We start from the raw sequence: 56,194 nt of genomic DNA on the forward strand, positions 1-56,194 counted from the left end.
GTCGGTCTGGCTCGCGAATCCGAAGCGGTCGATCAACTCGCGCTGTGACGGGAGCTTGTCCCCCGGCTTCATCTTCTTGATGTCCTCGCGAACTCCATCCCGCCCGGCCGGCGCCGGGAAGATGTTGTGCGGGTCGACAGCAGACGGGATGGGAGCTGGGGAGGGTGGTGGGTGAGGAGGATGATGCCGCCATGTCAGATGAATCGAGACGCCCCCTCAGCGAGCTTCGTCAAGGCGACACGGTCCAAGCCACAATCACCAGCCACCAGCCATGGGGGCTCACGGCGAAGCTCAACGGATACGAACCCGTAGGGGCCTCACTGGACGTGATTCGCCGCGGCGGCGAGCCAGGCGTGCAGCGACTCACCCAGGAGCTGCCGCCTGTCGGGGCGACCATCGACCTCGTCATAGGCGAAGTACGTACGCATCACCACAAGCCTTGGATATGGGTGGATCTCACGGCACCTGGCCATGGCGAAGGGTGACCCAGGCCCGGGCGAAGGGTGACTGTGCCCCCCTGCGTTCCCGAACGTGCGGGAAGCCACGAGGGACCACGGTCACGAGCGGGCAGCACACACGAAACGGACCCTGACCGTCTTGCCTGGTCAGGGACGTTCTCACTGCTCATCGCGTGGAGGAGGGATTCGAACCCACTCTTCAGGATCTCCTGGCGAGGGACGCGGCCCGGCGGCGCAACCCCCAAGCCCTGAACCGGCCGCTGCCGAAGATGCCGACACCGACGGAGAGGGCGAGCAGCACGGATGAGGGCCCGACGCCAAGGGAGACCGAGTGGTGCCCGGCTGCCAGCGACAGCAGAAACATGATCAGCATGAGGGTCGCTGCTGCCACGGCGAGAAAGACCGCCAATTCGGCCCACCACATCGCCCGTGTTGGTCGAGTCGTCACGACGTCGTTGTACACCCGTGCCACAGAGCCCACAAGGCAGTGATCACGGCGTCCTTCGATCGCGAACTGGAAAGGCTATGCCCGCACCCGGAGGTCCCACCACCCGACGCTGGCCAGAGGCCACGTAGGAACGTTCCTATGTGGCCTTCGTCCATCTGCGGGGGCAAACAGGGGGCCACGAACTTGATCAGGCCATCGCGTCGTCCTCTGCGTACCCTTCGCCGCGTAGGGACCGACTCCCGCCGAACCCGTGGGGATGGTCCGCGTCCCGGCCGGGCGTGGCAGCCTCGGGCATGCCGCCGTCCGCTGTAGAGAATGGCCATGATTCTCAAGCATCCGTCCGACCGCGGAGGCTCGCGGAGCAAGCCGTTCGAGAGGCTGGCCGAGAATGCCTCACGGTTCACCAGTTCGGCGACGTTCTTCGGGATCTGCCTGATCCTGGTCGCCGTGGCTGTGACGTTGCACGTGATCCGCTTGCCGATCACGTGGCTTCTGTTCGTGGGCGAGGCGATGTCGGCGGTGACCCTGCTCATGGTGGCGCTGCTGAAGAACTCCGAGCTGCGGGCCGAACGCGCCGTCCAGCACAAGCTGGACGCCATCGCGGCGGCGCTGTTGGAAGGGCAGGAGGGCGGCGGCCCCGGAGAAGCGCACCGGAAGCTGCGGTCCGTCCTCGGCGGGGAAGCGAACTCTTGATGCGCCCGGTTCCTCGCACGCTTCCCCCGCTTCGTGACCTTTCCGGGCCGATTTAACGCCACAGGCAGACCTGTCCCTGGCCACCTGAGCTGACAGCGGAGGTAACGCTGCTACCCGGCTCCTCCCTGGGCCGCCCCAACTCGGACGAGGGCAGTAGGGACATCGCCCGCTGCGGCTTCAAGGCCTGTGGGCGGTCGACGCCGGTATTCGGCATCGGTGGTGTCACTCACGGCCCATCGTCCAAAGGAACGGTGGACAGTGCCCGTTCCGCTAGGACAGCAGCCCGGCCAGCGTCCCCGCCAGGGTGAGGGTGAGGAACGCGGCGCCCCAGGCCATCGCCAGGCGTGTGCGGCGGTACTTGGTCCATGCCGTGCGGGTGAGAATCTCCGGGCGGGTCACGTCGGCGGTGTTCGGGCGGGGCCGCCCGGCCAGGCTCAGGAAGACCAGGGACGGGGCGCAGGCCGCGCAGCCGGACCAGAGGAGGAGCTGGGGGAGCACGGCGTACTGGGCGGGTGTGATGACGCCTGCGGTGATCGCGCCGAGGAGGGCGGTCAGGGCCGCGCCGAGCGCCGCCAGGGTCAGTTCGGCTCTGCTGTCGGCCTTCGCCAGTTCCTTGCGGGCCTCGGTCAGGAGCGTCCGGTCGAGTTCCGCCGCGCGCTCGCCCTCGAGTGTGGTCATAAGTCCCCCTCGCTGATCAGCGGCTCATTCGAGTACCCCAAAGGGACTGTTCCACACCGGAGTTCAGCCGTTCAGCGTCTCGTCGTACGGGTCGTGCGGTGTGGGGACCGGGCGTGAGCTGGTGACCTCGACGTACGGGATCGGGCCGTCGTTGACCGGGTCCTTGGTCCGGCGGGGTGTGTAGTGGCCGGTGACCTCCAGCCAGGTGTCCGGGCGCAGGACCGGCGGGATGTCGCCGGTGAGGGCGATCTTGACGGGCTGCGCGTCCGCCGCGCAGCAGTTGAGGCCCATGCGGACCAGGTAGGGGGCACCGGAGCGGTCGAGCGCGACGAAGCCGGTGATCTTCAGTTCGCGGTCACGGAGGGAACGGCCGTTGTCGTAGATCGCGCGGCCCGCGTAGTCGGCAACGGCGAGGTGGAGGGGGTCGCCGGTGGGGAGGGCCGGGAAGCCGAGGGGTTTCGTCAGGGCGGTGCCCGTGTGGGACGCGCTGTAGGAGCCGAGGGCCGGTGGGGAGACCAGGATCAGGGCGAAGACCGGGAGCGTGAGGAGCCATGAGACGCGGGGTTCGTGGTGGTGGGCGTGTGGGTGTGCGCGGCGGCGGTCGTACCAGAGGGTTGCCGCCGCCGTGGTGATCAGGACCGCGCCTGCCAGGAGGACCAGGGGGCGCAGGCCCTCCTTGACGTAGCGCAGGTAGAGGTCGGTCGTGCCGGCGTGCAGGAGTGTCGCGCCGAGCAGGAAGAGGAGGGCCGACTGGGCCAGGCGGTTCACAGCAGGACCGTTCCGGTCAGGGCTGACACGAGCACGGCCAGGGCGAGGGTCGCGGGGGCGAAGCGCAGGGCGAAGGCGCGGCCGAAGGTGCCCGCCTGCATAGCGAAGAGCTTCAGGTCGATCATGGGTCCGACGACCAGGAACGTCAGACGGGCCGTCAGGGAGAACTGGGTGAGGGACGCCGCGACGAACGCGTCCGCCTCCGAGCAGATGGACAGGAGGACGGCCAGAGCCGCGAGGACCAGGACCGACAGCACCGGGTGGCCGGCCGCCAGGCTCAGCCAGTCCGCCGGTACGACCGCCTTCAGTGTCGCCGCGGCCATCGCGCCGATCACCAGGAAACCGCCCGCGTGTGTCACGTCGTGGCGTACCGAGCCCCAGAACGCCGCCCCTCTGCCCTGGTCCTCGTACGACGTCCTGGCCGGGGGACGCAACCAGTCCGTACGGCCGACGCGGTGCCAGAGCCAGCCCATCGCGCAGGCCACCAGCAGGCTCGCGACGAAACGGGCCAGCACCATCTCCGGGTCGCCGGGGAACGCCACGGCCGTCGCCGTCAGCACGATCGGGTTGATGGCGGGCGCCGAGAGGAGGAACGCCAGGGCCGCCGCCGGAGTGACCCCCCTGCGGACCAGGGCCGCGGCCACCGGCACCGACGCGCACTCGCAGCCCGGCAGGACGGCGCCCGCCGCGCCCGCGACCGGTACCGCGAGGACCGGGCGCTTCGGCAGGGCCCGGGCGAAGAACGACGGCGGGACGAACACCGCGATCGCCGCCGAGAGCAGCACGCCCAGCACCAGGAACGGCAGCGCCTGGACCATGACCGCGACGAACACCGTCATCCAGCTCTGCATCACCGGTGCGGCCAGGGCCCCGCGGATCGGGCCCTGGAACATCACCGCCGTGAGCAGCAGGAGCGTCAGCAGGAGCGAGGAGTTGAGGTGCCGGCCCTCTTCCTCCGGGCCCCGGCTCTCGTCCTCCGGCCTCCCGTCCTCTTCCTCCGGACGGCCCGCCGGGTTGTCCCCGTTCTCCCGCGGGGCGGTCTTCGTGGTGGCCACGGGCGCCGTACCTCCGGTGGTGCGCGGGGGCATCCCCCATTCCCTCCCCATGCGTACGGAAGCGGACGGCCGGGCGTTCAGGCGCCACCGTCCCCTTCTGGAACCAGCCGTCCCGGTGAGGCAGTCTTCTCCTCGTGGGGAGTGTTCCGAACCAAGGTCAGCCAGGTCATCCGGCCACGCACATGATCGTGTGCGGAGACGACGGACTCGCGCACCGGCTGGCCGCCGAACTCCGGGGGGTGTACGGCGAACAGGTCACGCTCGTCGTGCCGCCCTCCGGGCGGCGGGTGCGGCAGCCGGTGGTCGGACGGGCCCGGGCCGCATCGGCCGCCCTGCTCGACCGGGTCGTGAACGCGGCCGTCAACCGCGCGGGGGCGGGCGGCGCGGAGCCGGCCTCGAACGAGCAGGTCGTGGAGGCCGCCGAGGTCACCGAGGCCGTGCTCGGCGAGGTGGGTGCCGACCGGGCGGCAGCTCTGGCACTCGTGTACGACGACGACGAGACCAACATCCGCGCCGCGCTCACCGCCCGCCGGCTCAACCCGCGTCTGCGTCTGGTACTGCGGCTGTACAACCGGCGGTTGGGGCAGCACATCGAGGAACTGCTGGACCAGACGGCGGCCGTGGCCTCCGGGACCGGGCCGGGCGGCGGGCCTGGCTTCGACGCGTCGACGACCGTGCTGTCCGACGCCGACACGGCCGCGCCGGCGCTGGCGGCCACGGCTCTCGTCGGCACCAGCAAGGTCGTCCAGACCGAGGGGCTCGTCCTGCGGGCCGTGGAGCGGCAGCCGCCACGGCCGGGCGAGGTGGCCGACCCGGGGTTGTGCACACTGGCGCTGCTGTCCGCGACGAGCAACGACCCGGCCGGGGCGGACGGTTCCGAGGGCAGCGGTGAGAACGGGCCGCAACTGCTGCCGGGCGAGGCGGCGGTGGCGGCGGCGACCGGGCGCGGGACCGTGGTCCTGGAGCAGGTGTCGTACTCCGGGCCGTCCCTGCCCGCCGGGCGGGGTGGCGTGCCGCCGTTCGGCTCGCTGTTCTCGCGGCGGCTGAGGTGGTCACTGGCCGGGCTGGTGGGGTGTGTGCTCGCGCTCGCCGTCGCGTTGATGATCGTGACCGGGGAGCATCCGCTGTACGCCACGTACGTCACGCTGCTCGATCTGTTCGGCATCAACGATCCCGCGTTCCACGAGTCGACCGGGCAGCAGGTGCTGCAACTGCTGTCCGGGCTGGTCGGGTTGCTGCTGCTGCCGGTGCTGCTGGCGGCGGTGCTGGAGGCACTGGGCACGTTCCGCAGCGCGTCCGCGCTGCGCAAGCCCCCGCGGGGGCTCGGTGGGCATGTGGTGCTGCTCGGGCTCGGGAAGATCGGGACGCGGGTGCTGACGCGGCTGCGGGAGCTGCACATTCCCGTGGTGTGCGTGGAGTCCGATCCGGAGGCGCGGGGGATGGCCACCGCGCGGCGGCTGCGGGTGCCGGTGGTGCTCGGGGATGTCACGCAGGAGGGGGTGCTGGAAGCCGCGAAGATCCATCGGGCGCATGCGCTGCTGGCGTTGACCAGCGTGGACACGACGAACCTGGAGGCGTCGCTGTACGCGCGGTCCGTACGGCCCGATCTGCGGGTCGTGCTGCGGCTGTACGACGACGACTTCGCCACCGCCGTGTACCGGACGCTGCGGGCCGCACATCCCTCGGCCCTGACGCGGAGCCGGAGTGTGTCGCATCTGGCCGCGCCCGCGTTCGCCGGGGCGATGATGGGGCGGCAGATCCTCGGGGCGATCCCGGTGGAGCGGCGGGTGCTGCTGTTCGCGGAGGTGGAGGTGGGCGGGCATCCGCAGTTGGAGGGGCGGACGGTCGGCCAGGCGTTCCGGGCCGGGGCCTGGCGGGTGCTGGCGCTCAATACGTCACCTCCTGGCGGGCGGCGGGGAGAGGACGAGCCCTCTGGTGAGGAGCGGGTGCCGGCTTCGGGGCTGGTGTGGGATCTGCCGTCGACGTATGTGCTGGGGGCGGAGGACCGGGTGGTTCTGGCGGCTACGCGCAGGGGTTTGGCGGAGCTGCTGGGGCGCAGGAGGCGGGAGCGGACCGGGGCGTGAACGCCGAGCCGTGGGCAACGTGGCTCGGCGTCACGAGGTGCCCGGTGTGCGGCCGGGGCCGGGTGGACGGGCCACGGGTTGCGGAGCAACCCGTGGGGCGCGGGGAACTGCGCGATCAGTCACCGGGCACCCGCACCGCCCGACCCCACGCACTCCCGAGCTACCGGGCCTTGGGCCTCTCCTTCAAGTGCCTCTCGGCGAACTCCAGTTCCAGCCGCACCTGCTTGATCCGTTCGTCCACCACCAGTGAGCCGTGACCGGCGTCGTAGCGGTACACCTCGTGGACGGCGCCTGCCGCCTCCAGTCGCTTGACGTAGTTCTCGATCTGGCGGATCGGGCAGCGCGGGTCGTTGACGCCGGCCGAGATGTAGACCGGGGCCTTGACCCGGTCGACGTAGGTGAGGGGGGACGAGGCCTCGAAGCGCTCGGGGACCTCTTCGGGGGTGCCGCCGAGGAGCGTGCGGTCCATCGCCTTCAGCGCTTCCATCTCGTCGTGGTACGCCGTGACGTAGTCGGCGACGGGGACCGCCGCGATGCCGAGCGTCCACGCGTCGGGCTGGACGCCGAGGCCGAGGAGGGTGAGGTAACCGCCCCAGGAACCGCCGGTGAGGACGAGGCGGTCGGGGTCGGCGAGGCCGGAGGTGACGGCCCATTCGCGGACCGCGGCGATGTCCTCGAGTTCGATGAGGCCCACGCGGTGCTTCAGGGCGTCGGTCCAGGCACGCCCGTAGCCCGTGGAGCCGCGGTAGTTGACACGGATCACCGCATAGCCGTGATCGACCCAGGCCGCCGGGCCCGCGGCGAAGGAGTCGCTGTCGTGCCAGGTCGGGCCGCCGTGGATGTCGAAGACCGTGGGGAGCGGGCCGGTGGCGCCCCGGGGCTTCTGGACGAGCGCGTGGACGCGGCCTCCGGGGCCCTCCACCCACACGTCCTCCACCGGCACCGAGCCGGGCGACTTCATGCCGGGCGGGTCGAGCACGACACCGCCCGTCGTGGAGCGGACCGCGGACGGCTCGGCCGCCGAGGACCACAGGTACTCGACACTGCCGTCGGGGCGGGCCGTCGCCCCGGAGACCGTGCCGGGCGGCGTCGGGATCTCGGTCAGGGCGCGGCTGGCCAGGTCGTAGCGGAACAGCTCGCTGCGGGCCTCGAAGCTGTGCGCGATGAGCAGGCCGTTGCCGTCCGGGTACCACTCGGCGCTGACGTCGCCCGGCAGTTCCAGCGCCAGGTCCGTCTCCTCGCCGGTGGCCACGTCCCACACCAGGGGCTCCCAGCGACCGCGGCGCTGGTGGCCGATGAGCAGGCGCGTGTCGCCGTCGACGGGCGCGAAGCCGAGGACCTCCAGGCCCAGTTCGCGGGTGCCGCCCTCGGTGTCGTCGAGGTCGGCGACCGCCGTGCCGTCGGGGCGCAGCACGCGCAGCGCCGAGTGCATCGCGTCACCGTGCTCGGTGTGCTCGATGGCGATGAGCGAGCCGTCGTGGGAGAGGTCGCCGACGCCGGCCGACTCGCGGTGGCGGTAGATCTCCACCGGGTCCTCACCGGTGCGGACGAGGTGGATCGTCGTACCGTCCTCGTCCGTCGAGCGGCCCACCACCGCCGTACGGCCGTCGCGACCGAGGGCGAGGCCCGCCGGGTAGGAGGCGTCCAGGCCCTTCGCGGCCGGTTCGTCCTCACCGCCCGTGAAGGGCTGGCGGCGCCAGATGCCGAACTCGTCGCCGTCCTTGTCGTCGAACCACCAGATCCACGCGCCGTCCGGTGACACCACGCCGTCCGTCGTGCCGTTCGGCCGGTCCGTCACCTGGCGCTGCTCGCCCGTCGACCGGTCCCAGGCATACAGCTCGTACGTCCCCGTCGCGTTCGACACGAACAGGGAGCGGTCCGGCGCGTCCTCCGCCCAGTCGGGCAGGGACACGCGGGGCGCCCGGAAGCGCTTCTCCCAGTCCGGCATCCGCTCCCGCTGCCCTGTCCGCACCCCTTGCTGCTGGTCCCGCTGATCCCGCGCGTCGGACCCGTTGCTGTCAGTCATGGCCCCATAGTGCACGCCCTCGCCGACAATTCGCTGGCGAGGTCCCCAGCCTGTGGATAACCTCCACCGGTCCCCCCTCCGAGCAGGTCAGGAATGACACGGATGTACTCCCCCACCCCGGCCGACTGGTACGAGGCCAACCGCGCCCACTGGGACGAGCGCGTGCCGCTCCACGCGGCCGGCGACTTCTACGGCCTCGACTCCTTCCGGGCCGGTCATGACCCCCTGCGCGACTTCGAGGTCGGCGACGTCGCCGGCCGCTCGCTGCTGCACCTGCAGTGCCACATCGGCCTCGACACCCTGTCCTGGGCCCGGCACGGCGCCGTCCGCGTCGTCGGCCTCGACTTCTCCGAACCGGCGATCGACATCGCCCGCGGTCTCGCGCGGGACCTCGGTCTCGGCCAGGACCGGGCGGCGTTCGTCGCGGCGGACGTGTACGACGCGGCGGTCGCGGTTCCGGACGCCTCGTACGACATCGTCTACACCGGCGTCGGCGCGCTGTGCTGGCTGCCCGACATCGGGCGCTGGGCGGAGACGGTCGCCTCGCTGGTGGCGCCCGGCGGGTTCCTGTACCTGTCCGAGTTCCATCCGCTCACCGACGTCCTCGACGACGAGACCGGCTCACGGATCACGCACGACTACTTCGCCCGCGACGCCTGGATCGAGGAGAGCCCGGGATCGTACGCGGCCGAGGACGCCGAGTTCGTCCACAACCGGCGCGTGGAGTGGCAGCACCCCGTCGGCGAGGTCGTCTCGGCGCTCGCGGCGGCCGGGCTGCGCATCGAGTTCCTGCACGAGCACGATGTCTCGCTGTTCCGGCGGTTCGGGTGCCTCGAGCGGCGGGACGGGTACTTCCGCTGTCCGGCGGACCGGCCGCGGATCCCGCTGATGTACTCGGTGCGGGCCCGCAAGGGCTGACGGGCGGGTCATGAGCCGGGGCACACAGGCAAGGTGGGTCCTGAGCCGGAGGCCGGGTAGTGCAGCACCCGAAGACGCGACTGGCCGGGCGTTACCGGGCGGTCCGCCGACCGGACCGGTCCGGCGGCCCCGCCGCGTGGCCGACCCCGCGGGCCGGGGCTGCCCGACAGCCCCGTACCGTGGGGGTGTGTACCGGTTTCTGCTGACGCCCCGATGGTGGGGGATCAACGTCTTCGTGCTGTTGTCCATCCCCTTCTGCATCTTCATGGGGTCCTGGCAGCTGGGCCGGTTCGAGGACCGCGTGCAGGAACAGCGCACCGCGACCCAGCAGGTCTCCGAGGCCAAGCGCGAGGCGCCGCGGCCGCTCGGGGAGATGCTGCCGGTGACCAAGGCGACGTCGGGCAAGCTGGTCACCGCGACCGGACGCTACGGCAAGCAGCTGCTGGTGCCCGGGCGGGAGCTCGACGGCAAGCAGGGCTTCTACGTGCTGGCGTTGCTGCGGACCGACTCGGGTGAGGCGCTGCCGGTGGTCCGGGGGTGGCTGCCCGGTGCCACCGACGCGGCGAAGGCACCTGCGCCTCCCGCTGGTGAGGTCAAGGTGACCGGGGCCCTGCAGGCGTCCGAGACTCCGGGGGACAACGGGGTCAGTGCGCAGGGCGGGCTGCCGGAGGGGCAGACCGCGGCGATCAGTGCGGCGTCGTTGGTGAACCTGGTGCCGTACGACGTCTACGACGCGTGGGTCACGTTGACCAAGGGCGACTCGGGGATGAAGGCGGTGCCGGCTGCCGCGCCGCCGGACACCGGGCTGGACCTGAAGGCGTTCCAGAACCTCGGTTACACCGCCGAGTGGTTCGCCTTCGTGGGGTTCGTGATCTTCATGTGGTTCCGGTTGCTGCGGCGTGAGGTCGAGTTCGCGCGGGACGCGGAGCTGGGACTGGTGCCGGATGAGGAGCCCGTCACCGCGGACGCCGCCGCCAAGTGAGGCGGTGCCGTAGCTGAGCCGGGTGGGCGCAGCGGCACGACTCGACTCAGGAAGGGCGCCCCGCGGCGGATCGAAACGACCTGTGAAGGGCTCCCCCCGGCGGATCGACTGCCCGCGGCCAGGGCGCCTCCGGGGCGGATCGGCTGCCCGCGGCCAGGGCGCCCCCGGGCGGAGCGACTGCCCGCGGCCGGGCAGGCACGGCGGGACCAGCCGGCCGCAGCTGCACCGCTACGAGCCCGCCAGCACGCCCGTCCAGTAGACCGTGCCCGCGCACGCGTTCGGTACCGTCACCGAGCCGGCGCCCGAGCCCGTGCCGGGTGTGTAGGTCACCGCCACGCTGCCGTCGGCGGTGCCGTCCTCCGTGGCGAGCTGCGGGGCCGTGCCCGTGTCGCCGCCGGTGGAGGTGCCGTCCGTGGTGGTCGGCTCCTGAGACGGGGTCGGCTCGGAGCTGGGGTCGGGACCGCCGGTGCTGCCGCCGGGGGCGGTGCAGGTCTCCGACGGGACCCAGGCGAACTTCACCTCGTAACCGAGGCCCGGCTGGAGCACCAGCTCGGCCGCCTCCAGGGACGGGTCGGGCAGCAGACCGGCCGCCGCGTCCCCGGCGGTGTGCCGGGCCGAGCCGACCTTGCTGATGTCGGCCGCGCCCTGCGGCACCGCGCTCACCGAGCCGGGGCCGGTGACCGTACAGGCCGCGCCGGAGACGTTGGTGACGCGGAAGGAGCCGGAGACCGCGCCGGTGGAGTCGGGGGCGTTGCTGCTCGCGGAGGCGGGGCCGAGCTGGGCGGCGGTGCACGTCGGGATGCCGGCGACGGCGCTGGAGGAGGGGTCGGCGCCCCGGGACGCGCCGGTGGAGGCGCCGGAGCCCTTGCCCTCGTCCTTCTCCTTCTTGTCGCTCTTCTCCTTGCCCTCGGCCTTGCCGGAGGAGCCGCCCGCGGTGCTCTCGCCCCCGTCGGGGCCCTTGCCCCCGCCCGAGCCGCCTTGCGTCTCGGAGGCGTGACCGATGGCGGACGGATTGGCGTCGGATCCGGTGGCCTCGGAGACGTGCACCAGGGCGGGGACGGCGGTGCCGATGAAGAGCGCGGCGGCGGCCATGCCGATGACGGCCTGCCGCTTGCGGGTGCGCCGCTGCGGCACCGCCTTCCGCAGATACTCCAGGGTGCCGTCGCGCGGCTCCACCTCCTGCACCACCTGGTGCAGCATCCTGCGCAGGTCCAGCTCGTCAGAGTCGAACCCTTCGGGGCTCTGGTCGTCGGGGCCGTGGTTCACAGTTCCGTTCCCAGCGTGCGATTGCTTCGGATCTTGCCCGTGCAGCCTTGTCGGCTCGTGCCACTCGAACGGCTCGTGCCGGTCGCGCCCGTCGCGAGGCGGGCCGTTGCCGTTGCTCATGCCGGCGCCTCCATGGCCAGCCGGAGCGCGGCGATCCCGCGCGAGCCGTACGCCTTGACCGAGCCGAGGGATATGCCGAGCGTCTCGGCGACCTGCGCCTCGGTCATGTCCGCGAAGTAGCGCAGCACCAGCACCTCGCGCTGGCGGCGCTGCAGGCCCTTCATCGCCTTGATGAGCGAGTCGCGCTCCAGCTGGTCGTAGGCGCCTTCCTCGGCGCTGGCCATGTCGGGCATGGGCTTCGACAGCAGCTTCAGGCCGAGTATGCGGCGACGCAGCGCCGAGCGTGAGAGGTTGACGACCGTCTGGCGCAGGTACGCCAGGGTCTTCTCGGGGTCGCGCACCCGCTTGCGGGCGGAGTGGACACGGATGAAGGCCTCCTGGACGACGTCCTCGCAGGAGGCGGTGTCGTCGAGGAGGAGCGCGGCGAGACCCAGCAGTGAGCGGTAGTGCGCTCGGTAGGTCTCGGTGAGGTGGTCGACGGTCGTACCGGCCGCCACACCCTCTTCGGCGCCGTCGCGCTGGTTCGGTATGCGGGCCGGCCGCGCTGCGGGCACGGGCGCGATCACCGGCATGCCACCGGGCGTACCGGGCATGCGGGGTCGTAGAGCCGCCGGACGGGGCGGTCGAAGGACCGTGCCGCGTGCCGCGCTGAAGTCGAGTACCTCTGCCACGCCTGTTGGACACGCCGACCCCCGTGAGGGTTGTACGCGCCGGGCATCACTTTCACGCCGACCGTCGCCCTCGACGGTCTACCCGCGTCAGGCAGCACAACCGATGGTGCATCAAATGCCCTCATGCGTCCCGCTCTTCCCCTATGTCCAGATGCGAACGGACGTCCCCACGTCCGGTTCCAGGCGTCCCCACGCCTGATGAAGCGCTCCCACGGTCGAAGGGTGACCGCAAAGACGCTCCCCGCCCTCCACGCGGTTGCGGAGGGCGGGGAGATGAATCCTCTGATGCCGAAGCGCCACGCCACAAGTGGTCCGGACCATAGACCGGCTCACATGTCGTGCACAGATCCTACAAACCGCCTATGACATCGGCCGTGGAGTTCGCCGTAGCGAAACTTCACGAAACCCCGGTCGCCCCTCAGGACAGCTCCGACGCCACCAGTTCGGCGATCTGCGCGGTGTTGAGTGCGGAACCCTTGCGCAGGTTGTCCCCGCACACGAAGAGTTCGAGCGCCGTCGGGTCGTCCAGGGCCCGGCGCACCCGCCCGACCCAGGTCGGGTCGGTGCCGACCACGTCGGCGGGGGTCGGGAACTCCCCCGCGGCCGGGTTGTCGAACAGCACGACCCCGGGCGCTGTGGCGAGGATCTCGCGGGCCTTGTCGACGGTGACCTCGCCCTCGAAGCGGGCGTGCACGGTCAGGGAGTGCGTGGTGATCACCGGTACGCGGACGCAGGTGACGGCCACGGGCAGCTCGGGGAGCCCGAGGATCTTGCGGGACTCGTCGCGTACCTTCAGCTCCTGCGAGGACCAGCCGTCCTCGCGCGCCGTGCCGGCCCACGGCACGACGTTCAGCGCGACCGGCTCCGGGAACGGCCCGGTGTGGTCGCCCACGGCCCGCCGTACGTCTCCGGGGGCGGTGCCCAGCTCCGTGCCGGCGACCAGGGACAGCTGACGGCGCAGGGTCGCGACACCCTCGCGCCCGGCGCCGCTGACGGCCTGGTACGAGGAGGCGACCAGCTCGCGCAGCCCGAACTCGGCGTGCAGCGCGCCCAGCGCCACGATCATGGAGAGCGTCGTGCAGCTGGGGTTGGCGATGATCCCGTGCGGGCGCATGCGGACGGCGTGCGGGTTGACCTCGGGCACGACGAGCGGCACGTCCGGGTGCATCCGGAAGGTGCCGGAGTTGTCCACCACCACCGCGCCCTTGGCGGCGGCCAGGGGCGCCCACCGCTCGGCGACCTCGTCGGGGACGTCGAACATGGCGACGTCGACCCCGTCGAAGGCCTCCTCGCCGATCGCCACGACCTCGGTCTCCTCGCCGCGCACGGCCAGCTTGCGGCCGGCCGAGCGCGGGGAGGCGATCAGTCGGATCTCGCCCCAGATGTCCGCCCGCTCGGACAGGATGCGGAGCATGACCGTGCCGACGGCTCCGGTCGCTCCCACCACGGCGAGCGTCGGCCGCCCGGACCGGCCGGTCCGGGCGGCCGGTCGAAGGCCCGCCATCAGCGGCCGGTGCCTCCGTAGACGACGGCCTCGTCGCTGTCGGAGTCGAGCCCGAACGCGGAGTGCACGGCGCGCACGGCCTCGGGCACGTCGTCGGCACGGGTGACGACCGAGATGCGGATCTCGGAGGTCGAGATCAGCTCGATGTTCACGCCCGCGTCGGACAGCGCCGTGAAGAAGTCGGCCGTGACGCCCGGGTTGGTCTTCATGCCGGCGCCGACGAGGGAGATCTTGCCGATCTGGTCGTCGTAGCGCAGCGAGTCGAAGCCGATGTCGGCCTTGTTCTTTTCGAGCGCGTCGATGGCCTTGCGGCCCTCGGTCTTCGGCAGCGTGAAGGAGATGTCCGTCAGGCCCGTGGAGGCGGCGGACACGTTCTGCACGACCATGTCGATGTTGATCTCGGCGTCGGCGATCGTGCGGAAGATCGCGGCCGCCTCGCCCGGCTTGTCCGGCACGCCGACGACCGTGACCTTGGCCTCGGAGGTGTCGTGCGCGACACCGGAGATGAGAGCCTGCTCCACCTGCTTGTCCCCTTGATGCTGTGTCGTCCGAACGGGTGGCTCGCTGCTGACCCACGTGCCCTGCAGCCCGCTGAAGCTGGACCGGACGTGGATCGGGATGTTGTACCGGCGGGCGTACTCCACGCAGCGGTGGAGCAGCACCTTCGACCCGGATGCCGCCAGTTCGAGCATGTCCTCGAAGGAGATCCAGTCGATCTTCTTCGCCTTCTTCACCACGCGCGGGTCCGCGGTGAACACGCCGTCCACGTCGGTGTAGATCTCGCAGACGTCGGCGTCGAGGGCGGCGGCCAGGGCCACCGCCGTGGTGTCGGAGCCGCCGCGGCCGAGCGTGGTGATGTCCTTGGTGTCCTGGCTGACACCCTGGAAACCGGCCACGATCGCGATGTTGCCCTCGTCGACCGAGGTCTTGATCCGGCCCGGCGTGACGTCGATGATCCGGGCCTTGTTGTGGACCGAGTCGGTGATGACACCTGCCTGGCTGCCGGTGAACGACTGGGCCTCGTGGCCCAGCTTTTTGATCGCCATGGCCAGCAGGGCCATGGAGATCCTCTCTCCGGCGGTCAGCAGCATGTCGAGCTCGCGCCCGGCAGGCATCGGGGAAACCTGCTCGGCGAGATCGATCAGCTCGTCCGTCGTGTCGCCCATCGCGGAAACCACGGCGACCACCTGGTTGCCGTTCTGCTTCGCTTCCACGATCCGCTTGGCGACGCGCTTGATGCCCTCGGCATCGGCTACGGAGGAGCCTCCGTACTTCTGCACGACAAGGCCCACGTGCGCTCCTCGCTCAATCCGTCTCTATCCGCTCATACGCATTCGTACCGCGGTCGGCTCAGTCTAACGAGCGTCCGAAAATCCCCTCCGCGATATCGCATGGTGAGATCTCGGCCCGCCCGTCCAGAGTGGCTCATGCCCATCTGGGCACGGGCCACGCGAGAAAGTGCCCGGCGTCACAGTCGACACCCGGACGATCCAGGTCAGTCAAATTTCAAGCACTATGGTTCGGCTGTGCGCGTACTTCTGGTGGAAGACGATGAACCGGTCGCCGAGTCCCTCAGACGAGGTCTGAAGCGCTACGGCTTCGACGTCGAGTGGGTCAGCACGGGCGAGGCGGCCCTCAAGCACGAGGGCCCCTACGAGGTCGTCCTGCTGGATCTCGGCCTGCCCGACACCGACGGCCTGGACGTCTGCAAGGCGCTGCGCGAGCGCGGCGACGTCCCGATCATCGTGATCAGCGCCCGCAGCGACGAGACGGACCGGGTGGTGGGCCTGGAGCTCGGCGCGGACGACTACGTCTCCAAGCCGTTCGGCGTCCGGGAGGTCATCGCCCGGATACGGGCCGTCATGCGCCGGTCGCAGCCCCGTACGCCCTCCGAGACCGGACCGGACCGGTACGGCACGCGCCTGACGATCGACCGAAAGGCCGCCCGGGTGCGGCTCGACGGCGAGGAGGTGGCCCTCGCGCCCAAGGAGTACGACCTGCTGGCCTTCCTCACCGAGGAGCCCGGGGCGCTGATGTCACGCGAACAGATCATGGAAGCGGTCTGGGACGCGAACTGGTTCGGGCCGACGAAGACGCTGGACGTGCACGTGGCGGCGCTGCGGCGGAAGCTGGCCGGGGCGATCACGATCGAGGCGGTGCGCGGGGTCGGCTTCCGGCTGGAGATCGCCGGCGGCGAGGACGACGGCACCTCATGATCCGCCAGCTCGTCCGCAGCTACGTGCTGCTCGTCGCGGTCGCCATCGCGCTGTTCACCGTGCCGGTGGCGTTCACGCTGACGGATCAGCTGCGGAACGACACCAGGTCGGCCGTCCTGCGCGAGGCCGACGCCATGGCCCTCCTGCTCGGCGACGGCCGGGCCGCGTCCTGCCAGGCCCTGGAGGAGATGGCCAAGGCCTACGACGACGAGATCCAGGTGACCCGCACCGCCGGCTGCCCGGCGGACCTGCCGCGGCCGACGGCGGACGCGGCCCTGACCCAGGCCCTTCGGAACGGCAGACCCACCACCGACTGGGGCTCCTCCTTCATCTGGGGTCCCGAGCTGGTGATCACGGTGCCCGCCCGCGCGGCCGGCACGGACCGGGTCGTCGGTGCCGTGCGCATCGTGTACGGCACCGACGAGATGACCAGCCGCCTGTGGCGGATCTGGGGTTTCCGGGCGGTCCTCGCGGTGCTCGTCCTCGGGGTGGCCGCCCTGCTCGGTGTCGTGGCCGCCCGGCGCCTCACCCGGCCGCTGCGCCAGCTCAACGACATGGCGAGCAGGTTCAGCGACGGCGACCTGACCGCCCGCTCCCCCGTGACGGGCCCGCACGAGACCCAGACCCTCGCCCGCACCCTCAACCAGGGCGCCGAACGCCTGGACACGCTGATCGCGGCCCAGCGCATCTTCGTCGCGGACGCCTCCCACCAGCTGCGCACCCCGCTCACGGCGCTGCGGCTGTCCCTGGACAACATCGCGGACGGTGTGGACGACGAGTTCGTACGGGAGGACGTGGAGCAGGCGACGGCGGAGGTCGTCCGGATGAGCAGGCTGGTCAACGGCCTGCTGGTGCTGGCGCGGGCCGAGGCGAAGGTGGCGGCGGCCGAGCCGCTCCCGCTGATGGACATCGTGCGGGAGCGGCTCGCCGTGTGGAGGCCGGCCGCCGACGAGCGCGGAGTCACCATCGCGCTCAGGGGGAGTAGCGACGGCCGGCCGTCTGTGCTGGCCAGCCCCGGTGCTCTGGACCAGGTGCTGGACAACGTGCTCTCCAACGCCCTGGAGGTCTCACCGGACGGCGGGACCATCACCGTGCGGGTGGACCCCCGGGGCGATGTGGTGGGGGTGTCGGTCCTGGACGAGGGACCGGGCATGTCGGACGCCGAGAAGTCCCGCGCCTTCGACCGCTTCTGGCGTGGCCAGGGCCTGACCGGGAAGTCCGGCTCCGGCCTGGGTCTCGCCGTCGTGAAGCAGCTGGCGACGGACGACGGCGGGACCGTGGCGCTGACGGACGCGCCGGGTGGCGGCCTGTGTGTGACGATCACGCTCCGGGCGTCACACCGGGGCGGCGGCTGAGGCTCACCCCTCGGGCATCTTCGAGGAGTGGTGGTTGACGATCAGCCAGGTGCCGTCCGGCTGCTTCTCGTAGGCGTAGGTGTAGCGGGCCTTGACGGTGCTCTGCGCGCCCGTCTCGTGGTCGGTGAGGGCGAACTCGTACACACCGGTGTCGATGACGGTGTCGCGGTCGAGGACGTTGACCACGGACTCGATCTTCGTCCCGACCGGCTTCTTCTGAAGGAAGTGCTCGAAGTAGTCGACGATCTCGGCTCTGTCGGTGCGGACGTTGTTGGAGACGGTGGGCAGCAGCACCGCGTCCTTCGCGTACAGGTCGGCGACCTTCTGCGGGTCGCCCGTCTGCAGTGCGGCGTTCCAGTCGTCGAACAGCCCCAGCACCTGCGCCTCGGTTGCCGCCTTGGCGGACTGCTGGGACTTGCTTCCGGAGTCGGCTCCGGCGACCCCCGTCCCGAGGGCGAAGGTACCGGCGGCGGCGACAGCGACCGCGGCGGCGACTGCTGTGCGTCGGTGTGCGGGGCGACGGTTCATGACATCTCCAATGGAACAGAGGGGAGTTGACTTGCCTCCGCTTCGTCTGCGGGGGAAGTGACTCCAGACTCGCGTTTCACTGGTTAGGGGGCGTACAGCCCGCGTGCAGGGGGCGTACAAGGAGCTCCCAAAACACGCTGCGTGGACGTGCGCCGGACGCTACCGTCCGGTGATGGAGATATTGCGCTACGTGGCGTTCAGCACGGATCCCGAAGGCGGCAACCCCGCGGGGGTGGTGCTCGACGCCACCGGGGCCGACGACACGACGATGCTGGCGGCGGCGGCCGAAGTCGGCTACTCGGAGACGGCGTTCGCGGTGGAGTCGGACGACGGCTCTCTGGACGTGCGGTACTTCAGCCCGCTCGCCGAGGTGCCGTTCTGCGGCCACGCGACGATCGCGACGGCCGTCGCCCACGCGGAACGGCACGGCACCGGGAGCCTGCGGCTGCGCACCAAGGCGGGCCCGGTCACCGTCGCCACCGACGGGGCGGCGGACGGCACCCTCGTGGCGACCCTGGTGAGCGTCGCGCCGCGTACGGCACCGATCGACGAGGCCGTTCTGGCCGAGCTGCTGGCGATCCTGGGCTGGCCCGAGGGGGACCTCGACCCGGAGCTGCCGCCCCGCGCGGCCTTCGCCGGAGCCTGGCACCCGGTCATCGCCGCCGCGACCCGGGACCGGCTGGCCGACCTGGACTACGACATGACCGCGCTCGCCGCCCTCATGGCCCGCGAGGACTGGACCACGATCGACCTGGTCTGGCGCGAGTCCCCCACGGTGTTCCACGCCCGCAACCCGTTCCCGCCCGGTGGCGTGGTCGAGGACCCGGCGACGGGTGCGGCGGCAGCCGCGTTCGGCGGCTACCTGAGGGAACTCGGACTCGTCCTGCCACCCGCGACGTTGACGATCCATCAGGGCGCGGACATGGGCCGGCCGAGCACGATCACGGTGTCCGTGCCGACGGGCGCGGACACCGGAATCGGCGTCACCGGCGCGGCCGTTCCGATCTGACCGGCTACTTCGCGGGGCGCAGGCCCAGCGGACCCGCGATCTCCTCGGCCATCACGCGGCCCGCCTCGATCTCCAGGGTGTCGTCGCCCATGCCCTGGTCCGTGTCCAGGCCGTCGAGTTCGGCGAGGGGCTGGTCGAGGCGGACGTGCGCGAGCACCGACTGGAGGGCCCGGAGGCTGGCCGAGGCGGTGGAGCCCCAGTTGGAGAAGTAGGAGAACTGCCACCACCACAGGGCCTCCGAGGTGCGGCCGGCCCGGTAGTGCGCCATGCCGTGGCGCAGATCCGTGATGACGTCCGTGAGGTCGTCGGAGATGCGGGCCGGGACCGGCGCCTTGCGGGGCTCGTAGGGGTCGAAGACCTCGGAGTAGACGTCGATGGGGTCCAGTAGACGGGCCAGGTTCTCGCGGAGTTCGTCGACGTCCGCCTCGGGGCCCGAGTCGGGCTCGTAGCGCTCGTCCGGCACGATGTCCTCGTGCGCGCCGAGCCGGCCGCCGGCCAGAAGGAGCTGGGAGACCTCCAGCAGGAGGAAGGGCACGGCCGATTCCGGCTCGTCGCCCTTCGCGACCTCCGTGACGGCGACCAGGAAGCTCTCGATCTGGTCCGCGATCTGGACCGCGAAATCGTCCGGGTTCTGGTTCGTCGCGTGCAGCGTGGCGTCAGACATCTAGGAGTCGTCTCCCCTCGAAGGCGCGGCCGAGGGTGACCTCGTCCGCGTATTCCAGGTCGCCACCCACCGGGAGGCCGCTGGCCAGGCGGGTGACCTTCAGGCCCATGGGCTTGATCATGCGGGCGAGGTACGTCGCTGTCGCCTCGCCTTCCAGGTTCGGGTCCGTGGCGAGGATGAGCTCGGTGACCGTGCCGTCGGCGAGACGGGCCAGCAGCTCCCTGATGCGCAGGTCGTCCGGGCCCACCCCGTCGATCGGGCTGATCGCGCCGCCCAGGACGTGGTAGCAGCCCCGGAACTCACGCGTGCGCTCGATCGCCACGACGTCCTTCGGCTCCTCGACCACGCAGATGACGGCGGGGTCGCGGCGGGTGTCACGGCAGATGTTGCACAGCTCCTCCTGCGCGACGTTGCCGCAGGTCGCGCAGAAGCGGACCTTCGCCTTGACCTCCATCAGCGCCTGCGCGAGCCGCCGTACGTCCGTCGGTTCCGCCTGGAGGATGTGGAAGGCGATCCGCTGGGCGCTCTTCGGACCGACGCCGGGCAGCCGCCCCAGCTCGTCGATCAGGTCCTGGACCACGCCTTCGTACAACGGACTGCCCTTCCTGGGTCTTCTGGGTCGGCACGCACCCACCCGTACGTACCGTAGTTGTCAGCCGCCTGTCCGAGGAAGGCGGTACGCAGGGTCAGAACGGCAGGCCGGGGATCTGGCCGCCGCCCAGACCCTGCGCGAGCGGGCCCAGCTTCTGCTGCTGGAGCGCCTGCGCGTTCTCGTTGGCCGCCTGGACGGCCGCCACGACGAGGTCGGCGAGGGTCTCGGTGTCCTCAGGGTCCACCGCCTTCGGGTCGATCTTCAGGGCGCGCAGCTCGCCGGCACCGGTGACGGTGGCGGTCACCAGGCCGCCGCCCGCCTGCCCGTCGACCTCCGTCTGCGCCAGTTCCTCCTGCGCCCGCGCCAGGTCCTGTTGCATCTTCTGGGCCTGCTGGAGCAGCTGCTGCATATTGGGCTGGCCACCACCGGGGATCACGATCAGCTCCTTGCTCGGTACGGGTTTTCCCGTTCGGCACGAGCCTACGTGGTCGGGCCTGTCGTCGCTCCAGCACTCTTTCGAGTGAGTCCCGCTCGCGCCCCATAACCGATCAAGGAATACTTCCGGGCGGAAAAGAGGCGAAAGCTGCGTCTTCGCCACCCGTTGGGGGGTAGGAAGGGTCGGGCGCGTCAGGATGCCGAGTCCGTCCGTCGCGCGGCGTGATCGGTGAGTGAACCGTGCGTGGTCATTCGTGGTCAGTGAGGAGTGCCGGGTGGGTCAGCCGGAGATGCAGCCCGAGGGGCCGCCTCAGGACGGGCGGGGCGAAGGGGCGGCGGCCCGGCTGCGGCCGGGCGATCTGACCGGGCGGGCCTTTCCGCTCGGGGACTGGGGCGAGCCGGCGGTCCGGCTGGACGAGCTGTACCGGTGGGTGGAGCGCGGGGCGCTGCGGACGGCTGCCTGGTATCTCGCGGACCGGGTGTGGAAGCGGCGGTGCGCGCGGATGCTGCGCTGCGGGGCCGCGGTGGGGGCGGTCACCGGGATCGCCCTGCCCCTGCTGGACCTGACCGGGGTCGCGGGCGGCGTCGCGCCCTGGGGGTGCCTGGCGCTGCTGCTGGGGGTGGCGTGTGTGGCCGCCGACCGGTACTTCGGGGTGACGTCGGGGTGGATGCGGGACGTGGCCACCGCGCAGGCCGTGCAGCGGCGGCTGCAGGCGTTGCAGTTCGACTGGGCGGCGGAGAGTGTGCGGGAGGTTCTGGGGCCGGCGGAGGGGACGGCGAGTGAGGCCGCCGAGCGGTGTCTCGGGGTGCTGCGGAGGTTCTCCGAGGACGTGACCGAGCTGGTGCGGGCGGAGACGGCGGACTGGATGGGGGAGTTCCGGGCGGGGGGTGCGGCGCCGGCGGGGTCGCAGGCGGTGGTGTTCCCGGGGGCCGGGCGCGGGCCCGAGGCTGGGGGTGTGAACGGGCGGTTCTCGGTGCCGCCGGGGGGTGCGCGGCCGAACATGCCTCGGCAGCGGCCGCCCGAGCCCAGGTGACCGGGCGGGGCTGAGGGCGGGGGGCGCAGCCCTCCCCCGCGGCTGAGGGGTCCTTGCACTATGAGCGTCCGGTCAGGTCGCGTGGTCCGGTGCCGTGCATCGCAAGGCGCCGGAGTGCCCCGGTGGCGGACCCACCTGGGCGGTTCGGCAACGCGGCGAGGCGCGGTGCCAGGCCGCGCGACCCGGGCGGGCCCAGTGCAAGGACCTCTAAGCGTCCTGCGCGCACAGTGTCATGCCCTTGGGTGTCCAGCACGGCAGATGCCCGTGCGTGCGGATGACGTCCTGGCCCTTGCCGCGGGAGAGGTACGTGAGGAAGCTCGACGCCAGGGAGTCGGCCGGGGGACGGCCGTAGGTGTAGGCGTACTCGATCTCGCGGTACGGGTAGTCGCTCGTGCCGTGTTCGATGGCGTCGACGGAGGCGGGGTCGCCGTCGAGGCGCAGCGAGTGCAGGCCCTTCGCGCGGGCGGCCAGGTTGAGTTCGCTGTAGCCGATGGCGCCCGGGAGCTCGGCGACGGTGGCCAGGACCTGTTCGGTGGAGTCGAGTTCGCAGCGGAGGACGGCTGCCGTGGGGTCGTCCCTGTGGACGCAGTCGACGGAGGAGTTGGCGATCTCGCCGCGTCCCAGCACTCGGCGCTGGAAGACCTGTCTGGTACCGGAGTTGGCGTCCCGGCTGACCAGGCGCACGGGCAGGTCGGGGCCGCCGAGCTGCCGCCAGTTGCGGATCTCGCCCCGGTAGAGGCGCCGGACGTCGTCGGTGGACAGGTCCGTCAGCTTCACGTCGTCGTTGACCACGAGCGCGAAGACGGACACCGCCACCCGGTTCTCGCGCAGCTCGGGCATTCCGGCCGGCTTGGGACCGTCCGACAGGGCCACCACCGGCGGTGAGCCCAGGCCGGCCCGCTCCGCCCGGGCACCGGCCGCCCCCAGTTGCCGTATCCCGGCCGTCGAGCCGTGGGTGTCCACCTCGATGTCCGGGTCACCGCCGCAGTCCCGCTCGTACGCGCGGGACACCTCGCGCAGCACGGGCGCGAACGCGGTCGAGCCCGTCAGGGTCAGCGTGCCACTCGCGCAGCCGATCGGGGGCGGGGTGTCGTCCTGGGCGACGACGATCGCCGCGAGGGTGACCACGCTCGCCGTGAGCGCGATGGTGATCAGCCGCGCCGCCCGGCTGAACAGGGGCGGCTTCTCGTCGGGCGTGGCACTGCGGTTGGGGTGCACCTCCCCGTCGCGCAGGCCGCCGACCAGCCGGATCTCGTCGCCGACGTCACCGCCGGAGAGGAGGACGAGCAGCTTGAAGTGGTCGCCGCGGTTGAGCGGGACGCGGGGGATGCGCAGGGTGTTGCCGTCGTAGGCGAAGCCGCGTCCCGCGGTGAAGTGGTCCATGAGGTGGTCGGTGTCCGACGGCTGGGTCACCGAGACGCCGCGGACGGTCCGGCCCGCGAACACCGCGGTCAGGCCGTGGACTTCGGGGCCGGTGTAGTCGTCGCCGTCGATGCCCTGGGAGCCGTCGTTCTCGATGCGCAGCAGGACCAGGGTCGCGTCGGACATGCCGGGGACCTCGTCGAACAGGCCGAGGCGGCGGTTGGCGCGGCCGGAGCGCACGTCGTCGCCGACAGGGTTGTCCATCTGCACGCGGTAGCCGACGCGTTTGCGGCGCGGTACCCGGCGTTCGTACCAGACCATGACGCCCGAGGCGATGATGCCGAGGAGGGCCGTCGCCAAGGCCACGAGGTTCTCCGCGCTCAACCACTCCATCGTGGGTGCCCCCGTGCCCGCTGCCGCCCGGACGATCCGATCGCCCGGTCACCGTACGGCCGTACGGGCGCGTATCCGGTTCTCGTCGGCCGGAATTCGCCGGACGTTCAACGACCTCACCGACAGCGGGAGTCGGTCACTGCCTCGTGTACGTCAGCCGCTCCCCGCTGCTGGTGTTGACCCGCTGGAGCGTGCCGTCCGAGAGCAGGGTCACCTCGGTGGCCGCGCCCGGGGTGCAGGCGGTGCGCGGCTGCCCGACCTTCACGGTGGACGGGCCGATCCGCAGCGAGCCACCGGCGCCGGGGGCCGCGGTCAGCTCGCCCTCGAACACGCAGTGGTAGGTACCGCCGCCCTTCGTGGGGCCGTCGGCCACGAGGGACAGGACCGTGTCGCCGGGTTCGCCCTGCTGGATCGTGAGCGAACGGCTGTGCTCGCCGTCGGCGTTGTCGATGGTCGTGGTCCACGTGCCGAGGTACCCGGTCGGGATCGTGCCGTCGGCCGGGGAAGGCGAGGTGTTGTCCGGCTGCGAGGTCGCCGGGGACGGACCCGGGGTGGTCGGGGCCGCGCCGGTGCTCTGCGTGGGGGTGGGGCCGGCCCGGTCGTCGTCGCCGCCCTGCATCAGCGCGTACACCGAGCCGCCCGCGGCGAGCGCGACGACCAGGGCGATCACGACGAGCAGCGCGGTGGAACGGCCGCCTCTTCGCTGCGGCGGCTGCGGGGAGCCGTACGGCGGGGTGGGGCCGTAGGGCGGTGGCCCGTAGGGCGGGGTGGAGCCGAGGCCGCCGTAGGCGGGGTGGGCCGGGGCGCCGGGCTGGGGGTGCTGCTGGGGGTAGCCGTACGCCGGGTACGGGGGCGGGGGCGTGTGCGGGTGGGACGGGACGCCCGCGCCCGGGAGGTGCCGGGGCGCGCGGCTCGTGCTCTGCCCCGCGACCACGGTGGGCAGGTGGTTCAGCGGCGGCCCCTCGCCCGGCCGGCCCGGCGGGGGCGGTCCGGGGGTCGCGGCGGGCGCCGTCGCGGGGGCCGGGGGGAGCCTCGGGTTCGGCGGGGATTCGTCGGCGGCGGGAGAGTGCTCCGGGGTGGGGCCGGGGCTTTCGGCGGGGGCGGGCGGTGCGACCGGGCCGGGGCTGCCCGAAGAGGCGGACGGGGTGACGGGGCCGGCGCCCGGCTGATCGGCGGGCTGGGCCCCAGGACGCTCGGCGGAACCGGCCGGCTGCTGCCCCGCGGCACCGGCCCGCTCCCCCACCCCCTCGCCCTCCGGGTCCTCCGCGTCCAGCAACCGCACCGCGTGCCGCCCCAGTTGAGCCACCAGGGCGCTAGGCAGCCACGGGTCGAGGGCGCGGCCGTCGCAGACGGTGTCGTCCGCGCCCGTGCGTTCCAGGACGCGGTCGAGGGTGGGCCGCGCGGCGGGGTCCTTGCGCAGGCAGTCGCGGACCAGGTCGGCGATGCCCTCGGGGACGCCCTCCAGGTCCGGTTCCTCCTGGGCGATGCGGAACATCAGGGCGTGCACGCCGCTGTTGGCGGTGCCGAAGGGCAGGTTGCCGGTGGCGGCGTAGGCGAGGACCGAGCCGAGGCAGAAGACGTCGCACGCCGGGGTGATGCGGTCGCCCCGCACCTGCTCGGGAGCCATGAAACCGGGCGAGCCGACGAGCGCGCCGGTGCGCGTGAGCCCGCCGTCCGTCACGGTCTCCAGGGCGCGTGCGATGCCGAAGTCGATGACGCGCGGGCCGTCGATGGTGACCAGAACGTTGGACGGCTTGAGGTCGCGGTGGACGATGCCGGCCGCGTGGATGTCCTTCAGCGCGTGCGCGAGCCCGGCCGCGAGGATGCGGACCGTCCGCTCGGGCAGGGCGCCGTGGTCGTGCCCGACGACCTGCTGCAGGCTCGGCCCGGCGACGTACCCGGTGGCGACCCACGGCACGGCGGCCTCGGTGTCCGCGTCCAGCACGGGCGCGGTCCAGTACCCGCCGACCCGCCGCGCGGCCCGCACCTCCTGCCGGAACCGCTCGCGGAACTCCTCCTGCGCGGCCAGTTCCTCACGCACCAGCTTCACGGCGACGGTACGGCCGCGCTCCGAGCGGGCCAGGTACACGTGCCCCATGCCGCCCGCGCCGAGCCGCGCCAGCAACCGGTAGGCACCGATCCGCTGCGGGTCCCCGGGCCCCAGGTTCTCCATCGCTCAGCCGCCTTCCCCCGTACGTGAGCAGCAGACCGAGAATAGTGCGGGGCCGGGGCCGGGTGAATTGGGCGGTGTCTACGGTTACGTAACAGGCGGGGGTTGATCGGCAGGCGGAGGCTGCGCGACGGTCGGTCCCACCTGGTCGAGCACCTTGGACAGTCGTTCCAGCGAACGCACCGCCTCCTCGAGCTCCGCCTCCCCGAACGCCTCCGCCAGCCGGTCGGCGAAGGCCGCGTGCCCGGGGCCGATCCGGGCGCTCGCCGCCCGGCCCTCCTCGGTCGGCGCGAGGAGCTTGGCGCGGCGGTGCGCGGGGTTCGGCCGGTACTCCGCGAGTCCCCGCTCCACCAGCAGATCGGCGATGCGCTGCACGCTCTGCCGTGTGATGCCCATGGCGCGGGCGATGCCGGAGACGGGCAGCGGCTCCCCGAGGACCGCGCCGAGCACCTGCCACCAGGCGGCGGTCAGTCCGGCGGGCCGGGCCAGCTCCTCCGCCACGCCGAGGAACTGGCCGTTGAGCCGGAACACGCCGAGGGCGCTGCGGCTGAGCAGGTCCTGCCGCTCCCGGCTCACAGCGCGCCGGCCTTCTCCAGCACCGCGTAGGCCGCCGCGTCGGAGTCGTGGAACAGCCGGTACCAGGCGTCCAGTACCTCACCCTCGTAGACCCCGAGCAGCCGGAGGATCTCCCGGGCGAAGGCGACCGGCTCGGTGGGGCCGGCCGTCACCAGGTTTCCGTCGGTGACGGCGTCGGTCTCGACGTAGCGCCCCGTGCCCGCGTAGCCGGTCGCGGCCAGGTAGAACGAGACCGCGCTGGTGTGGTCGCGGGCGTCGAGCAGGCCCTCGCGGGCCAGTCCGGCGGTGGCCCCGCAGATCGCGGCGACCGGCACGCCGGCTTCCAGGAAGGCCCGGGCCGTGCGGGCGAAGGGGGCCAGGTCGTCACTCGTGTCCCAGAGGTCGGCACCCGGGAGGATCAGCAGCGCGCTGTCCTCGGGCCGGACGTCGTCCAGGGTCAGGTCGGGCTGGACACGCAGTCCGCCGATGCTGGTGACGGGGGCCGTGGACGGGCCGACGGTGCGGATCTCCCAGCCGGCGCGGGCGAGGTGGGCCGTGGCGTGGCCGGGCTCCCAGTCGGCGAGGGTGTCGTACACGGCGAGATGGACGGGCTTGCGGCCTGCGGTGGCGTTCATGGTTCCTCCTCGGACCCTGTGCCGTATGACAACATCCTGTCTTCTCGACAGCAAGCTGTCAAGATGTCCAGCCTTCCCTGGACAACCTGTCGCGGAATGCCGCCGACGGCAGACAGGCCGCCGATATCACCGCCCGCTCCCCCGCGCCTACGCTCGCCCGCATGACCCCTCAGCCGAACCCCGAAGCCGGTGCCGCCGTCAAGGCCGCCGACCGTGACCATGTGTTCCACTCCTGGTCCGCTCAGGAGCTCATCGACCCGCTCGCCGTCGCCGGGGCTGAGGGGTCGTACTTCTGGGACTACGACGGCCGGCGCTACCTCGACTTCTCCAGCGGGCTCGTCTACACCAACGTCGGCTACCAGCATCCGAAGATCGTCGCCGCGATCCAGGAGCAGGCGGCGCGGATGACGACCTTCGCGCCCGCGTTCGCGGTCGAGGCCCGGTCGGAGGCGGCCCGGCTGATCGCCGAGCGGACCCCGGGCGACCTGGACAAGATCTTCTTCACCAACGGTGGCGCCGACGCCGTCGAGCACGCGATCCGGATGGCCCGGCTGCACACGGGCCGCGCGAAGGTGCTCTCGGCGTACCGCTCGTACCACGGCGGCACGCAGCAGGCCGTCAACATCACCGGCGACCCGCGCCGCTGGGCCTCCGACAGCGGCACCGCCGGGGTCGTGCACTTCTGGGCCCCCTACCTCTACCGCTCCCGCTTCTACGCCGAGACCGAGGAGCAGGAGTGCGCGCGGGCGCTGGAGCACCTGGAGACGACGATCGCCTTCGAGGGCCCCTCGACCGTCGCGGCGATCATCCTGGAGACGATCCCCGGCACGGCCGGGATCATGGTCCCGCCACCCGGCTACCTCGCCGGAGTGCGCGAGATCTGCGACAAGCACGGGATCGTGTTCGTCCTGGACGAGGTCATGGCCGGGTTCGGGCGGACCGGCGAGTGGTTCGCGGCGGACCTGTTCGACGTCACGCCCGACCTGCTGACCTTCGCCAAGGGCGTGAACAGCGGTTACGTGCCCCTGGGCGGCGTCGCGATCTCCGACGCGATCGCAAAGACGTTCGGAAAGCGGCCGTACCCGGGCGGTCTGACGTACTCCGGGCACCCGCTGGCGTGCGCCGCCGCCGTGGCGACGATCAACGTCATGGCGGAGGAAGGCGTCGTCGAGAACGCGGCCCGGCTGGGCGCCTCCGTCGTCGGGCCGGAGCTGCGGGCGCTCGCCGAGCGGCATCCGAGTGTCGGCGAGGTCCGCGGTGTCGGCATGTTCTGGGCGCTGGAGCTGGTGCGCGACCGTGAGACGCGGGAGCCGCTGGTGCCGTACAACGCGGCCGGTAAGGCGAACGCGCCGATGGCCGCCTTCGCCGCCGCCGCGAAGGGGGGCGGGCTGTGGCCGTTCGTGAACATGAACCGGACGCACGTGGTGCCGCCCTGCAACATCACTGAGGCGGAGCTGAAGGAGGGGCTCGCGGCGCTGGACGCGGCGCTCTCGGTGGCGGACGAGTACACGAAGTAAAGGTCTGTAAACCCGTCAGTAACGGACATCCTGGCGCCTCGATCGAACGCGTAGGGTGGCGTGCTCGTAGACATGGACGCGCACGCCATCCGACCGCGACGAGGGAGACGCCCTGACCATGCCCGGCAGCACCGGCAACGGCGCCGTGACGCGCAGCACCCTGCGGCAGCAGATCGCCGAAGCGCTTCGTGACGAGGTGCTGGCCGGGCGGCTCCAGCCGGGGCAGGAATTCACGGTCAAGGAGATCGCCGAGCAGTACGGGGTGTCCGCGACACCGGTCCGGGAGGCGCTCGTCGACCTCTCCGCGCAGGGGCTGCTCGACGCCGACCAGCACCGCGGCTTCCGGGTGCACGAGTACTCGGTCGAGGACTTCCGCGGCATGATCGAGGCCCGCGGCCTGGTCATCGAGGGGATGTTCCTCGCGCTGACCGAGGGGCGCCCGGACGCCGTGCGGCCCGACGATCCCCGGGCCGCCGCCGTCGTCGCCGGGGTCCGCAGGCGCGGCGAGGAGGCGCAGCGGGCCGCCGCCGCCGGTGATCTCACCGTCCTCATCGGCTACGACCTGCGCTTCTGGCGCGAGCTCGGCGCCTGCTTCGGCAACCCCTACCTGGCCGACTTCCTGCATCGGCTGCGCGTGCAGACCTGGGTGTGCGCGGTGCAGCACCTGCGCCGGCTCACCGACCTGCGCGGTGAGCTGTGGGCCGGTCACACCGAGCTGGTCGACGCGCTGATCTCCCGCGACAACGACACCGCCCGGGCGATCATCGCCGCGTACAACACGCAGTCGCTCGCGCTGATCGAGCGGCTCGCTTCCGGATGACCCGCGTCGCAGCCGTCCGTATGGGTATGGGACATGCACGGCGGCAGCCGCGCCCGCGCCGCACCGCTACTCTTCTTGACCACCGTGCTACCCGACCACCGCGCTGAGCGAGGAGCCTTCTTTGGCCTGTGACCTGTGGCTGGTACCGCTCGTCGACGTGTTGTGCCACACGCCGGACAACCCGTTCGCCGAGGAACTCGCGCAATACAACAAGGTGCTCGCCGAGGCCGGGTTGCCGCCGGTGCCGGTGTACCAGTACATGCCCGGCCTGTCCGGTGAGGTCGCCCCGGTCGCGGGCTTCGACTACGACGCGCTGCACTTCCTGCGCCGCGCCTACCTGCTCCAGGTGTGCGGCCTGCCGGTGACGCCCGTGGACGAACTCGGGGGTGACTACGAGCAGTTGCTGGAGATGTTCGAGTCGACGGCCCAGCAGTCGCACCTGGTCTGGCACTACGACCACGCGGGCGCCTACGTCCCGGTCGACTTTCCCAGTCCGCTCGCCGACGACGACCTCCTCGCGGGCGGCGGCCCCCTGGGGTCCTCGCACGCGCTGCTGCGGGAACTGGAGCTGGTCGCGCCCGCCATCGGCATCGACCCGGCCAACCCGCCGGCGCCGCCGCAGCCGCCGCTCGCGCCGACCGAGCTGGAGGAACCGGCCGTCCCCGCCCCTTACGACCCCAGCCCGTTCGCCCGCGAACGGCACGTCTGGCTCGGCCTGCACGCGGCGGTGACCCGCAGCCTCGCCCAGGGATCGATGATCGTCTTCAGCTGAGGCTCAGCGTCCCGGCCGCCCTCCGCGCCCAGCTGGAGGACGAAGGGCTCGCTGATCAGCCGCATCGGCCGGCTGTTCTGCATGTCGAAGACCAGGTAGGCGGTGCGCTTGCCTTGGGCAGAGGTGCAGCAGGCCCTTTCGGGCTTGATCCGTTCCAGCGACTCCTGGAGCAGCTTTCCCAGGGTGCCGTTCCGGGGGGCCTCGCTGCCTTCTCCGTGTCCGTGGACGCCTTGAGCAGTACGCGCATCGCCTTCCTCTGGTCGACGCACGCGGGGGTGGGGCTTCAGCCTGTGCCGGTTCCCGGCATGTCACCCGGCGAAGAACGCCGGCCGCCCCCCGTGGGCACGAGGGGCGGCCGACGGACATGGGGGCGCGTCAGATGAACGAGTTGATCTCGATCGTCTCGTCCCGGCCCGGGCCCACGCCGATCGCGGAGATCGGGGCGCCGGACATCTCCTCCAGCGCCTTCACGTACGCCTGGGCGTTCTTCGGCAGGTCGGCGAAGGTCTTCGCCTTGGAGATGTCCTCGTTCCAGCCCGGGAGCATCTCGTAGACCGGCTTGGCGTGGTGGAAGTCGGTCTGGGAGTAGGGGAGCTCCTCGACGCGCTTGCCGTCGATCTCGTACGCCACGCAGACCGGGATCTGCTCCCAGCCGGTGAGGACGTCGAGCTTGGTGAGGAAGAAGTCGGTCAGGCCGTTCACGCGGGTCGCGTAGCGGGCGATGACCGCGTCGAACCAGCCGCAGCGGCGGTCACGGCCGGTGGTGACACCGCGCTCGCCGCCGATGCGGCGCAGGGCCTCGCCGTCCTCGTCGAACAGCTCGGTCGGGAAGGGACCGGCGCCGACACGGGTCGTGTACGCCTTGAGGATGCCGATGACCCGGCTGATCTTCGTCGGGCCGACACCGGCGCCGGTGCAGGCACCGCCCGCGGTCGGGTTCGACGACGTGACGAAGGGGTACGTGCCGTGGTCGATGTCGAGCAGCGTGCCCTGGCCGCCCTCGAACAGGACGACCTTGTCCTCCTCCAGCGCCTGGTTGAGGACCAGGACGGTGTCGGCGACGTACGGCGCGAGCTTGTCGGCGTAGGCCAGCAGCTCCTCGACCACCTGGTCCACGGCGATCGCGCGCCGGTTGTAGAGCTTGGTGAGGATCTGGTTCTTGACGTCGAGGGCCGCCTCGACCTTCTGCGTCAGGATCGACTCGTCGTAGAGGTCCTGTACGCGGATGCCGACACGGTTGATCTTGTCGGCATAGGTCGGACCGATGCCGCGACCGGTCGTGCCGATCTTCCGCTTGCCGAGGAATCGCTCGGTCACCTTGTCCACCGTCACGTTGTACGGCGTGATGATGTGCGCGTTTCCGCTGATGAGGAGCTTGGACGTGTCGACGCCACGCTCGTTCAGACCGCTCAGCTCGGAGAGCAGGACCGACGGGTCGACGACGACGCCGTTACCGATGACCGGCGTGCAGCCGGGGGACAGGATTCCGGAAGGGAGGAGGTGGAGTGCGTACTTCTGGTCACCGACGACCACCGTGTGGCCGGCGTTGTTGCCGCCCTGGTAGCGCACCACATAGTCCACGGATCCACCGAGCAGGTCGGTGGCCTTTCCCTTGCCTTCGTCACCCCACTGAGCACCGAGCAGCACAAGTGCGGGCACGCGCGTACACCCCTTCCGGGCGGGGCATGTCCATGGTCGAGGGCGTACGCGGAGGTTCCGCCGCGTACACCGCGACCGCCGTTGGCCGCCAACCGTCGGACCGGATGCCCCGGAATAGACGAAGCCCCTGGCGCAATAGCGCAAGGGGCTCTTGCACCAAGATGCTACCCGAGGAAGCGAGGCATGGCCGAGGTGGCGACTTCCACGACGTCCGAGCAGCTGCTGGTGGTGGTCGACCCGGTCGCCCGTAGGTCGGACGGCGAGTCCGTACGCATCGCGAAAGACGTACTCGGCGCGGGTGCCGGCATGAAGCTGTGCCTGCCGGACGGGCCGGAGGAGTTCGCGCGGGCGCTGGCCCGGCGAGGCTCGCGGCGCCCGGTGGTGGTGGGCGACGACCGGGCGCTGCTGCGGGCGGTGTCCGTTCTGCACCGGCGGCGGGAGCTGGCGGCGTGCGGGCTCTCGCTGGTGCCGGTCGGGGGCGCGCTGTCCCTCGCCCGGTCCCTCGGGGTGCCGACGGGCACGGTGGCGGCGGCGCGGGCGGTGCTCGACGGGGTCGAGCGGCGGATGGACCTGCTGGTCGACGACAGCGACGGGGTGGTGCTCGGCGCGCTGCGGATACCGCCGCTCGCACCCTCACAAGCCGGGGAGGGCCAGGGGTCCGCACCGGACCCGGAGTCCGAGACGGGCCGCCCGTGGCTGCGGACCTGCCAGTCCCTGGTACGGACCCTGGTGCCCGCCGGCCGCCCGTCCCGGCTCGCCTCCGCGCCGGAGTCCGGGCCGTCCCGGCTGCGGGTCGAGGTGGACGGGGAGACCCTCGTCGACCTGAACCAGCCGGTCGAGGCGGTGTCGGTGTCACCGGCTGCCTCGGGCGTCGCGTCGGTGGAGGTCAGACCCGTGTCGGTGGGCGCGGAGGCCTCGCCGCTGCTGGCGGAGGGGCGCACGGTGACCGTCTCGGGGGCGCACTTCCGCTACCGGGCGGACACGGTGGTGTCGGGACCGGTGCGGACGCGGACGTGGGTGGTGCGGGAGGGTGCGTGGGGGCTGACGGTGCCGGCGGCGCCGTGACCCGGGCCGCGCGCTGCGCTGACAGCGTGGCCCACGCCGCGGGACATAGCGCGCACGGCGTGCTGCCCCGGGCCGCCGCGGCGGCGTGGGGCGTGGCCGGGGCGGTCCTGCTGACGGGCTGGGTCGGGCCTGCGCTGGATGTGCCGCGGGCTCTCGCGCGGGCCGCCGGCATCAGCAACCCGATCCGGGCCGGATCTCTCGCCGTTCGGGCATCCCGGCGAAGCTGCCCGGAGGGTCCGTGGAGTGGGGCCGGGAGGGGTGCTGACCGGGCCGGTGGTGGCGCCGACGGCCGCGGGGCGGGCGGGGTCGTGGAGAGGCGGGACGTGACCACGTGATCGGTCGACGTACTTGCCTGAGCTCTTCCGGGTCGAGCTCGATGCCGGCGCCATGGTGCCTCCCCTCGCGGGCCGGCACCGGCGTGACGGCCCCCTCGCGCCGATCACCGGCGATCGTCCGAACCAGTGATCACCCCACCTCAACGGCCAGTCCGTCCAACCCCCTGATCACGAAGTTCGGCTTTCTCTCCGGTTCCTCCGCAATCCGCAGCGTCGGCGCCCTCTCCAGCAACGCCTGCATCGACGCGGCCAGCTCGATACGGGCCAGGGGCGCGCCGATGCAGTAGTGGATGCCGGCGCTGAAGGAGATGTGGGGGTTGTCCGTACGGGTCAGGTCGAGGCGGGCTGGGTTCTCGAACACCGCCGGGTCGTGGTTCGCGGAGCCGAAGAGCATGGCGATCTCCGCGCCGCGCGGGATGGTCGTGCCGGCGATCTCGATGTCGTCCAGCACCCAGCGTTCGAAGAGCTGGAGCGGGGTGTCGTAGCGCATCAGCTCCTCGATCGCGGAGGGGATGAGCGTGTGGTCCGCGCGCAGCAGCTCCAGCTGGGACGGGTTGCGGAACAGGGCGTACCAGCCGTTGACCGTGGAGTTCACCGTCGCCTCGTGGCCGGCGTTCAGGAGGAGGACCGCCGTGGAGATCATCTCCTGCTCGGTGAGGCGGTCGCCCTCGTCGTGGGCCGCGATGAGACCGGAGATGAGGTCCTCGCCGGGTTCCTTGCGGCGGGCCGCGATCAGGTCGCGCAGGTAGTCGGAGAACTCCACCGACGCCCGGACGGCCCGCGCCGCCGTCTCCTCGGACGGGTTCAGCTCGTACATCCCGCAGATGTCCGCCGACCAGGGCCGCAGCGGGGCCCGGTCGGACTCCGGGATGCCGAGCATCTCGGCGATCACCGCGACGGGGAGGGGTTCGGCCACGTCCTTCAGCAGGTCTCCGCCGCCCGCCTCGACCAATGCGGACGCGAGCTCGTCCGCCAGGCCCCGCACGTACGGCTTCAGGCGCTCCACCGTGCGGGGGGTGAACGCCTTCGACACCAGGCGGCGGATCCGGGTGTGGTCCGGCGGCTCCAGGTCGAGCATCCCGTGGTCGTTGAGCGTGTGGAACGGCTCGTGCTCCGGCGGGGGCGCGGAGCGGCCGAACTCCTCGTGCGTGAAGCGGTGCTGGTACGTCCGGCCGAGGCGCCGGTCGCGCAGCAGGGCCGAGACGTCCGCGTGGTGCGGGACGAGCCACTGGTCCGTGGGCTCGAACCAGTGCACGCGGCCCTTGGCACGCAGCTCGGCGTATGCGGGGTACGGGTCGGCGAGGAACACCGGGTCCCACGGGTCGAACCCGAGGTCGGAAACAGCTGCCATGAACGGACGCTAGCCCGGCGTCCCCCACTCTGACCAGGGGCTGCGCTGTGAGCGCCTCGATGAACATCGTGAAGGATCCGGTGGGGAGGGAGAGCGAGCCATGGGCCCCTCCCGGCACGAACGTTCCCTCACTCAGCGTCAGCTCGGGCGAGGTCGCGCCGTACGTTGAGGAGTGGTCTGCTGGATGTATCCCGTAGGAGGGCATGCCGATGCGGTTCACCCGGACCTCCGTCCTCGTCCCCCCGGGGACGCCGGCGCCGACCGGAGCCGGCGGAGGGTTGCTGCCGAAGCGGGATCTCGCAGCCGCCTGGATCCTTGTCGTCCTGATCGCGATGCCTGCGTGGGCGCTCACGATCGGCCAGGCCCAGGACATGGGGGTCGAGCCCGGCACGATGGGGATGGCGCTGCCCCTGTTCCTGCTGCTGTGGGTGACGATGATGGCGGCCATGATGCTGCCGTCCATGGCGCCGGTGGCGATCACGTGGGTGCGGGGGATCGGCCGGCAGTCCTCCGGCTGGACCCGGGCAGCGCGCACCGCCGAGTTCCTCGGCGGATACCTGATGGTGTGGACCGCCTTCGGTGCGCTCGCCTATGCGGGTCTGGCCTTCACCGGCGATCTGGTGGCCGATCACCCGGCCGCGGGGCGCTGGATCGGCTTCACGGGGTTCCTGCTGGCGGGTCTTTATCAGCTCGGCCCGCTGAAGTACGTGTGTCTGCGGCACTGCCGCGATCCCATCAGCCACCTGATGCATTACGCCGGCTTCCGGGCACCGGCGCGTGACCTGCGGGTGGGCGTCCATCACGGCGCCTACTGCGTCGGCTGCTGCGCTGGGCTGATGGTGGTCCTGATCCCGCTCGGTGTGATGAACGTGGCAGCCATGGCCGGACTGGCCCTGGTGATCTTCGTGGAGAAGCTGTGGTCCAGGGGCCCGCTGCTCGCCCGGTTGATGGGCTTGGCGTTCCTCGTCCTGGCCATGCTCGCACCGTTCCAGGACTGGCTGCTGCCGGGGCTGCAGGACTCGATGCCGCCGATGGACGACATGTGATTCCCCCGGCCGCGATCACCGAGCCCTGGTTGACGCCTTTACGGCCGGAGAAGATGGACTCCAGGGCGCTCGCCTGCTGGTGTGCCAGGGATAGGCGGACGTGCGGGAAACCCGTAATCGGCGCGACCTGCGGAGGTGTCACCCGGACATCCGACCAGCGAGTGCCGTCGCTCAGGGTGAGAACCTCTGCAGCCGCTGAGTTCTCTTCGCATTGCTCATGGTTGCCAACACCACGGCCAACCAGGGCCGGAGAGTGTGGTCAGGCTGGGCCGGTCCAGTCGAAGCGGAAGTGTTTGCTCGACTTGCCCGAACGGTCCCAGGTGAAGCCAAAGGCGTCGGCCCGGTCGGTGGTGACGCGGCCCCAGGTAGCGATCTGGCCGGGTCCCACCTCGGCGCCGGGGGCGTTGTGCACCTGCACCCGTGCACCTTCCGGGGTGGTCGGGCCGGTCAGCGCTTCGGCGGTAGCCATCACCTTTCCGGGGATTTCCGCGCGCCAGGAGGACATGTCTTCGTCGACCTCGATGCGGATGGGGGCGAAGTCCATGCCCCTCATCACGGGGCCGAAGATCTCGCCGAACTCCGCGGGCCATCCGCCCGCCTCACCGCCGAAGATCGTCTGGAGGGCGGCGCGCTGCTGTTCGTCGGCGCGTTCGTCGAAGAAGACCGCGGCGTAGGCATCCGTGTGCTCGCGGGCCCAGACGTTGCCCACGAAGGAGCTGAGCATCAGTACGTTGAGGCCGTCGAGCCGCACGTCGCCGAAGTTGCCCTCCCTTATGTGCCAGGAGAGCACGCCCTCGCAGTCGCCGTAGGTCGGGGCCTGCGCGAACGTACAGGGGCACGGGATCGCGCACTTGCACACATCGAACCAGTCACCTGCCAGATGCCAAGGCGGGTGACCGGTGGTGGGTTGCTCTGTCATCTCGTTTCCTTCCGCCTGTCTCGCGGAAAACCACTCCCCTTCTTCCAGCTTGCTCCTCGTCCGTTCCGCGGGCGAGGTGGCGCCAGGCGTGTGTGACTGGTGGTGCTGGTGAGGCTGTACGGGGCGGAACCCCGATCACGCCAAGGCGTTCTCCGTCTTCCTGCCTCGCCGCTGTCCCTGGGCGCTCACCCCGGCGTCACCAGCCGCGCCTCGTAGGCGAACACCGCCGCCTGGGTGCGGTCCCTCAGGCCCAGCTTCACCAGGATCCGGCTGACGTGCGTCTTGATCGTCGACTCGGCGACCACCAGCCGCTCGGCGATCTCCGCGTTCGACAGGCCCTGTGCGATGAGGACCAGCACCTCCGTCTCCCGATCGGTGAGATCGCCGTACGCCGCCTGCGCGGAGGGCATCAGGCGCGGCGTCTGGGAGAGCTTCGAGAACTCGGTGATCAGGCGCCTGGTCACCGAAGGCGCCAGGAGCGCCTCCCCGGACGCCACCACCCGGACACCATCGGCGAGCTGGCGGGCCGAGGCGTCCTTGAGGAGGAAGCCGGAGGCACCCGCGCGCAGCGCCTGGTACACGTACTCGTCGAGGTCGAAGGTGGTGAGCACCAGCACCTTCGCCGCGCCGTCGGCGGCGACGATCTCACGGGTCGCCTCGATGCCGTTCAGCTCGGGCATGCGGATGTCCATCAGCACGACGTCCGGGGCGAACTCGCGGACCTTCGCGACGGCATCCCGGCCGTTCACCGCTTCGCCGACGACCTCGATGTCCGGCATCGCGTTCAGCAGGACCGAGAAGCCCTCGCGCACCATCATCTGATCGTCCGCGATCAGGACGCGGATGGTCATGCGTCGCCCTCGTCCGGCAGGGAGACCGGCAGGAACACCGTCACCTCGTAACCTCCGTCGTCCGTGCGGCCCGCCGTCATCTCGCCGTTCAGCATCGACACCCGCTCCCGCATGCCGGTGATGCCGTGCCCGGCACCTGGGGAGGGTTTGATGAGGTTCGGCTCGGGCGGCGGGCCGTTGACTATGCGCAGGCCCAGGCCGCCGAGAACGTACCCGATCTCCACCCGGGCACTCGCGCCCGGGGCGTGCCGCAGGGTGTTGCTCAGCGCCTCCTGCACGATCCGGTACGCCGACAGCTCCACACCCTGCGGCAGCTCGCGCACCGCCCCGGTCACCGCCTTCTCCACGGTGACGCCGGCCTCGCGCACATTGGCCAGCAGCCCGTCCAGGTCGGCGAGCGTGGGCTGCGGGGCGTCCGGGGCCTCGTAGTCCTCGGCGCGGACGACGCCCAGGACGCGGCGCAGCTCGGTCAGGGCCGCCACCGCGTTCTCCCGGATGGTGGCGAACGCCTTCTCCAGCTCCGGCGGCGGGTTCTCCACTCGGTAGGGCGCGGCCTCGGCCTGGATGGCGACGACCGACATGTGGTGGGCGACGACGTCGTGCAGCTCGCGGGCGATCGTGGTGCGCTCCTCCAGCAGGGTGCGGCGGGAGCGCTCGTGCGCGGTGACCGTCTGCTGGGCGGTGACCTCCTGCTCGGCGTGGCGGCGGATGTGCCAGACGGTGACGCAGAGCAGGATCATGGCCGAGAAGACGAGCATGGGGCCGGAGTTGGTGCCGTAGACGTAGGTCGGGCCTATGCCCATGTCCGCGACTATGGCGTACAGCCCCGTCAGTGCCCACATCCACCCGGCCGTGCGCGGCCGGGTGCGTATCGCCACGACCGTCAGCACGGCCAGATGGCAGGCGAAGCTGCCGGCGGCCCACGGCCAGTTGTTCCAGTTGCCGACGAGCAGGGCGACCACCGGGGTGGAAGCCATGGACGCCCAGAACGCTCCGACCGGCCGGATCATGGTCAGCAGGACGGGTATCACCGTCAACGGAACGACCAGGAGCACCATGCCGTCGGTGTCGACGCTGGTGAGGAACAGGGTGAACAGGGCCGCCAGGGCTATCAGAGCGTGCGGCGTCCATGTCGCGTACCCCCGCAGGCGTGCGGGCAGCCGCCGTACGAGCCGCCCTTCCACGCTCCTACGGGGCAGCGGCCGGTAGGCGAACGCGTCGTGGATGAGGTCCTGCCGCAGCCCGCGCAGGGAGTCCACCGCCACCCGGTACTCCGGACTGCGCGGCTTGGTCCCGCCTCCCGGCGGCGTGGTCTGCATGTGAGTCGTCTCGGTCACGTACAGAACGGTAGGCGTACCGGGGGTCTCGGTCGTCCCCAGTGAGAGGGGTTCCCCGGCGTCCCTCTCAGGTACTACGGGGCCCCGTGGCCCGCCCTCAGTACCCCGACGGCCGCACCAGACCCGACTCGTACGCGAACACCGCCGCCTGCGTCCGGTCCCTGAGGCCCAGCTTCACCAAAATCCTGCCGACGTGGGTCTTGACCGTCTGCTCGGCCACGAACAGGTGCCGGGCGATCTCCGCGTTGGACAGGCCCTGCGCGATCAGGGCGAGCACCTCCGTCTCCCGCTCGGTCAGGTCGCCGATGCGTTCCTTGAGCGGGGCGCGGGGCTTGCCCTCGAGCCGGGAGAACTCGGCGATCAGCTTGCGCGTGATGCCCGGGGCGAGCAGCGCGTCCCCGGCCGCGATCACCCGGACCGCCTCGGCGAGCTGCTCCGAGGAGGCGTCCTTCAGCAGGAACCCGGAGGCCCCGGCGCGCAGCGCGTCGTACACGTACTCGTCGAGGTCGAAGGTGGTGAGCACCAGCACCCTCATGTCCGGATGCGCTGCGGTGATGCGCTCGGTGGCCTCGATGCCGCCGATCCCGGGCATGCGGATGTCCATCAGGACGACGTCCGGGGCGAGCTCCGCGGCCTTGGCGATGCCGCCCTCACCGTCCTTCGCGTCGCCGACGACCTCTATGTCGGGCTGGATGCCGAGCAGCACGGTGAAGCCCTGCCGGACCATCGCCTGGTCGTCGACGATGAGAACCCGGATGGGGTTGCCGGTGCCGCTCATGAAGTCCCTCCCTGTGGGGCCGCGGGGTGATGGGTGCCCGGGGCGTCGGCGGGCGGGGTGTCCGGGAGGAAGGCGGTGACCTTGAAGCCGTCCCAGTGCCACGGGTGAGCCGTCATGGTGCCGCCGAGCATCGCGACCCGCTCCCGCATGCCGAGCAGGCCGTGGCCCGCCCCCGTCGACGGTGGCGGGGGCGCGGTCGGGCGGCCGTTGACGATCTCCACTTCCAGACCGTCCGGCTCGTAGGTGAGACGGACCGTGATCCTCGCGCCGGGCGCGTGCCGCAGGGCGTTGCTCAGCGCCTCCTGCACGATGCGGTACGCCGACAGTTCCACGCCCTGCGGCAGCGGACGCGGCTCGCCGTTGATCTCGGTGATGACCTCGCGGCCGACGGCCCGGGTGTTCTCCACCAGCGCGTCGAGCCGGTCGAGCGTGGGCTGCGGGGCGTGCGGAACGGCCTCGTCGCCCGGGCCGGCGGGCGACTCCCCCGGCCCGGGGTCCTCCGAGCGCAGCACGCCCAGCACCCGGCGCAGCTCGGTCAGCGCCTCCAGCGCGTTCTGCCGGATGCCCGCGAGGTTCTCCCTCAGCTCGTCGGGCGGGTTCTCCACGAGGTGCGGGGCGACCTGCGCCTGGATGGAGATGACCGACATGTGGTGGGCGACCACGTCGTGCAGCTCCCTGGCGATGCGGCCGCGCTCCTCCAGGAGGGTGCGCCGGGTGCGCTCCTCGGCGGTGAGCGTGGTCTGCTCGACGAGTTGCGCGCGGGCCTCGCGGCGGCCGCGCAGGGCGGTGCCGAGGACCACGACGACGGCGAACAGGGTGACCGCGAGCACCCCGGTGGGCGAATAGCCGGCCGCGCCCAGCAGCCCTTGGACGACGTAGGTGAGGAGCACGGTCAGCGCGAGCGCCTCGACGGACACCCGGGTCCGCACCCGCAGGGCGAGCAGCAGCAGCACCGCCATGTGTCCGATGATCCCCGCCGACGTCCAGGGCCAGGTGAAGCCGGGGGCGCCACCGGCCAGCAAATGGCGGCGCACCTCGAGGGCGCCCAGCACCATGGCCGCCGTCGAGAGCCACCACGCCGGGATGGGCCGCCACAGCGCGAGCACCATGGCAACGCCCTGCGCCAGCCCGAGCGGGAAGGCGATCTGCGGACCCACCCCGCCGTTGTCGACGAGCTGCCCCACCGCGCCGAGGGTGACACCGAGCGCGGCCAGGCACACCAGCCCGTGCGGCAGCCAGCGCAGCCAGGTGGAGGGCGGCAGCGGGTCCGCCCGGACGGTCCACAGGTCCTGGCGCAGTAGCCACAGCCAGCCCTCGACGCGCGCCCGCAGCGCGCGGCCCACCCCCGTGTCCGTCACGCGGCCCAGCCTAGACATGACGCGCCTTCGCCGCTGTGCCCCGGTCGGGGGGCCGGTGGGCGTGCACCACCCGCGACCGGCGGCTTCGCCCGCCCCCGCCCCGCTCGAAGGAACGGAACGCCGCCCAGCAGACGGCGAGGGCAACGACCAGCACGGGCAGCCACAGCAGCCGGGCCCCGACCCAGCCGAGCGAGTCGGGCGGCGTGTGCAGCCCGGGGAGCCGGCCCGCGAGGAGCCCGGTGGCCGTGGTGGCCATGAGGGCCGTCTGGTGCCAGAGGAAGACGGTCATCGCGGAGAGGTTGACGAGCGCCACGGCGGCCCAGGCGACAGGCCGGCGCATCGCGTGCCGCAACCGCTCGCGCAGCAGCAGGGCGAGCCCGCACTGGGCCAGGCCGAAGGTGACCGCGGCCAGCGTCGGCGGGTCCAGGTTGGACATGCCCTCACCGGGAACGCCGACCATCGACGCCGGGTAGCCCGCCCACGCGACGAGCATGGCGGTCACCGCCGCCCCGCCGCCGAGCAGAACCCAGCCGGCGCGGCGCCGCTCCAGCTCGCCCCGGGTCCAGGCCGCGCCGAGGGTGTAGGGCACCATCCAGCCCGCCGCCACGTTCGCCCAGCCCAGCCAGGACGGACCGCCGAGCCCGAACCGCAGCAGGTCCACGTGCAGGACGACGGCCAGCGGCCAGAGCGGATGGAGCCGGGCCAGCAGCGGGGTCGCCGCCGTCAGGACCGCGAACACCACGAGGAACCACAGCGGGGACAGGGCCAGTTTCACCAGCGTGCGGACCGTCCCGAACTCGGCGCCCGACAGCAGCAGGGCGAGCGCGGCGACCGTCCACAGGCCGAGGACGGCGGCGACCGGCTTGAACAGCCGCGACAGCCGGGCCGTCAGCCAGTGGTGGTACGGGACGCCACGGGCCCGGGCCGAGGCGTGGCTCCGGGTGGCCACATGGCCGCCGACCAGGAAGAACACGGCGAGCGTCTGGAACAGCCAGGAGACGGGCGCCAGCCAGGGCATGTGCTGCAGCGGGCTCGCCGTGCGCAGGGTGCCACTGTCGGAGACCAGGGCCGTGACCAGCCAGTGCCCGAGGACGACCCCGAGGACGGCGGCGGCCCGCAGGGCGTCCACGGCCCGGTCGCGGCCGGGCGGGGTGGCGGCGCCGATGCGGTCGGCGCGGCGGCGCAGACCGCATCGGATGCCACGCAGACCGGGCCCGCGCGCCCCATCGCCGCGCGCCCCATCGCCGCGCCCACCATCGGCACGCACACCATCCGCGCGCCCCGCACCGGCGCGCGGACCGTCGGCGCACGCACCGTCGGCGCACGCATCATCGGCGCGCGCACCGCCACCGCCCACCCCGGTGCCCCGCGCCCCGGTGCCGCCCACACCACCGCCACCCACCCCGGTGTCGCGCACATCGATGTCAGTCATGGGTCACCGCCTTGGTCTCGCCCAGGACGATCCGGGTCAGGTTGGTCAGGGAGGGCGAGCCGGGCCTGAAGTAGTCGCTGTGGCCGCCGTCGCCGGCCGCGAAGACCCGGGCGCCGAAGGCCGGCGAGACGGGGTCGGTGCCGAAGCCGACGGTGGTGCCGAACAGGTCCGCCTCGACGTGCGGGACGTTCTCCACCCAGTCGTCGCCGCCCCGGGCCGCCCAGACGCGGGCGCGGGTGTGCAGGGCGGCCGCGGTGTCCGCGCCGGTGCCGGGGCTGCCGACGAGCGCGATGTCGTCGACGGCGAGCCCGGCCGCGGCCCGCCCGCAGACGACCGAGCCGTACGAGTGGCACAGCAGGGAGATGCGGGGGCCGTCGCCCGTGAGGGAGCGCAGGTCGGCGACGAGCGCGCGCAGCTGCGGGGCTGCCTGCTCCGCTCTGCCGGTCGTGGTGACCGTCGTGCTGACCGTGCCCGGCGTCTCGTAGCCCAGCCAGGCCACCACCGCCGTGCGCGTGTCCGCCGGGGCCTGCCTGACGAGCTGGTCGTGGAGGGCGGCGGCGGCCGCGTGGAACCGGCCGTAGGTGTCGAGGCTCGTGTCGGAGCCGGGGACCAGAACGGCGATACGGTCGGCCCGGGCGAGGTCGCCGAGGACCTCGATCACCCGGCCCGGGCCGCGGCCGTCGAACCCGAGGAGATGCCGGGCCGGTGCGGCCAGCGAACGGTCCGTGGCGGCGCGGTCGCGGTCATGGTGCGCGGCGGCCATGCGGGCCGCCTCGGCGGCGTTGGCGCGGTTGGCCGCGTACGCCTCGTCGAGCGTCGAGGTGCTGAGAGGAGCGAGGGAGGCGGGTGGCGGTGCGGGGATCTCCGGTCGCACCGCCGCCGAAAGAGGGAGAACCACCGCACCCGTGACAAGGGCGGCGAGCGCGGCGCGACGCCACCGCCCGGCGCGACGGCGGTATCTCGATGCGAACCCCACGGACGTCCCCCTCCACTGCACCCGGCCATCGGGTCTGCGTGGAAGGGAAGTTACGCAGGGGGCCGCGTCGTCCGCGTCACACCGGGGAACTCACCTGCGCCGTAGCTCTCAGGTACTACGGGTATGACCGGGGACGGCTCCTACGGGTACGCCGGGGCCGCTCCCACGCGTACGCCGAGGACGCTTCCACCCAGCCCCGAAAAGCGCCGCTCACCAGGCCAGTTGGGCGATCTCCTCGACCACCACCGCGCACGCGTCCGCCGCCGGGTCGATGAGCGGGAAGTGCCCCACGTCCCCCAGCAGCGTCACCCCCACCATCTCCCCGGCCTTCGCCGCCGCCTCCGCGTACGACTCGGCGACCGCCTGCGGCACGTCGAGGTCCGCGCGGCCCTGGACGAGGGTCGTGGCGACTCCGGTGGGCAGCAGCAGTGCCGGGTCCGCGTACGGCTGCCGCTCGGCGAAGTGCTCGTCCCCGCCGAGGAGTTGTTGTGCGGCTCCCCCGCACACGTCCAGCTTGTCGGCGATCGCCAGGTCCGCGATGGGGGCCAGGGCGACCACACCGCGCAGGGCCGCCGCGTTGTCGTTGCGCCAGGGTGAGCCGGCCGGCAGGACGTGCCGGGCCGCGCCCCACAGCGCGAGGTGCCCGCCCGCCGAGTGGCCGGTGAGGACCGTACGGCGCGGGTCGGCCTGCGGCAGCAACTCCCGTACCAGTGCCGGGAGGGCGTCCAGCGCGGCGGCGATGTCGTCGAAGGTGTCGGGCCAGCGGCCCGCGACGGCGTCGTCGTCACCGCCGCGCCGGTACTCGACGGAGGCCACGGCGAACCCGTGGCGGGCCAGGAAGCCGGCGAAGGGGCTGATGTGCCGCCGGTCGTGGGGCGCCCGCCAGGCACCGCCGTGCAGCACGACGACGACCGGGGCGGGCCCGCCCGGACCGCCCTGCCCGCGCGGGGCGAAGAAGTCGATCACCTGGTCGGGGTGGTCGCCGTAGGCCGCGGTGGCGTCGGGGTCGACGGGCGCGTGGGAGAAGGCCGACTTCTCCTCGGCAGCGGCCCGTGCTGCTGCGACGTCGTCCGTCATGCTCCAACCTTCCAGCGATGAACCGTACGCGGCCTACCAGTTGAGGGTTCAGCCGTTGGCCGGGACGGTATCAGGCGCGTGACATGCGGGGACACGGGGATGTCACGCTCGGTGAAGCCCGAAGGGCTCTGCCGTTCCGGCACGACGGGGCCGGGTCCGGGCAGCGGATCCCGGCCCCGTCGGCGCTCACGCCAGCGTCCCGGCCAGGACGCGCGCCGCCCGCTCCACGTCGGCGAAGCCCACGTACAGCGGACTGAAGCCGAAGCGCAGCACGTCCGGCTCCCGGAAGTCGCCGACCACGCCCTGCTCGATCAGCCGTTTCATCACGTCACCGGCGTCGTCGCAGCGCAAGGCGATCTGGCTGCCCCGCTCCGCGTGCGCCACCGGCGTCAGGCACTCGACCCTGCCGTCCGGAACGTACTCCGCGACGCACTCCAGGAAGAAGTCCGTCAGCGCGAGGGACTTGGCCCGCACGGCCTCCACCGATACCCCGTCCCACACCTCCAGGGCCGCCTCCAGGGCGAGCATGGAGAGGATGTCCGGCGTGCCGACCCGGCCGCGCAGGGCACCGGGGGCCGGTGCGTAGCGGGTCCGCATCCCGAACGGCTCGGCGTGCGAGTTCCAGCCGGGCAGCGGCGAGTCGAAACGGTCCTGCAACTCGCCGCGCACGTACAGGTACGCCGGTGAACCCGGCCCGCCGTTCAGATACTTGTAGGTGCAGCCGACCGCCAGATCCACTCCGTGCCGGTCCAGTTCCACGGGCAGCGCGCCCGCGCTGTGGCACAGATCCCAGACCACGTACGCCCCGGCCTCGTGCACGGCGGCCGTCAGCGCCGGCAGATCGTGCAGCCGGCCGGTGCGGTAGTCGACGTGGTTGAGGAGGACGGCGGCGGTGCGGTCGCCCAGCGCGCCCGGCACCTGAGCCGGGGTCACGGGACGCAGCGTGCGGCCGGTCATCCGGGTCGCGGACTCGGCGATGTACCCGTCGGTCGGGAAGGTCGTCGCGTCGACGAGCAGCTCGTCACGCCCCTCCCCGGCCATCCGCACCGCGCCTACGAGTGCTTTGAAAACGTTGATACTTGTCGAGTCGCCGACCACGACCTGGCCGGGCGCCGCCCCGACCAGCGGAGCGATCCGGTCACCGATCCGCTCGGGCGCCGTCCACCAGCCGCTCTCCTCCCAGGACCGGATGCGCAGCTCGCCCCACTGGCGGCGTACGACGTCCTCGACCCGCCCGGGTACGACGGCCGGCAGCGCGCCGAGGGAGTTCCCGTCAAGGTAGACCCCCGCGGCGTCAGCCGCCCGATCGGACGCGGTGTCGAGGACGAACTCGGTCCGCTTGCCGCGCAGCTCGTCGGCGGCGTCCAGCTTCTCCGCCCGCGCCATCAGCTCAGACATACGACCGCGCCGTCCACAGCTCGGGGAAGACGTTCTTCTGCGCGCGCTTCTCCAGCCAGGCCACCCCGGCGGAACCGCCCGTGCCGGTCTTGGCACCCATGGCGCGACGGGTGGCGACCAGATGGTCGTTGCGCCAGCGCCACACCAGCTCGGCCACATCGCTGAGCGCCTCGCCCAGCCGGGCGATCTCGTGCAGCTCGTCCCCCGAGTAGACGGCCGTCCAGGCGGCCTCCACCTCCGGCGACGCCTCGTAGCGCTGCGACACGTCGCGCCCCAGCACCGCCTCCGGGATGTCGTACCCGCGCCGCGCGAGCAGCCGCACGACCTCGTCGTACAGGCTCGGCTCGTGCAGCGCCTTCTCCAGCTCGGCGTGCACGCGCGGCGCGCCCCGGTGCGGGACGAGCATGGACGCGGACTTGTCGCCGAGCAGGAACTCCATCCGCCGGTACATCGCCGACTGGAAGCCGGAGCCCTCACCGAGGGCGCCGCGGTACGAGTTGAACTGGGCCGGCGTGAGCTGGGCCAGGGGCTTCCAGGAGGCGTTGAGTGCCTCCAGTTCCCGTACCGACCTCTTGAGCGCGGCGGTGGCGGTGGGCACGTCGTCGCTCCTCAGCGCGCGTGCCGCCGTCTCCCACTCGTGGACGATGACGGTGAACCACAGCTCCATCACCTGGGTCGTCACCAGGAAGACCATTTCTCCGGGGTCGTCGGAGAGGGTGTGCTGGAGGTGGGTGAGCACGTCCGCCTTGACGTAGTCCTCGTACGGCGTGGTGCCTTGGAAGTCGAGATGCGGGGTCTCGGGCTCGTGAGCCTCGTGGGACATCGCTGTCTCCTGCAGATTACTCCGGGTAGCGGTCCGCCCCTGCCGATGCCGGCACGGGGGCCCCGGTCCCCACGGGCATACTCCGCAATCGTCCCCCGAAACCGCAAGGCCCGCCTCCTGGGACGGGCCTCGCGGATACGGACCGTCAGCCCAGGACCTGCGCCGCCGTCGGCGACGAGTCCTTCAGGAACTGCGAGCAGCGCTCGTACTCCTCCTGCTCGCCGATCGCCTGCGCGGCACGGGCGAGGGCGTGCAGGGCTCGCAGGAAGCCGCGGTTCGGCTCGTGCTCCCACGGCACCGGACCGTGGCCCTTCCAGCCGTTGCGGCGCAGCGCGTCCAGCCCGCGGTGGTAGCCCGTGCGGGCGTACGCGTACGACTCCACGGCCGCGCCCCGCTCGAAGGCGTCGTCGGCGAGCTGCGCCCAGGCGAGCGAGGAGGTGGGGTGCGCGGCGGCGACCTCGACGGGCGCGGCCCCCGACGCGAGCATTTCCCGCGGCCCGGGATCATCGGGCAGATGGGTCGGGGGCGGACCCCCGAGAAGGTTCTCGTGAATGGACATGCCCCAAGTCTGCGCCATCAGGACCCCTGCGGCGCAGCGGGTGGGGTGGGTGCGCGACCCGGTCCGCGTGGGATGCCGCCCACGACAACCTCCTGTGCACCGGCTCCCCTCCAGCGGCGGTGCCGTCGCACCCCCGTGCGTCAGGCACTCCGGCCGCTCGCAGCCCGGCGGCGGCCTCCACACCACCGCGGCCGCACCCACGACCAACGCCCCCGCGCACCACCCCGTCGGCCGGCCACGGCAGCGCCGCCACCGCCACCAGCCCCGCCCGGACCGCCGCGTTGTTGATCCCGCAGGCCAGGCCCGCCGGGCCAAGCGGCGCCGGCCGGCCATCGGGCATGCGGAGAGCATGCGGAAGAGCCCGGCACCTTCAGGAGGTACCGGGCTCCACGCGAGCGAACCGGGCCTACTTGATCTTCGTGCCGGTCGAGCGGAGGTGGCCGCAGGCCTCGACGACGCGCTGGGACATGGAGGCCTCGGCCAGCTTGCCCCAGGTGCGCGGGTCGTAGGTCTTCTTGTTGCCGACCTCGCCGTCGACCTTCAGGACACCGTCGTAGTTGCGGAACATGTGGTCCGCGACCGGGCGCGTGAAGGCGTACTGCGTGTCCGTGTCGATGTTCATCTTGACCACGCCGTTCTCCAGCGCGGTCCGGATCTCCTCCTCCGAGGAGCCCGAGCCGCCGTGGAAGACGAAGTCGAACGGAGAGGCCTTGCCGTACTTGGCGGCGACGCCCTCGTTCAGCTCCTTCAGCAGCTCCGGACGCAGGACGACGTTGCCCGGCTTGTACACGCCGTGCACGTTGCCGAAGGACGCGGCGAGCAGGTAGCGGCCCTTCTCACCCAGGCCGAGGGCCTCGGCGGTGCGGATCGCGTCGTCGACCGTGGTGTAGAGGGAGTCGTTGATCTCGTGGGAGACGCCGTCCTCCTCGCCACCGGTGGGGGTGATCTCCACCTCGAGGATGATCTTCGCGGCGCGGGCCTGCTCCAGCAGCTCCTGCGCGATGGAGAGGTTGTCGGCGAGGGTCTCGGCGGAGCCGTCCCACATGTGCGACTGGAAGAGCGGGGCCAGACCGGCGTCCACGCGCTTCTTGGAGAGCGCGAGCAGCGGACGTACGTACCCGTCGAGCTTGTCCTTGGGGCAGTGGTCCGTGTGCAGCGCGATGTTCACCGGGTACTTCTCGGCGACGATGTGCGCGAACTCGGCCAGGGCGACCGCGCCGGTCACCATGTCCTTGCTGTACTGACCGCCCAGGAACTCGGCGCCACCCGTGGAGATCTGGACGATGCCGTCGCTCTCCGCCTCAGCGAAACCGCGCAGGGCCGCGTGCAGGGTCTGGGTGGAGGTCACGTTGATGGCCGGGTAGGCGAACTTTCCTGCCTTCGCCCGGTCCAGCATCTCGTTGTAGACCTCGGGAGTTGCGATGGGCATGCGTCCGCTCCTTGTATCTGCGGGTTGACGTACTGCTGTGTCTAACGGCCCTGACCTAGACCTTGGGGTGCGACGTCATCGTCGGCCCCATCTTTCCAGACTTGGCCGGAAGGTCCAGGCCACCGTCCACGCCCTGGTCAGTCGAGGCCCAGCTCGTCCTTGGAGAAGGCGAAGAGGTACGGCACCCCGGCCCCCTCCTGGATCTTCTCGGCGGCGCCGGTCGCCCGGTCGACGATGGTCGCGACGGCGACGACCTCGGCTCCGGCCTCGCGCACGGCCTCGACGGCGGTGAGCGGGGAGCCGCCGGTGGTGGAGGTGTCCTCGACGACCAGCACACGGCGGCCGGCGATGTCCGGGCCCTCCACGCGCCGCTGCAGCCCGTGCGCCTTGGCGGCCTTGCGCACGACGAAGGCGTCCAGGCGCTTGCCGCGGGCGGCGGCCGCGTGCAGCATGGCGGCGGCGACCGGGTCGGCGCCCATGGTGAGGCCGCCGACCGCGTCGAACTCCAGCTCCGCGGTCAGATCGAGCAGCACCTGCCCGACGAGCGGGGCGGCCTCGCCGTCGAGGGTGACGCGGCGGAGGTCGACGTAGTAGTCGGCCTCGATGCCCGACGACAGGGTCACCTTGCCGTGCACCACGGCCTTGTCCTTGATCTGCTGCAGCAGCGCGCCGCGTGTGTCCGTCATGGCGCCCAGCTTAGGGGTCGCCAACTCCAGGTGGTGGTGGCCTCCAGCGGCTCCAGGGGCGTGACCAGGCGCGGCAGGGTGTTGAGCCCGTTGGGCGGGCCGGTCTGCGGCTCCACGCACACGGCCGCCTCCTGCTCGTCGTAGACGACGACCCACTTCTCCCGGCTGGCCAGCTTCAGCTCCAGCTGCCCCGGCCAGGTCAGCGTCACGTCGACGCCGTCGGGCATCCCGAAGCAGTCGTCCCAGGGGCCGGGCTTCGGCTCGACGCGGTTGCCGGTGGGCAGGTGATCGTCGCCGCGCTCCTCCTGCCAGGCGGGGGCGAAGTCGAGGCGCACGTCCTCGCCGCCGAGGTTCCGGTTGAACCAGGGGTGCCAGCCGATCTGCGCCGGGAAGGACGACTCGTACGTCTCCACGGACATGGTCAGCGTCAGGGTGTCCTCGGCGAGCGCGACGACCTGGGTGACGCGGCCCGGGTGCGGCCAGGGGGCGTCGAGCTCGAAGGTGAGGACGGCCTCGTCCGTGCTCGTACGGGCGGTGCGCCAGGCACCGTCGCGGGCCGTGCCGTGGATGGCGTGGGGCGGGGCGTCGAGGGGCATCTGCCGCACGACGGCGCCGTCGAGGAACCGCCCGTCGCGGATCCGCCCGCACCACGGCACCATCGGGAAGCAGCCGAACCGCTCGCCCTGCCGCAGCAGCTCCACGCCGCCGATCCGCAGCCCTCCGACCCGGCCGCCGTTCCCCGGCTGCACGGTCACCTCCGCGTCACCCGCGGTCAGCGTGATCTCTTCCTCACTCACGGGACGACCCTACTGGGGTGATCAAGGGCGGCTCGCGGGTCGCCTTCGGAGGTGTCCGCGCGGGGCGGACACGGCGGGTACGGCCGGTCGTGGCTCAGCGCCGTCTGCGCAGGGCCCGGACGGCGACGACGGCCGAGGCCACCGCCAGGGCCGCAGCGGGGGCCGCCCAGCGCAGGGAGCCCGGCGCAGTCACGGTCTGCGGGGCGGGCACGGGGGCGTACCGGCCACGCGGCGGGGCGTGGTCCACCTCCTCGGCACTGCGCCCGATCATGGTCCGCCGCGCATGAGCCGCCTCGGCGATGTCCTCCTCGTCGTCTTCCTCCGAGGGTGCCGGGGGTTCGAGAGCGGAGGGCGGGACGCCGGCCCCGAACGCGGCTCGGGGCTCCTCGGTGAGGCCGGGCCCGGTCGTGTCGTCGCCGGACGCGGGAGGCGGTGTCCGCTCGTCGGGTCCCGGCGGAGGCGGCGTGTCGTCCGTGTCGGGGGTCGTCTCGTGGTCCGAAGTGGCCCGGGGTCCGAAGTCCTGCGTCGCGGGGGGCGTCGTGGTCTCGGGGGCCGCCTCGGCCAGGTGCTCCGCGAAACGGGTCAGGAGCCGGGTGACGGCACCCTCCACCGCGTCCGCCGGGAGGTCCGTGATCCGCCCCTCCGCGGAGGCCGTGCCGTCGAACACGACGGTGCAGCCCTCCTCCGCCTCCCGCAGGGCGATCCGCAGCGCGAGCGTGACCGAGCCGCTGCCGCGCGACTCCTCGGCCTCGCCCTCGACCGCGTAGGAGTCGTCGTCCCGCCGGGACAGTCGTACGGCACCGCGATAGGTGACGGAATGACTGCCGACCCGGATCTTCAGCCGCCCGGTGACGGGCTCGGCGCCCGCGTCCTGCTGGAGCCCGGGAACCGCCCGGGCGACCCGCGCCGGGTCGTCCAGCACCTCCCTGAGCCGCTCGGCCGACACCGGAACGAACACCTCGTGCTCCATGTCGACGGACTCTACCGCTCCTGCCGGTGTTGACCAGTGCCGGCCGACGCGCGGTCGCCGGGACCTGTCCGGTGACCGCGCGAACGGTCTCCGCTCCGCCCTCCGCGCGTCCTCCGCCCCCACCCGGCCCAGTTGCACGCGTTTGCCGGATCCGCCCGCTGACGGTGACCGAGGTGCCGGCCCGATCGCGGTGCGGGCCACGGCACACGCAGCACCTCTCGTCCATCGCCGTCGGCCGCGGCCGGTCACCGACCCGGGCCCCGACGGCGCGGCCACGGTGAACGGAGCAGCCGGCACCCGCGGTGCCCGCTTCTTCCCGCGCCGGCGTGCACCGGTCGGCCCCTCCCGGGTCACCACGAACTCTGCTGCCACCACCGATCACGCGTTCCAGGCTTCCGCGGACCCGGGAACCCAGTTTCGATCACTCGCACGAGGGACATCAGAGCCTCACGCGACCGACGGCCCGAGGAACCGATGCGGATGTTCTCAGTCTGCGAAGCGCGGGTGCACCAGCGTGGACGGGGGGAGATTCGGGACGCAGGTGCGGGCCAGGGCGTCGGCGTCCGCCGCCAAGGACGTGTCGGTGAGGGTCCTCGGGCGCGGGCCGTCGGGAAGGCGCAGACCCGGGGTCGTACGGGCGGCCAGGACGAACCCCCAGTCACGCGGGGCCCGGGAGCGGTCGGCGGGCGGGCGGTCGGGGCCGGCGGCCTGACCGGCGACGCGGCCGCGCGTGCCGTACGGGGCGGTGCGGAAGCCCGCCGCGCGCAGCGTCGCCTCCACCGTCCAGTACACCCGGGGGCTGGCGGCGACCGGCCCGGCGTGCACCACGAGCCGGCCGCCGGGGGCCAGTACGCGCCGCGCGAGGCCGTAGAACTCCTGCGAGTACAGCTTCGTACTGGCCGTGATGCCCGGGTCCGGCAGGTCGGAGACGACCACGTCGTACGTCGCCGGAGGCGCTCCGCGCAGCCGGCCGAAGGCGTCCTCGATCGTCACGTGCACGCGCGGGTCGCCGAACGCGTAGCGGTTCAGCGCGGACAGGCCCGGGTCGGTGCGGGCCAGCCGGACCACCTCCGCGTCGAGTTCGACGACGTCGACCCGGTCCACCCCCCGGTGGCGCAGCACCTCACGGACGGCCAGGCCGTCCCCGCCGCCGAGGATGAGCACGCGCGCGTGCGGCCCGGTCATGGCCGGGTGGACCAGCGCCTCGTGGTAGCGCCGCTCGTCCTGTCCGCCGACCCGCAGCCGGCCGTCGAGGTACAGGTCCAGGGGCCGCCCCCGCGTGCCCCCGGTGAGGACCACCTCCTGCACCCCGCTCCGGAGCGCCACGCGTACGTCATCGCCGTACACGGCCTGCCGTGCGGCCCGTTCGAAGTCGTCGACGAGGACGGCGGCCGAGGCGAGGATCGCGAGGACGGCGGCGTTGACGAGCAGCAGCAGCCACCGGGCGCGCCGGCTCAGGTCCCGGCGGAACAGCCCGAGCACGAGCGCACAGCCGACGACCGCGTTGACCGCACCGGTGATCAGCGCGCCGGTCAAGTGCCCGAGGAACGGCAGCAGAAGGAAGGGAAAGGCCAGGCCGCCGACGAGCGCGCCGACGTAGTCGGCGGCGAAGAGGTCGGCCACCGCACCGCCCGCGTCCTGGCGGCGGATCCGCTGGATCAGCTCCATCAGCAGCGGGACTTCGGCGCCGATGAGCAGTCCGGTGGCGAGAGAGAAGGCGACCAGGAGGCCGCGCGGTCCGTTGGCCCACATCCCGCCCCAGTCGCCGGTCCAGGCGAACACGGCGTACAGGGCCATGGCGCTGCACCCGCCGACGAGCGCGAGGGCCGCCTCGACGGCACCGAAGCCGGCCGCGGCGAGCCCGCGCAGCCGCTTCGCGGCGAGCGAGCCGATGCCCATCGCGAAGACCATGACGGACAGCACGACCGACGCCTGGGTGACGGAGTCGCCCATCAAGTACGAAGCGAGGGCGACGAGTTCCAGTTCGTACACGAGTCCGCAGGCCGCACAGACGAACACGCCCGCGAAGACGAGGAACCGTCCGGTGCCGGGCCGGACGGGCAGCCGCGCCGGGCCGGCTGCGCCGCCCGAGTCACACCAGGGCGGCGGGGAACCGGGCGGGGCGGGCGCGTGCGGCTCGATCACGCTGCGACGTTACGTCACGCCCCGACCGCGGTTCGTCACCCACACGTGTGGTGCTCGTTGTACCGCGGCCGCACGCCGGTACGAGATCCGGTTCGCGGCATACGGTTCGGCCGGCCGGGCCGCAGTCGGCCGGAGTCAGATGACGGGGACCGCCGCCCGGTTTCGCACCCCCACCTTCGTATGCGTCGCCACCAGTTGCCCGTCCTGCGGGTACGCGTGCCAGGTCCACCAGTGCACCTGCCCCTCGTGGTGCTGGGCGAGCAGGGCCGTGAAGGCGTGCGGGCTGCCGGGGAAGACGCCGGCGAGGCCGTGCGGATGGTCGGATACGAGGGCCAGCAACTCCTGGGCCCGGCGCGCGAAGGAGCCGGGTGAGAGGACCTCGACCCGGGCGGCGAACTCGTACTCCCAGTCGCCCACCCGCTTGGTGACGCCGAGCGGAAGCGGAGTGCTGCTGCCCGGAATGCACGCCACCGTCTCCGAGCGGATGCCCCGCTCTTCCTCCAGCAGGACCTGGTGGGACGCGCCGAGTAGTCGCAACTGCAGTTTGACGCCTGTCAGTTCGAGGTCGAGCGTGGCCAGCGCGGGAAGCGGCTCGCGCCCCAGGGCCCAGGCGAGGTCGGCCGCACGCGTGTCGGTGTAGGAGGTGTTCAGGGTCGTGAGCATGGATCGGCTCCGCAAGCACACAAAGAGAGCGAGGAGAGGAAGGTGGGTCCGCTGTGCCCCGGCCGCACTGGGGGATGTCGGCCCGGGTCAGCCCAGTCGGCCGGTTTCAGATAGGTGTCCGCAGGACGTCCGAGGGGGCTGCGTCGGTGATGGAGAGGGAATCATGAACTGTGGCGCCGCCACAGCGTTTTTACCCAAGTTCGTAGGGTTTCCATCCCTCAGAGGGCTCCCCAGCTCAACTGTTCAACTACGGCGTGCGCCGGTGCCGGGGGGCGTGCGCCGGTCCACCGTGGGGTGTGCGTGCGGCCGGGACGGGCGGGCACCCGGGTTTTCCGGCGGCCGCCGAAGTGATCGGTTGACGGGCGCAGTTGCCGCAGTCATGCCTCGGCCCGCCGCCCCCGCGCCACTTTGTCCTACAGGCATCAGAGGCTGCCCGAGCCCGGCCGAAGCGGCCGGACAGGGGTTCGGCGCATCCTCCGCGTGTGAACGCCGAGGAGGTGTGCCCTTCTTGACAGGTGAACTCCGGACACAAGCACGCGGGGCCCGCCCCAGGTGCGGACCCCGCGTTCGGTGACTGCGGCTTCCCCGTCGGAAGAACCGGCCGACGTCAGTCAGCTGCCTCCGCCGCCGCAGCCACCGCCACCACCCCCGCCGCAGGACGAGCCCCCGCCGCAGGAGTGCCCCCCGTGGTGTCCGCCGCCGGACGAGCCGGAGTCTCCCCCACCGGCCCACCAGCTGCTGCCGCTGTCGTGGCGCGATCCCGTGGACGCCCACGCCCCGCGACGCGCCGTCCCCACGGAACGGCCGGAACCGCCCCTGCGTGCGAGGGACACCAGCGCCCCGACGAAGAGGACTCCGATCACCGCCAGGATGATGCCGACGATCATGGCGTCACCCCTCCTTCCGTTTCCCCCGAAGCGGCCCCCCGTGGGCGCCTCGCTCTTGCGTGACCGGGAGATGCCCGCCCGCCGCGCGGCCCAAAGCAGAGTTGAGGAACTCCAGAGCTTCGGCGCAGGATGACCGCCATGACCTCCAGCGCGCGCCCCTTCCTCAACCGCCGGCTCGCCGAGTTCGGGACGACGATCTTCGCCGAGATGTCCGCCCTGGCGCTGAGCACCGGCGCCATCAACCTCGGGCAGGGCTTCCCCGACACCGACGGCCCCGAGGAGATCAGGGAGGCGGCCGTGCGGGCGCTGCGCGACGGCCGCGGCAACCAGTACCCGCCGGGCCCCGGCGTCCCCGAGCTGCGCACCGCGATCGCCGCTCACCAGCAGCGCCGCTACGGCCTGACCTACGACCCCGACACGGAGGTCCTGGTCACCGCCGGGGCCACCGAGGCCATCGCCGCCTCCCTGCTGGCCCTGCTGGAGCCCGGCGACGAGGTGGTGGCCCTCGAGCCGTACTACGACTCGTACGCGGCGTGCGTCGCGATGGCGGGCGGGCGCCGGGTGCCGGTCACGCTCCGCCCGCATGACGGCGGCTTCCGTCTGGACCTCGACGAACTGCGCGACGCCGTCACCGACCGCACCCGCCTGCTGCTGATCAACACCCCGCACAACCCGACCGGCACGGTCCTCACCCGCGCGGAGCTGGCCGCGATCGCCGAGATCGCGGTGGAGCGGGACCTGCTCGTGGTGACGGACGAGGTGTACGAGCACCTGGTCTTCGACCGAGCCGAGCACGTGCCGCTGGCGACGTTCCCGGGGATGCGCGAGCGTACGGTCACCATCTCCAGCAGCGGCAAGACGTTCTCGTTCACCGGATGGAAGGTCGGCTGGGTGACGGCCCCGCCCGCGCTCGTCTCGGCCGTGCGCTCGGCAAAGCAATACCTGACGTATGTGGCCTCCGGGCCGTTCCAGTACGCCGTCGCCGAGGCCCTGAACCTGCCCGACTCGTACTTCGCGGACTTCCGCGCGGACATGCTGGCCAAGCGAGACCTGCTCGCGGGCGGCCTGGAGCGGGCGGGCTTCAAGGTGTTCCGCCCGGCCGGCACGTACTTCATCACCACCGACATCCGGCCCCTCGGTGAGAGCGACGGTTTCGCCTTCTGCCGGGCCCTGCCCGAACGCTGCGGCGTGGTGGCGATCCCGAACGCCGTCTTCTATGACCACCGCGAGCAGGGCGCGCCCTTCGTGCGGTTCGCCTTCTGCAAGCGTAAAGATGTGTTGCAAGCAGCAGCAGATCGACTGCTCAAGCTGCGGAAAGACTGAACTTCAAACGCGTCACACTGTCTCGGCATGCGAGTACACGTACTCCCGCGCGATGGGGATCAGGGGTCTCCTGTAACGACCCCCTGCGCTCCTCCTCGGTGAGCATCCTCGGGGCTCCCGTCCACGCGTAAGGGAACCCGCTCCGGGGTGACCGGCGTCCGGCCTGCACCGACCTTCGGACAGACGTGCCGCTCTTGATCATGCTCAGGCTGCCGCACCGTCCCAGTGACTCGACGGCGGGCAACCGATGCAGGCCGGGTTCTCGAGAATCTGGTAGATGTGCGTCGCGCACCACATACCGCCGGGGCTCGTAATGCCAGCCGCGTTGAGCCTGTCGGCGACGACGGGCCCCGTGGCACCCTCGTCGCACAATGGCACCTTCGGCTGCCAGCCAGCACCCCTGGTCCGGCACGACGAGGGCACGCACCGAACACCGCGGGCACCGCACATCCACCGCCGGCATCGCGCCGTGGAGCACGACTGCCCCGAGCCGCCACGCACCCGCGCCGCCGCACCGGGAGCCCTTCGTCAGCGGGCGTCTGCCTCGGGCTCCGGGCGCGGGAGTTCGTCGAGGTCGAGGGTGAAGGTACGGCCGTCGGCCA

General features: G+C 72.1%; 52 protein-coding genes and 1 pseudogene (1 of these 53 running past the window's edge). 14 read left to right on the forward strand and 39 right to left on the reverse strand.

Annotated features, from left to right (window positions below; genetic code table 11):
- Positions 1-657: 657 nt before the first annotated feature.
- A complete protein-coding gene (locus ACWD1U_RS24375) occupies positions 658-906 on the reverse strand; it encodes a hypothetical protein (RefSeq protein WP_451110477.1) in 249 nt (82 codons plus the stop codon).
- A 321-nt stretch (positions 907-1,227) separates the two neighbouring features.
- Here ACWD1U_RS24375 and ACWD1U_RS24380 point away from each other — a divergent pair, with 321 nt between their 5' ends.
- On the forward strand, positions 1,228-1,599 hold the full coding sequence (locus tag ACWD1U_RS24380) for a low affinity iron permease family protein (protein WP_451110479.1): 372 nt from the start codon (positions 1,228-1,230) through the stop codon (positions 1,597-1,599).
- Positions 1,600-1,869: 270 nt separating this feature from the next.
- Here ACWD1U_RS24380 and ACWD1U_RS24385 read toward each other — a convergent pair whose 3' ends face one another.
- From ACWD1U_RS24385 to ACWD1U_RS24395, 3 genes are all read right to left on the reverse strand, one after another.
- Positions 1,870-2,277 carry a hypothetical protein gene (locus ACWD1U_RS24385; protein WP_451110481.1) on the reverse strand — a complete coding sequence of 136 codons (408 nt, stop codon included), beginning with the start codon at positions 2,275-2,277 and terminating at the stop codon, positions 1,870-1,872.
- Positions 2,278-2,340: 63 nt separating this feature from the next.
- The gene (locus ACWD1U_RS24390; RefSeq protein WP_451110483.1) at positions 2,341-3,045 is read right to left on the reverse strand and encodes a TIGR03943 family putative permease subunit; all 705 of its coding nucleotides are present in this window, start codon (positions 3,043-3,045) and stop codon (positions 2,341-2,343) included.
- Positions 3,042-4,100, reverse strand: a complete 1,059-nt coding sequence (locus ACWD1U_RS24395) for a permease (RefSeq protein WP_451110485.1) — start codon at positions 4,098-4,100, stop codon at positions 3,042-3,044. Before ACWD1U_RS24395 ends, ACWD1U_RS24390 begins: the two co-directional genes overlap by 4 nt.
- A gap of 182 nt (positions 4,101-4,282) precedes the next feature.
- Here ACWD1U_RS24395 and ACWD1U_RS24400 point away from each other — a divergent pair, with 182 nt between their 5' ends.
- Positions 4,283-6,184 carry an NAD-binding protein gene (locus ACWD1U_RS24400; RefSeq protein WP_451110487.1) on the forward strand — a complete coding sequence of 634 codons (1,902 nt, stop codon included), beginning with the start codon at positions 4,283-4,285 and terminating at the stop codon, positions 6,182-6,184.
- Between the two features lie 160 nt (positions 6,185-6,344).
- On the opposite strand, the gene ACWD1U_RS24405 is transcribed toward ACWD1U_RS24400, so the two are convergent.
- A complete protein-coding gene (locus ACWD1U_RS24405) occupies positions 6,345-8,210 on the reverse strand; it encodes a prolyl oligopeptidase family serine peptidase (protein ID WP_451110489.1) in 1,866 nt (621 codons plus the stop codon).
- A gap of 102 nt (positions 8,211-8,312) precedes the next feature.
- Between ACWD1U_RS24405 and ACWD1U_RS24410 the strand changes: the two genes are divergently transcribed.
- Positions 8,313-9,128, forward strand: a complete 816-nt coding sequence (locus ACWD1U_RS24410) for a class I SAM-dependent methyltransferase (protein WP_451110491.1) — start codon at positions 8,313-8,315, stop codon at positions 9,126-9,128.
- 187 nt (positions 9,129-9,315) lie between these two features.
- Positions 9,316-10,110, forward strand: a complete 795-nt coding sequence (locus tag ACWD1U_RS24415; protein ID WP_451110493.1) for an SURF1 family protein — start codon at positions 9,316-9,318, stop codon at positions 10,108-10,110.
- Positions 10,111-10,338: 228 nt separating this feature from the next.
- On the opposite strand, the gene ACWD1U_RS24420 is transcribed toward ACWD1U_RS24415, so the two are convergent.
- From ACWD1U_RS24420 to ACWD1U_RS24435, 4 genes are all read right to left on the reverse strand, one after another.
- Positions 10,339-11,376: a hypothetical protein gene (locus ACWD1U_RS24420; protein ID WP_451110495.1), complete on the reverse strand. Its 1,038-nt coding sequence runs from the start codon at positions 11,374-11,376 to the stop codon at positions 10,339-10,341.
- A 116-nt stretch (positions 11,377-11,492) separates the two neighbouring features.
- Positions 11,493-12,068: a SigE family RNA polymerase sigma factor gene (locus ACWD1U_RS24425; RefSeq protein ID WP_451110497.1), complete on the reverse strand. Its 576-nt coding sequence runs from the start codon at positions 12,066-12,068 to the stop codon at positions 11,493-11,495.
- 517 nt (positions 12,069-12,585) lie between these two features.
- Positions 12,586-13,671, reverse strand: coding sequence for an aspartate-semialdehyde dehydrogenase (locus ACWD1U_RS24430; protein WP_451110498.1), 1,086 nt, complete (start codon positions 13,669-13,671; stop codon positions 12,586-12,588).
- Positions 13,671-14,963: an aspartate kinase gene (locus ACWD1U_RS24435; protein WP_451110500.1), complete on the reverse strand. Its 1,293-nt coding sequence runs from the start codon at positions 14,961-14,963 to the stop codon at positions 13,671-13,673. Before ACWD1U_RS24435 ends, ACWD1U_RS24430 begins: the two co-directional genes overlap by 1 nt.
- A gap of 234 nt (positions 14,964-15,197) precedes the next feature.
- On the opposite strand from ACWD1U_RS24435, the gene ACWD1U_RS24440 reads away from it, so the two are divergent.
- Positions 15,198-15,887 (forward strand): response regulator transcription factor, encoded by a 690-nt coding sequence (locus tag ACWD1U_RS24440; protein ID WP_451110502.1) that lies wholly within the window; start codon positions 15,198-15,200, stop codon positions 15,885-15,887.
- Positions 15,884-17,242: a sensor histidine kinase gene (locus ACWD1U_RS24445; RefSeq protein ID WP_451110503.1), complete on the forward strand. Its 1,359-nt coding sequence runs from the start codon at positions 15,884-15,886 to the stop codon at positions 17,240-17,242. Before ACWD1U_RS24440 ends, ACWD1U_RS24445 begins: the two co-directional genes overlap by 4 nt.
- A gap of 3 nt (positions 17,243-17,245) precedes the next feature.
- Here the strand turns inward: ACWD1U_RS24445 and ACWD1U_RS24450 are convergent, their stop codons facing one another.
- Entirely contained in the window at positions 17,246-17,770 is a 525-nt protein-coding gene (locus ACWD1U_RS24450; RefSeq protein WP_451110505.1) for an SgcJ/EcaC family oxidoreductase, read from the reverse strand.
- A gap of 172 nt (positions 17,771-17,942) precedes the next feature.
- On the opposite strand from ACWD1U_RS24450, the gene ACWD1U_RS24455 reads away from it, so the two are divergent.
- Positions 17,943-18,779, forward strand: a complete 837-nt coding sequence (locus ACWD1U_RS24455; RefSeq protein WP_451110507.1) for a PhzF family phenazine biosynthesis protein — start codon at positions 17,943-17,945, stop codon at positions 18,777-18,779.
- A gap of 4 nt (positions 18,780-18,783) precedes the next feature.
- Here ACWD1U_RS24455 and ACWD1U_RS24460 read toward each other — a convergent pair whose 3' ends face one another.
- From ACWD1U_RS24460 to ACWD1U_RS24470, 3 genes are all read right to left on the reverse strand, one after another.
- Complete coding sequence (locus ACWD1U_RS24460; RefSeq protein WP_451110508.1) at positions 18,784-19,443, reverse strand: DUF5063 domain-containing protein; 660 nt, start codon at positions 19,441-19,443, stop codon at positions 18,784-18,786.
- Positions 19,436-20,035, reverse strand: a complete 600-nt coding sequence (gene recR / locus ACWD1U_RS24465) for a recombination mediator RecR (RefSeq protein WP_451110510.1) — start codon at positions 20,033-20,035, stop codon at positions 19,436-19,438. Before recR ends, ACWD1U_RS24460 begins: the two co-directional genes overlap by 8 nt.
- 94 nt (positions 20,036-20,129) lie before the next feature.
- Entirely contained in the window at positions 20,130-20,471 is a 342-nt protein-coding gene (locus tag ACWD1U_RS24470; RefSeq protein WP_451110512.1) for a YbaB/EbfC family nucleoid-associated protein, read from the reverse strand.
- Positions 20,472-20,745: 274 nt separating this feature from the next.
- On the opposite strand from ACWD1U_RS24470, the gene ACWD1U_RS24475 reads away from it, so the two are divergent.
- Positions 20,746-21,504, forward strand: a complete 759-nt coding sequence (locus tag ACWD1U_RS24475; protein WP_451110513.1) for an SLATT domain-containing protein — start codon at positions 20,746-20,748, stop codon at positions 21,502-21,504.
- Between the two features lie 207 nt (positions 21,505-21,711).
- Here the strand turns inward: ACWD1U_RS24475 and ACWD1U_RS24480 are convergent, their stop codons facing one another.
- The 4 genes from ACWD1U_RS24480 to ACWD1U_RS24495 all read right to left on the reverse strand — a co-directional run bounded on the left by ACWD1U_RS24480 (position 21,712) and on the right by ACWD1U_RS24495 (position 26,619).
- Positions 21,712-23,259, reverse strand: coding sequence for a substrate-binding domain-containing protein (locus ACWD1U_RS24480; RefSeq protein ID WP_451110515.1), 1,548 nt, complete (start codon positions 23,257-23,259; stop codon positions 21,712-21,714).
- 136 nt (positions 23,260-23,395) lie between these two features.
- Positions 23,396-25,432, reverse strand: coding sequence for a serine/threonine-protein kinase (locus ACWD1U_RS24485; protein ID WP_451110517.1), 2,037 nt, complete (start codon positions 25,430-25,432; stop codon positions 23,396-23,398).
- 84 nt (positions 25,433-25,516) lie between these two features.
- Positions 25,517-26,005 (reverse strand): MarR family winged helix-turn-helix transcriptional regulator, encoded by a 489-nt coding sequence (locus ACWD1U_RS24490; protein WP_451110519.1) that lies wholly within the window; start codon positions 26,003-26,005, stop codon positions 25,517-25,519.
- The gene (locus ACWD1U_RS24495; protein ID WP_451110521.1) at positions 26,002-26,619 is read right to left on the reverse strand and encodes a type 1 glutamine amidotransferase family protein; all 618 of its coding nucleotides are present in this window, start codon (positions 26,617-26,619) and stop codon (positions 26,002-26,004) included. The genes ACWD1U_RS24490 and ACWD1U_RS24495 overlap by 4 nt, the downstream gene beginning before the upstream one ends.
- Positions 26,620-26,780: 161 nt before the next feature.
- On the opposite strand from ACWD1U_RS24495, the gene ACWD1U_RS24500 reads away from it, so the two are divergent.
- The 3 genes from ACWD1U_RS24500 (at position 26,781) to ACWD1U_RS24510 (ending at position 29,728) form a co-directional block, all read left to right on the forward strand.
- Complete coding sequence (locus ACWD1U_RS24500; protein ID WP_451110522.1) at positions 26,781-28,136, forward strand: aminotransferase class III-fold pyridoxal phosphate-dependent enzyme; 1,356 nt, start codon at positions 26,781-26,783, stop codon at positions 28,134-28,136.
- Between the two features lie 118 nt (positions 28,137-28,254).
- The gene (locus ACWD1U_RS24505; RefSeq protein WP_451110524.1) at positions 28,255-28,956 is read left to right on the forward strand and encodes a GntR family transcriptional regulator; all 702 of its coding nucleotides are present in this window, start codon (positions 28,255-28,257) and stop codon (positions 28,954-28,956) included.
- Positions 28,957-29,077: 121 nt separating this feature from the next.
- Positions 29,078-29,728: a hypothetical protein gene (locus ACWD1U_RS24510; protein WP_451110525.1), complete on the forward strand. Its 651-nt coding sequence runs from the start codon at positions 29,078-29,080 to the stop codon at positions 29,726-29,728.
- A 375-nt stretch (positions 29,729-30,103) separates the two neighbouring features.
- Here the strand turns inward: ACWD1U_RS24510 and ACWD1U_RS24515 are convergent, their stop codons facing one another.
- The gene (locus ACWD1U_RS24515; protein WP_451110526.1) at positions 30,104-31,387 is read right to left on the reverse strand and encodes an adenylosuccinate synthase; all 1,284 of its coding nucleotides are present in this window, start codon (positions 31,385-31,387) and stop codon (positions 30,104-30,106) included.
- A gap of 183 nt (positions 31,388-31,570) precedes the next feature.
- Between ACWD1U_RS24515 and ACWD1U_RS24520 the strand changes: the two genes are divergently transcribed.
- Positions 31,571-32,452: a diacylglycerol kinase gene (locus ACWD1U_RS24520; RefSeq protein WP_451110528.1), complete on the forward strand. Its 882-nt coding sequence runs from the start codon at positions 31,571-31,573 to the stop codon at positions 32,450-32,452.
- Positions 32,453-32,917: 465 nt separating this feature from the next.
- Here ACWD1U_RS24520 and ACWD1U_RS24525 read toward each other — a convergent pair whose 3' ends face one another.
- Positions 32,918-34,138, reverse strand: coding sequence for a cytochrome P450 (locus ACWD1U_RS24525; RefSeq protein WP_451110529.1), 1,221 nt, complete (start codon positions 34,136-34,138; stop codon positions 32,918-32,920).
- 209 nt (positions 34,139-34,347) lie between these two features.
- Between ACWD1U_RS24525 and ACWD1U_RS24530 the strand changes: the two genes are divergently transcribed.
- On the forward strand, positions 34,348-35,184 hold the full coding sequence (locus ACWD1U_RS24530) for a DUF2182 domain-containing protein (protein ID WP_451110530.1): 837 nt from the start codon (positions 34,348-34,350) through the stop codon (positions 35,182-35,184).
- Positions 35,185-35,443: 259 nt separating this feature from the next.
- Here the strand turns inward: ACWD1U_RS24530 and ACWD1U_RS24535 are convergent, their stop codons facing one another.
- The 19 genes and pseudogenes from ACWD1U_RS24535 to ACWD1U_RS24625 all read right to left on the reverse strand — a co-directional run bounded on the left by ACWD1U_RS24535 (position 35,444) and on the right by ACWD1U_RS24625 (position 54,269).
- Complete coding sequence (locus ACWD1U_RS24535; RefSeq protein WP_451110532.1) at positions 35,444-36,103, reverse strand: DUF1326 domain-containing protein; 660 nt, start codon at positions 36,101-36,103, stop codon at positions 35,444-35,446.
- Between the two features lie 185 nt (positions 36,104-36,288).
- A complete protein-coding gene (locus ACWD1U_RS24540; protein WP_451110534.1) occupies positions 36,289-36,954 on the reverse strand; it encodes a response regulator in 666 nt (221 codons plus the stop codon).
- Entirely contained in the window at positions 36,951-38,273 is a 1,323-nt protein-coding gene (locus ACWD1U_RS24545; protein ID WP_451110634.1) for a sensor histidine kinase, read from the reverse strand. The genes ACWD1U_RS24540 and ACWD1U_RS24545 overlap by 4 nt, the downstream gene beginning before the upstream one ends.
- 115 nt (positions 38,274-38,388) lie before the next feature.
- The gene (locus ACWD1U_RS24550) at positions 38,389-39,069 is read right to left on the reverse strand and encodes a response regulator (RefSeq protein ID WP_451110535.1); all 681 of its coding nucleotides are present in this window, start codon (positions 39,067-39,069) and stop codon (positions 38,389-38,391) included.
- Positions 39,066-40,445, reverse strand: a complete 1,380-nt coding sequence (locus ACWD1U_RS24555; RefSeq protein ID WP_451110537.1) for a sensor histidine kinase — start codon at positions 40,443-40,445, stop codon at positions 39,066-39,068. Before ACWD1U_RS24555 ends, ACWD1U_RS24550 begins: the two co-directional genes overlap by 4 nt.
- Complete coding sequence (locus ACWD1U_RS24560; protein WP_451110539.1) at positions 40,438-41,859, reverse strand: acyltransferase family protein; 1,422 nt, start codon at positions 41,857-41,859, stop codon at positions 40,438-40,440. Before ACWD1U_RS24560 ends, ACWD1U_RS24555 begins: the two co-directional genes overlap by 8 nt.
- Positions 41,852-42,856, reverse strand: coding sequence for an alpha/beta hydrolase (locus ACWD1U_RS24565; protein WP_451110540.1), 1,005 nt, complete (start codon positions 42,854-42,856; stop codon positions 41,852-41,854). The genes ACWD1U_RS24560 and ACWD1U_RS24565 overlap by 8 nt, the downstream gene beginning before the upstream one ends.
- A 189-nt stretch (positions 42,857-43,045) precedes the next feature.
- Positions 43,046-43,912 (reverse strand): alpha/beta hydrolase, encoded by an 867-nt coding sequence (locus ACWD1U_RS24570; protein ID WP_451110542.1) that lies wholly within the window; start codon positions 43,910-43,912, stop codon positions 43,046-43,048.
- Between the two features lie 186 nt (positions 43,913-44,098).
- Entirely contained in the window at positions 44,099-45,310 is a 1,212-nt protein-coding gene (gene kynU, locus ACWD1U_RS24575; RefSeq protein WP_451110544.1) for a kynureninase, read from the reverse strand.
- Positions 45,303-46,133 carry a tryptophan 2,3-dioxygenase family protein gene (locus ACWD1U_RS24580; protein WP_451110545.1) on the reverse strand — a complete coding sequence of 277 codons (831 nt, stop codon included), beginning with the start codon at positions 46,131-46,133 and terminating at the stop codon, positions 45,303-45,305. Before ACWD1U_RS24580 ends, kynU begins: the two co-directional genes overlap by 8 nt.
- A 145-nt stretch (positions 46,134-46,278) precedes the next feature.
- Entirely contained in the window at positions 46,279-46,692 is a 414-nt protein-coding gene (locus ACWD1U_RS24585; protein WP_451110635.1) for a DUF3151 domain-containing protein, read from the reverse strand.
- A 99-nt stretch (positions 46,693-46,791) separates the two neighbouring features.
- Positions 46,792-46,999 (reverse strand): annotated as a pseudogene (locus ACWD1U_RS24590) (MFS transporter); the annotation flags it as partial.
- A 99-nt stretch (positions 47,000-47,098) separates the two neighbouring features.
- Positions 47,099-48,121, reverse strand: a complete 1,023-nt coding sequence (fbaA, locus tag ACWD1U_RS24595; protein WP_451110547.1) for a class II fructose-bisphosphate aldolase — start codon at positions 48,119-48,121, stop codon at positions 47,099-47,101.
- A gap of 137 nt (positions 48,122-48,258) precedes the next feature.
- Positions 48,259-48,807: an orotate phosphoribosyltransferase gene (pyrE, locus tag ACWD1U_RS24600; RefSeq protein WP_451110549.1), complete on the reverse strand. Its 549-nt coding sequence runs from the start codon at positions 48,805-48,807 to the stop codon at positions 48,259-48,261.
- A complete protein-coding gene (locus ACWD1U_RS24605; protein ID WP_451110551.1) occupies positions 48,804-49,604 on the reverse strand; it encodes an aldose epimerase family protein in 801 nt (266 codons plus the stop codon). Before ACWD1U_RS24605 ends, pyrE begins: the two co-directional genes overlap by 4 nt.
- Before the next feature lie 94 nt (positions 49,605-49,698).
- The gene (locus ACWD1U_RS24610) at positions 49,699-50,574 is read right to left on the reverse strand and encodes an SRPBCC domain-containing protein (RefSeq protein ID WP_451110553.1); all 876 of its coding nucleotides are present in this window, start codon (positions 50,572-50,574) and stop codon (positions 49,699-49,701) included.
- Between the two features lie 486 nt (positions 50,575-51,060).
- Positions 51,061-52,719 (reverse strand): polyamine aminopropyltransferase, encoded by a 1,659-nt coding sequence (locus ACWD1U_RS24615; protein ID WP_451110554.1) that lies wholly within the window; start codon positions 52,717-52,719, stop codon positions 51,061-51,063.
- Positions 52,720-52,854: 135 nt separating this feature from the next.
- Entirely contained in the window at positions 52,855-53,382 is a 528-nt protein-coding gene (locus tag ACWD1U_RS24620) for a DUF2617 family protein (protein ID WP_451110556.1), read from the reverse strand.
- A 611-nt stretch (positions 53,383-53,993) separates the two neighbouring features.
- Positions 53,994-54,269 carry a hypothetical protein gene (locus ACWD1U_RS24625; protein ID WP_451110558.1) on the reverse strand — a complete coding sequence of 92 codons (276 nt, stop codon included), beginning with the start codon at positions 54,267-54,269 and terminating at the stop codon, positions 53,994-53,996.
- Positions 54,270-54,398: 129 nt separating this feature from the next.
- On the opposite strand from ACWD1U_RS24625, the gene ACWD1U_RS24630 reads away from it, so the two are divergent.
- Positions 54,399-55,592, forward strand: coding sequence for a pyridoxal phosphate-dependent aminotransferase (locus ACWD1U_RS24630; RefSeq protein ID WP_451110560.1), 1,194 nt, complete (start codon positions 54,399-54,401; stop codon positions 55,590-55,592).
- 528 nt (positions 55,593-56,120) lie between these two features.
- Here ACWD1U_RS24630 and ACWD1U_RS24635 read toward each other — a convergent pair.
- Positions 56,121-56,194: the 3' portion of a Uma2 family endonuclease gene (locus ACWD1U_RS24635; protein WP_451110562.1), read on the reverse strand. It continues 481 nt past the right edge of the window; the window shows 74 of its 555 coding nt (coding positions 482-555); its start codon lies off the right edge, out of view — the gene reads right to left on this strand; its stop codon occupies positions 56,121-56,123.

The sequence above is a fragment of the Streptomyces sp. NPDC002788 genome (genome assembly GCF_053592115.1).

Bases quoted from the DNA above. Each gene is read 5' to 3' on its own strand.
- ACWD1U_RS24540 (WP_451110534.1), bottom strand. From the start codon at position 36,954: ATGACCATCCGCGTCCTGATCGCGGACGATCAGATGATGGTGCGCGAG.
- ACWD1U_RS24580 (WP_451110545.1), bottom strand. From the start codon at position 46,133: ATGTCCCACGAGGCTCACGAGCCCGAGACCCCGCATCTCGACTTCCAA.
- ACWD1U_RS24495 (WP_451110521.1), bottom strand. From the start codon at position 26,619: ATGAACGCCACCGCAGGCCGCAAGCCCGTCCATCTCGCCGTGTACGAC.
- ACWD1U_RS24480 (WP_451110515.1), bottom strand. From the start codon at position 23,259: ATGGAGTGGTTGAGCGCGGAGAACCTCGTGGCCTTGGCGACGGCCCTC.
- ACWD1U_RS24405 (WP_451110489.1), bottom strand. From the start codon at position 8,210: ATGACTGACAGCAACGGGTCCGACGCGCGGGATCAGCGGGACCAGCAG.
- ACWD1U_RS24455 (WP_451110507.1), top strand. From the start codon at position 17,943: ATGGAGATATTGCGCTACGTGGCGTTCAGCACGGATCCCGAAGGCGGC.
- ACWD1U_RS24380 (WP_451110479.1), top strand. From the start codon at position 1,228: ATGATTCTCAAGCATCCGTCCGACCGCGGAGGCTCGCGGAGCAAGCCG.
- ACWD1U_RS24620 (WP_451110556.1), bottom strand. From the start codon at position 53,382: ATGCTCACGACCCTGAACACCTCCTACACCGACACGCGTGCGGCCGAC.
- ACWD1U_RS24485 (WP_451110517.1), bottom strand. From the start codon at position 25,432: ATGGAGAACCTGGGGCCCGGGGACCCGCAGCGGATCGGTGCCTACCGG.
- ACWD1U_RS24445 (WP_451110503.1), top strand. From the start codon at position 15,884: ATGATCCGCCAGCTCGTCCGCAGCTACGTGCTGCTCGTCGCGGTCGCC.
- ACWD1U_RS24530 (WP_451110530.1), top strand. From the start codon at position 34,348: ATGCGGTTCACCCGGACCTCCGTCCTCGTCCCCCCGGGGACGCCGGCG.
- ACWD1U_RS24550 (WP_451110535.1), bottom strand. From the start codon at position 39,069: ATGAGCGGCACCGGCAACCCCATCCGGGTTCTCATCGTCGACGACCAG.
- kynU (WP_451110544.1), bottom strand. From the start codon at position 45,310: ATGTCTGAGCTGATGGCGCGGGCGGAGAAGCTGGACGCCGCCGACGAG.
- ACWD1U_RS24545 (WP_451110634.1), bottom strand. From the start codon at position 38,273: ATGCAGACCACGCCGCCGGGAGGCGGGACCAAGCCGCGCAGTCCGGAG.
- ACWD1U_RS24400 (WP_451110487.1), top strand. From the start codon at position 4,283: ATGATCGTGTGCGGAGACGACGGACTCGCGCACCGGCTGGCCGCCGAA.
- ACWD1U_RS24425 (WP_451110497.1), bottom strand. From the start codon at position 12,068: ATGCCGGTGATCGCGCCCGTGCCCGCAGCGCGGCCGGCCCGCATACCG.
- ACWD1U_RS24500 (WP_451110522.1), top strand. From the start codon at position 26,781: ATGACCCCTCAGCCGAACCCCGAAGCCGGTGCCGCCGTCAAGGCCGCC.
- ACWD1U_RS24505 (WP_451110524.1), top strand. From the start codon at position 28,255: ATGCCCGGCAGCACCGGCAACGGCGCCGTGACGCGCAGCACCCTGCGG.
- ACWD1U_RS24610 (WP_451110553.1), bottom strand. From the start codon at position 50,574: ATGGAGCACGAGGTGTTCGTTCCGGTGTCGGCCGAGCGGCTCAGGGAG.
- fbaA (WP_451110547.1), bottom strand. From the start codon at position 48,121: ATGCCCATCGCAACTCCCGAGGTCTACAACGAGATGCTGGACCGGGCG.
- ACWD1U_RS24460 (WP_451110508.1), bottom strand. From the start codon at position 19,443: ATGTCTGACGCCACGCTGCACGCGACGAACCAGAACCCGGACGATTTC.
- ACWD1U_RS24630 (WP_451110560.1), top strand. From the start codon at position 54,399: ATGACCGCCATGACCTCCAGCGCGCGCCCCTTCCTCAACCGCCGGCTC.
- ACWD1U_RS24385 (WP_451110481.1), bottom strand. From the start codon at position 2,277: ATGACCACACTCGAGGGCGAGCGCGCGGCGGAACTCGACCGGACGCTC.
- ACWD1U_RS24535 (WP_451110532.1), bottom strand. From the start codon at position 36,103: ATGACAGAGCAACCCACCACCGGTCACCCGCCTTGGCATCTGGCAGGT.
- ACWD1U_RS24570 (WP_451110542.1), bottom strand. From the start codon at position 43,912: ATGACGGACGACGTCGCAGCAGCACGGGCCGCTGCCGAGGAGAAGTCG.
- ACWD1U_RS24525 (WP_451110529.1), bottom strand. From the start codon at position 34,138: ATGGCAGCTGTTTCCGACCTCGGGTTCGACCCGTGGGACCCGGTGTTC.
- ACWD1U_RS24625 (WP_451110558.1), bottom strand. From the start codon at position 54,269: ATGATCGTCGGCATCATCCTGGCGGTGATCGGAGTCCTCTTCGTCGGG.
- ACWD1U_RS24555 (WP_451110537.1), bottom strand. From the start codon at position 40,445: ATGTCTAGGCTGGGCCGCGTGACGGACACGGGGGTGGGCCGCGCGCTG.
- ACWD1U_RS24560 (WP_451110539.1), bottom strand. From the start codon at position 41,859: ATGACTGACATCGATGTGCGCGACACCGGGGTGGGTGGCGGTGGTGTG.
- ACWD1U_RS24410 (WP_451110491.1), top strand. From the start codon at position 8,313: ATGTACTCCCCCACCCCGGCCGACTGGTACGAGGCCAACCGCGCCCAC.
- ACWD1U_RS24585 (WP_451110635.1), bottom strand. From the start codon at position 46,692: ATGTCCATTCACGAGAACCTTCTCGGGGGTCCGCCCCCGACCCATCTG.
- ACWD1U_RS24520 (WP_451110528.1), top strand. From the start codon at position 31,571: ATGGCCGAGGTGGCGACTTCCACGACGTCCGAGCAGCTGCTGGTGGTG.
- pyrE (WP_451110549.1), bottom strand. From the start codon at position 48,807: ATGACGGACACACGCGGCGCGCTGCTGCAGCAGATCAAGGACAAGGCC.
- ACWD1U_RS24430 (WP_451110498.1), bottom strand. From the start codon at position 13,671: ATGGCGGGCCTTCGACCGGCCGCCCGGACCGGCCGGTCCGGGCGGCCG.
- ACWD1U_RS24450 (WP_451110505.1), bottom strand. From the start codon at position 17,770: ATGAACCGTCGCCCCGCACACCGACGCACAGCAGTCGCCGCCGCGGTC.